This window comes from Tropicibacter naphthalenivorans (assembly GCF_900176475.1).
GTDB classification, from domain to species: domain Bacteria; phylum Pseudomonadota; class Alphaproteobacteria; order Rhodobacterales; family Rhodobacteraceae; genus Tropicibacter; species Tropicibacter naphthalenivorans.
On record NZ_FWXX01000016.1, the window covers coordinates 1 to 49257 of the forward strand.

Consider the following 49257-nt stretch of genomic DNA (forward strand, 5'->3'; position numbering starts at 1 on the left):
CGCCTTCATGTCGCCGCCGCCGCGCCCGTACAGCCAGCCATCTTGGATGCGCGGTTCAAACGGCGGGCTGTCCCACATGTCCAAGGGGCCTTCGGGCACCACGTCGATATGCCCGTTCAGGATCAGCGAGCGCCCGGTTTGGCTGCGCGCCCGGTGGGTGCCGACGACGTTGACCGCGTCCTCATGGGGGCCTAGCACCGGGGAAAAGCCCGGCAGGTGCTGAATGTCGGCCACGTCGATTTGCCAGCAGTCCACGGCCAGCCCCCGCGCCGCCAGTTCGCGCGCCATGAAATCCTGCGCCGATTGCTCGTTGCCGCGGGTCGAGGGATGCGCCGTCAGCTCGGCCAAAAAGGCCACCTGCGCGTCAAAGGCGGCATCGACGGCGGCGCAAACTCGGGTGTTCAGATCGTCTTGCATCGGGCTTTCTCAATTCGGGCTGTGTCAAAAGGTCGGAACGGGGGCGTCTGGCAGGTGCAGCGGCGCGCCGGTCGCCTCGGCCACCTCGGCAGGGGTCACGCCCTGCGCCACTTCGATCAGCGCAAAGCCCCGCGGACCCACCTCAATCACCGCCATGTCGGTAAAGACGCGCGCCACGCAGGCCCGCGCCGTCAGGGGCAGCGCGCAGGTCTGTTTCAGCTTGGGGTTGCCTGCGCGGTCGGTGTGGGTGGTCAGCACCACCACCCGCCGCGCCTTTTGCGCCAGTTCGATCCGGCCGCCGACGCCGGGGCTGAACTTGCCGGGGATCTTCCAGTTGGCCAGATCGCCGTTGGCCGCCACCTCGAACGCGCCCAGCATGGTCAGGTCCAGCCGTCCTGCGCGCACCATGGCAAAGCTGGTCACGCTGTCAAAGAACGCCGATCCCGGCACGGTCGACACATAGGCGCCGCCCGCGTCGATCAAGTTGCGGTCGGCTTGGTCGGGGGGCAGGGTCTTGCCGATCCCGGCCATGCCGTTTTCGGTGTGCAGGCAAACTTCGAAGTCGACAGGCATGTGGTCGATCACCTTGGTCGGCAGGCCAATCCCAAGGTTGACCACCATCCCCGGCGCGATCTCTTGGGCGGCGCGGGCGATCATGCGGGCTTTCGCGTCGGACAACGGCGTACTCCTCGGACAGGGCGCCCAGCGGGACGACGTGATCGACGAACACCCCCGGCGTTTGCACCGCATCGGCGGGCAGATCGCCCAAAGGCACGACGGTCTCGGCCTCGGCGATGACGCAATCGGCGGCCATGGCCATCACCGGGTTAAAGTTCCGCGCCGTGGCGACATAGGACAGGTTGCCAAAGGCATCGGCCCGGTCGGCATGGATCAAGGCCACATCCGCGCGCAGGGCGGTTTCCACCAGATGCGGGGTCCCGTGGATCTCGACCATTTGCTTGCCCGCGGCCAGTTCTGTGCCTATGCCGATGTCGCTGAGAACCGCGCCAATCCCGGCGCCGCCCGCGCGGATGCGTTCGGCCAAGATGCCTTGGGCGTTGAATTCCACCTCGATCTGGCCAGCGTTCATCAAGCCGATCGCATGGGCGTTCAGCCCCAGATGCGTGGTGATCAGCCGCGCGACCTGCCCAGAGGCCAGCAGGTGGTCGATGCCCATGCCCGGCTCGTTCGCGTCGTTCTTGATCACGGTCAGCCCCGTTGCGCCATGTTCCACCAGCGCGCGGATCAGCGCCATGGGGGTGCCCGGCACGCCAAAACCGCCGACCATCACCGTGTCGCCATCCTTGATCCTTGCGACGGCGGCCTGCATGGCGCAGGTCTTGTCCGGCAGCTTCATGCGGCGCTCCCGGTGGGCAGGCCCACCTCTGCGGCAAAGGCATCCAGCGCCTCGCGCAGGATCGTCATCATCTCGGCGATCTGCTCTGCGGTGATGATCAACGGCGGCGCGAGCAAGAAGTGATCGCCAGAGGTGCCCCCACGGGTTCGGCGCGAATAGATGATCAGCCCCCGCTCATAGGCCAGCTCGACCAGCCGGTCATAGGCATTCAGCGCAGGCTCCAGCGGGGCCATCGTGGCGCGGTCGGACACGAACTCGAACGCGGTCAGCAACCCCTTGCCGCGCACATCGCCGATAAAGGCATAATCCGCCATCAATGCGCGCAATTCGGCCATCAGCACCTCGCCCATGCGCGCGGCGTTCTTGATCAGCCCCTGGTCTTCCATTTCCTCCAGCACGGCCAGCCCGGCGCCGCAGGCCAAGGGGTTCCCGGCATAGGTGAACCCGTGCAAAAAGCCGCCCGCGTCCAGCACCGGCTCGACCAGACGCGCGCCCGCGAGGATCGCCCCCAGCGGCGCATAGCCCGCGCCAAAGCCCTTGGACAGGGCGACGATATCGGGGGTGATGCCCCAATGCTCGGCCGCAAGGAACTTGCCCGTGCGCCCCGCCCCGGTCATCACCTCGTCATAGATCAGCAGAACGCCAAATTCGTCGCAAATCTCGCGGATGCGCCCATAATAGCTGTCCGGCGCAACCAGCGCCCCGGTCGACGCCCCGCCCACGGGTTCCATGATAAAGGCCAGCACCGTCTCTGGCCCTTCCTCAAGGATCTTGTCGCGCAGCATCTCCGCGTACTTCAGCCCGCGCGCCTCTTCGGTCAGGGTGTCGCGGTCCAGATAGGTCGCGGGGGCGGCCACCTTGGGCATCCCTGCCATCAAGGGCGCAAAGGCCGCGCGCAACGGGTCGTAGCCGGTCAGGTCCAGCGCGCCAAAGGTGCAGCCCTGATAGGACGGAAACCGCGAGATCACCTTGGTGCGACTACCCTGCCCTTGGGTCAGCGCGTATTGCCGCGCCAGTTTCACCGCGCTTTCCACCGCCTCAGACCCGCCAGAGACAAAGAACACGCGGTCCAGCCCCTCGGGGGTCATGGCGACGGTCTTGGCGGCCAGATCCTCGGACGGATGGGTGCGAAAATGCAGCCGATAGCCAAAGGTCGCCTTGTCCATCTGCGCCTTGTTGACCTGCACGCCGTCCAGCCACACCTCGCCGCCGGTCAGCGGGTCTAGGTCGTTGATCGCCCGCAGCAGCGTCGACTTGCCGGACCCGGACGCGCCGATGATGCCGACGATCTGGCCGCGTTCAACCGTCAGGCTGATGTCCTTGAGCACTTCGAGATCGCCAAAGCTTTTCTGGGCGTGGCGGATTTCGACGAAATGGGTGGGGTCGATCATGTTGCGCCTCTTGCGATCAGCGCGAAACGGAAATGCGGCGTTCGATCTTGCGCTGCACCCATTCCATGCAAAGGTTGATGACATAGTAGAATGCCGCCGCGACGATGTAGAATTCGAACGGACGGTAGGTCTTGCCGATGACGCGCTGCGCCGACAGGGTCAGCTCGCTGACGCCGATGACGGACACCAGCGCGCTGTCTTTGAGCAGAGCGATCATGTTGTTGCCGATGGGCGGGATCACGTCACGCACCGCCTGGGGGATCACCACCTTGCGCAGCGCCTCGCCCCGGCTCAGGCCAAGGGTGCGGGCGGCCTCCATCTGGCCCTTGTCCACCGCAAGGATCGCGGTCAGGATCGACAAAAGGATCGTCAGCCAAGCCGCCTCCAGAAAGAAGGGGTAGACCTTGAGCATCAATTCTATGTCCATGGGGCGTCCTTGCGGCGGTCGGTGCAGGCGGTGGCCCCCACGCCGTGATGGCGCAGGGGCGCGCGGCTTAGCGGATGTCCGCGCCGATCCATTCCTCGGCAATCGCCAGATAGGTGCCGTCTGCCATCATCTCGTCCAGCGCGGCCTGCATCTGGGCGGCCAGCTCGGGGTTGCCTTCGCGGATGGCGATGCCCGCGCCAAAGGGGTCGGTCGTGGGATCGCCGAACATCTCGAACTCTTGGCCCTTTTCGCCCATGGCGAGGATCGCCGCGATGGAATCGTTCACGATCGCGTCCACACGGCCATTTTCCAGCTCGAGCAGCAGCTCGGGCAAGCCTTTGTAAGTGTTGATGTCATAGCCCTTTTCACGGGCCCAATCCTCGTGGGTTTCGCCCAGCGTCAAGCCAACCTTCTTGCCGCCGAGATCGTCGAGCGAGCCGATGCCCGACCCCGGCTTGGTAAAGATCGCACGCTTGTCCGAGTAGTAGGGGCCGACGAAATCCACGACCTCGTCGCGCTCGGCGGTGATGGTCATCGACCCGACGATGGCGTCGTATTTCTTGGCCAGCAGACCGCCGATGTTGCCGTCCCACGCGGTGGTGACGATTTCAGCCTCAAGGCCCATACGCTTGGCGATCTATGTGCCAATGGCCGGGTCAAAGCCCACGACCTCGTTCTGGTCGTTCACAAAGTTGAACGGCGGGTAGGCGCCCGACATGGCAATGCGGATCACGCCTTTTTCCTTGAGCGTGTCCAGCTCTTCGGCGGCGGCGGGCGACATCCCGACAATGGCAAGGCCAGCAGCAGCCAAGGTGGATTTCAGAACGGTACGGCGTTGGGTCATGTCTCTCTCTCCTGTTGGTGCAATCGGGAAACGTTGCCCGCGAAATCTGGTGGCGGTTCTACGCCGCTCGGACAGAAGGCTTGCATTGATGTTAATAATAGCGCAGGTAAATACCATATACCCTATATATAGATGCGATCTATGCACCTGCCGCAGCAGCAACGTTTTCCCTGGAATCTGGACTGGAATCTCTTGCGCACCTTCATGGTGATCGTCGAGCAACGCGGGATTTCCAAGGCCGCCGACGCGCTGGGGTTGAAACAGCCAACAGTGTCTGCCGCGCTGAAACGGCTCGAAGAGTCGACGGGAAAACAACTGGTTATCCGCAAGCCCAACGATTTCGCCGTCACCCGCGCCGGGCAGGCGCTGTATGCCGAATGCGCCGGGATTTTCGGGACGATCTCGCAGTTGCCGTCGCTGATGGATGCCGACCAGACCGAGCTGCGCGGGCATCTGTCTATCGTCACCACCAGTTCGGTGATGTCCCCGCACTTTGATGATATTTTGAGCAACTTCGCCCGCAGGCACCCCCATGTGACCTATTCTTTTTCGGTGCTCGAAAGCGACGACGTGGTCACCATGATCTCGCAGAACCGGGCGAGCCTTGGGATTTGCCTGCTGGCCAAGGAACCCGAGGCGCTCAAGACTTCGATGCTGTACCGCGAGTATTTCGGCCTGTATTGCGGCGCGCGCCACCCGCTGTTTTCCGCCCCGCGCATCGCGCCGGGGGACTTGGCAGGAGAGCCTTTCGTGGCCTTTCAGACCGAGGCCGAAGGCGGCCCGCTAGAGGCGATCTCGCGGTTGCGGGCGCGGGCCGGGCTGGCGAACAATTGGCGCGGCGTGTCCTCTAGTCTTAATGAAATCAGGCGGTTGATCATGGCAAACGTGGGGATTGGTGCCCTGCCCTTGCACGTGGCCGAGCGTGACGTGCAGGCCGGACACATCCGCCAGATGCCCCCCTATGACGACCTTCCCTTGGTCGCCATCTACCTTGTCACTAACCCCGCGCGCCGCCAGTCCAGCGTCGAAGCCGCGTTTCTAGAGACCTGCGAAACCGCGCTGAGCGCCATCGACATCACACAGCGCACCTACGGACAGAACGCCGCGCTATAGCCACCCCTCGAAAATGATCTGATGGGTGTGCTGGGTCTTGTAGTCTTCGAGCACCTTGAGGTTCGTAAACGCGGACTGCAGCGCCGGGTCGTGCGGCCCTTTGGGGGCAAAGGGCGACAGCCAGCCATTGTGCTTGCGCGCATCAAGGTCGGTTGGCGCGAAGGCCCAGGAAAACAGGCAGCGGGTGCCCGGATAGGCGTCCCTCAGCGCGGCGAGAAAGCCCGGAACATCCAAAAGATATTCCAAAAAGCCGGACATGACGATTACGTCGGGCTGCACCTTGGGAAATTGGGTGTCCTTATTATAGTCGCAGACAAAGGTGCGCTCGTTGCTTGGCACGCAATCCACCGGCCAATAGTGGCGGGGCCGCGCGTGCTCACGAATGGTCTGATGGCCCGCGCCGAAATCAAGGACAGCGTCCTGAGGGGACAGGTATTGTGCGATCAACACGTTGCGCCGGTCCCATGCGGGGGGCGTTTGCGCGGTCCTTTCCCAGCGGTTGATATCCGTCGGCGGGCTCACAAGATCGAATGGAAAGGCCGCCAACAAAGCATCCGCCTGCGAATTTATTGTCCCGTAGCGGGCGAAATCGGCGTAGATACGGCCAAGGGTTTCCTCTGCACTCCCAAGACCCATCAGCGGCGCATTGGCGCGCTTTTCCTGACCGACGCTTTGGAAATAATCGCGGAATTTGAAGCCCTCACCGACAACCTTATCCGACAGGATCGCCCATTTGCTGGGTATGCCATACGCATCCGCAATGATCAGCCCATGCAGCGAGCTGGAGACGATGGCATCGCAGGCGCAGACTTGGTCAATAAAGCGGTGGATGCGCGCTGGTTCCGGCGCATCGCTTTGGGTAATGTCGATCACACGGACATCGTCGCGGCCATGGAATTGCGCCAGCTCGGGCGCGGATTGATCGACGTAATGCGGAATGATCCCAAGCCGGTATCGCTTTTGCGCGTGGGGCGGTTGGTAATATTTCGGGAAAAGCAAAGCCGGATCGCAAAACACATCCGGGCACGGAACGCCCGCCTCCAAAAGACGCTTTTGCGTCAAGGGGCCACGCACCGCGGCCACCTGTTTGGGCCGGACATCGCCTAAAACAAACGGCGTGGTTTGGGAAATCGCCCCGATGCCCCAAAGGATGCTGCCCGAGGTCGCCCATTTCAGCGTGCTGCCGCAGATCATCAAATGCGGCTCTGTCGTCATTTCGGTCAGATTGACAACCTCGGGCGCGCGCCCCGTCACCTGCTCGAACAAATAGGGGCTGATGGCATCGCCCCAATTCCAGACTTCGTTTTGAAACCCTCCGCCAGACCAACAGCGGACCTTGTCGAGTGTCATGGGCCGTTCTCCCTGACCAAAGGCGATCGGTCCGCGTTTAGGCGCCGACCGGCAAGGCTTGGATATCACACATATCGGCCGGAATCACGGTTTCACTGAAGCCAAAGGGATTGGGCGTGAAATCGCGCGGCACCCGCGTGCGCCCTTCCAGCAAAAAGCCCAAGGTCCGCTGCCATTGGCGTTGGACATAGGCCATCGAATTTTCCGCTTCGACGTCGCGCGCGCCTTGTCGCCACAAGTCCAGATCGGCCTCTTGATCGGCAAAGCGCTGAATGGCCGAGATAAAGCCGCGCAAACGGTGCGCCCGGCTGTTTTCGGCCTCGACCAAAATGCCCATCGCCGCGTTGCGCACAAGGTGCACATGGCCGGGGACCGACCCCAGCCCGATAAACGGCACGCCCGATTGCACCGATTCCAGCACCGCGTTGGGAATGCCTTCGCCGCCGCTCATGGACACGCTGAGATCGAGCAAGCCATACGCCGCGCCGGGATCGGACATATAGCCATGAAACGTCACCTTGTCCTGCATCGAATAGGACCAGACCAGATGTTCCAGCGTGGCGCGCTCTGTCCCGTCGCCGATGATATGAAACGCATAAGAGCGCGTCTCGTCGCTGGCCAAACGGGAAAAGACCTCGATCAGCTCTGTGAGGTTCTTTTCCGGCCCCAACCGGCCAAAGTAGCCGACGCTCAGCGGCGCGCCTTGTTCGCGCGGACGCGGGTCTTTGTAGTCCGACAGGCGCGGAAAGAGACCGTGATTTTGGATACGCGCCTGAAAATGCTCGGGAAAATTGGCGTTATGCGCGGGCAGCATCAAGGACACCACGTCCACGTCCTGATACAGTCGGTCGATGTCGCTTTCGGGCAGGCTTTGCAGGCCGGTGTTCACCACCGGATAGCCCATGCCGCGATCGCAGACGACAATCTGGCTTTGGAATCCTTTGACGAACTGGCGCACCAAGGGGTCGCCCCACATCCAGGATCGCGCGACGATCACGCTGTCAAAGCGCTTGTGGCGCAGCTGCTGCCACGCCGCGTCCAGACCGCCGTCGCCGAAATAGACGTTGCCGCAGGTCAGCACCTCGACCTCGGGGGCGAGCTTGCGAAAGCGCCGGGGATTGACGTCTTGGACCAGACAGATGGTCACGCCGACGCCTTGGAATTCGGACAGCCAGTTGGCGATCTGATCCTCGAAGGCGCCGCCCTGGTACAGGCCCGGCGCGAGGATCAGCACGTTGGCATCAGTCTTGGCCGCAGGCTTCGCCACGCCGCAGGAATGCACCACCGGGGCGACCGAGGGTTCCAGCGCGCGCACATGGCACAGATCGGCGACCCCATCGGCGCGCACCCGAGCGGCAAGCGCGTCCTGAACATGGCGGGCCATGGGCACACGGCCATACCCCGGCGGGGCAAGCTGCACCATCTCTGCGCCATCTTGATCGCGCACCGCACAGAGCCGCGCGTAATCCTCTTCAAAGAAGCGAATGACCGGCATCAGCTGGCGTCTTCCGAAGCTTGCGGCAGCTCTTCGGGTGCGATCCCCAGCAGCTGATCCAACTGCCGCCGATAGGTGTTGTTGCGCTCGCGTTGGGCGCGGCGGAACTCTCGGAATTCGTCCCAGATGATGTCGCCGCCTCCGGTCTGCTCGATCTCCTGGCGCAGGCTCAGCAGCTCGATCTCGTACTGGGTAAAGCGTTCCTGCAAATCGGGCGGCAGGGCCGTTGGGTCTGTCTGGGCGGCGGGGGCAGCCTCTGCGAGAGTGGAAATCTCGGACTGGACCTTTTGCAGCTGCTTGGCCATCCGCTCGATGCGGGTGTTGAAGTTGAAAATCCGCTGCTGCGCTTCTCGGTCAACGGTCGCCGCCTTGGCCGCTTCGGCGCGCTGGTTGGCCTCGATCGCCTCGACCCGGCCCAGCAGGTTCATCATCGCCGGATCACCAAGGTTCGGGCGGCGTTGGCTGCGCCGCAGCCAGTCGAACACAAAGCCGACCCCGCGATTGGGCCCAAGCACGGACACGACCTTGCCGATCATCTCGGTCATCGCCACCGGATCGCTGCCAAGCTCGGCAAACCGCAGGCCAAAGCTGTGCTGGATGTCCTGATCGATCAAAGCGTGCAGGCGCTGCTCGGCGTTGTTCTTTTCGATCAAGCCGACGAGGGGCTGAACGTCCTGCATCATCGCGATCAGCTTGGCATCCGAGGCATTCCCCGTGCCGCCGCGGACCGCACGCAGATCGGCGCGCACCTCTTCGATCAGCAGCGGATTGGTCTTTATATGCAGGCTGCTATTGGCAAGGATCGCCGGAACGGTGGGGAATTGCGCGTGCTTGCGCAGCCTGCTCCAATTCGGGTCGCGCAACGCCATGGCCAGCGTATCGCCCCGCACCAAAAGCGCGCCCAATTCGGTGGTCCGCCGCGTTTCCACGTAGTTTTGCAGGATGTCCGGCGGGGCAAAGGGGCCAGCCGCTTGGTTCACGGCGCGATTCTTGCGCCCATCGCCGGTCATCAGGCCAACCTGTTTGGTGGCGAAATCACCCTGAAGCGGCGGGCGTTTTTCCCATTCCTTGACGAAGAAGAGACACGGATGGTCGCGCAGCAAATAGCAGCGTTCGGGCGCAATATCGACCGTCTCGATGGTGTCCGCCACGCGCACATCGCCCAAGCTCTCGGCCATATCGCACAAGGTCTGGGCCGCGTCCGGCGCATCGGCGCACGGCAGGATGACAGCGGATGTATCGGCCACGGGGAGTGCAAAGAACGCCTTGAGCATCTCCAGCGCCGGGCCGGGAAAGCTGGCGTTTGCCTGATAAATCAGGGTCAGGCCGCGCTCCGCGTCCTGCGCCGGGGCGCCGTTTTTGCGCAGGGCGATTTCGATGGCCGGGTTGTCGCGCGACAGCCGCAGCAACGAAGAGCCGCCAAGCAGATCGCACATGGTGGCGCACAGCGCGGCACTGTCGTCATCGGTCAGCGTGGTAAAGCAGATCTCGAATGCGGGCACGACATATTGCCGGGTGACATCCGCCTGAAACAAAAAGAATTCCGTCGCGTAGGCGGACAGGGCCGGATCGGCAAAGATCGCCTCTCGCATCCGGTCAAGGGTCCGCGCCACGGAATACGCCCGCCCAAGGATTTTGCTCGGCTGGGTCGATTTGCTGACGGATCCGGGCCGCTGGCGATACCAATACAGCTTGTGGTTCACAAAGGCCAAGGACCGCGCCTGCATCATGATCCCATAGATGCGCGCAAAATCGTCCAGCTCTTCGCGCTGGATGTCCGGCATCTGGGCAGCGGCGGCGTCCCACAGACTACGCTTGAACAGCTTGTTGCAGAGCGAAAAGTTGATCTTGCGGCGCAGGAATTCCTCGAACGGGGCATAGCCGGTGATCAGCGCGCTGTCCGCCGTACCGCTGAGGTGGGGCGCGACGAATTCTTGTCCGGGATCGTCCGAAAAGGCGTTCATCCCGAATTGCAGGATATCCACATCCGCATGGGCCACCAGCGCTGTGCGCAGCTTGTCCATGGTCTGTTCGGCCCACAGATCATCGGAATCCATAAAGGTGATATAAGTTCCGGTGCTGACCGCGACACCTTCGGCACGCGCGCGGTACGCCCCAAGGTTTTCGTCCAGACGCACCAGACGCACCCGTCGGTCCTGAGTTTCAAAGCCGCGGACCACCTCGCTGGTCCCATCCGTGCTACCGTCGTCCACCACGACGATGTCCAACATGGCATCGGGTTGCGCGCAAAGCGCCTGAAGCGTTTCCCCAATCGTTTCTTCGGCCATATAGGCCGAGACAATAACGCTGATCGTGCAGTTCATAGTCGTCTTGCCTTGTCGTTTAGTTCGATCGGCGGGCGTGGATGTCAAACCACCCGAATAAAGGCAGACCTTCGGGGAATGCCTCCGGGGACTCTTTGAATTCTTGTCGGACCCTCTCGCGATAGCTCATGATCCGATCGCGTTGGCGCACCGCCTCGGGAAAATCCAGCCAGCGCCCTGACAGTTCAGGGCCGAACATCCCGCTGCTGGAGTTTTTGAATTTGTGATTGAGGAATTTTCCAGCCAATGCGGGAAAAGGTTCGCGCGTGTTCGGGTGGTAACGTTGATTGACGAATTGGAATTGATTGTAGCCCATTCGCGTCAAAGATCGGAAATTCTGATCGCTCAGCCCTTCGACCGAAATATAGCTGGGATGCAGCAAATCGGGCAATTGCCCAAGGTGATCAAGCGCGGTTCCATCCGCCCCTTCGAGATCAATCTTAACGTAGAAAGGGCGACCGTGGCGGCGTACCACATCGGCGATGTTCACGCGCGGCACGGTGATTTCGCGCAAAGCCTGCCCCTTGGCGGCGATGGTCGGATCGGTGCTGCTAAAGTTTGGATTGTGGTCGTTGACGTAAAAGGTCATCTCGCCTTCGCCATCGGCAATCGCCGCGTTGACGATGGTCAAGGCACCGCTTTCTTGATGCTCTTTCAGAGTGTTACCGACTTTTTCCGCCAACTCTGTGTTGGCCTCGACGGCGACGACACGAAACCCCTTGGCAAGGTAATATTCGGTGTCGCGCCCTTCGTGCATACCCAGATCAAGGATCAGATCGGGCTCTTGTGGATGCAGCGCCGCCATGTCAACGCACCATGAGCGCGATGTCGTGATGGCCGACCGGGTCCAGTGACAGGCCGACCACCGCGCAATCCAAAGTGTTGATCAACTCATTTGTCGCCGCCATCACACCGCTTGGCGCCATGGCTGTTGGAGCCCAATTGGAATAGCCGTGGATCTGCAAAACCGCACCCGGACGCAGCTTGGGGATCGCGGCGTTCAACTCTGCCAAGGCCGACGCGTATCCTCGAAAAGCATTCACGTATAGATAATCTGTTGAATCATCTAAAAGGCTATCCAGCGCCTTTTTTCGCCCTTGAGTCAGATGGACAAAAGGGGGTTTGGACAGCTGTTCCTGATTGGCGGCAGAAATCCGACTCAAATCATCATCGATCAGGCAGAATTCGCGTGCACCAAGCAGATTATTCAGCCCAACGGCGTTATTCCCATTTCCGACGCCGACTTCCGCACATTTCGGATGACGCCCCACCCAAATCTTTGAAAACTCAGCCAATCTTAGGCGACCACTGAATATCCGTGCATCACGCAGCTTGGCCTGCGCGGTGATTGCCGTGGGTGTTCCGTCGATCAGCGAAAGCTGACCTGCCTCTTCCCAATTGAAATTCCGCCCCCCAAGCGCGGATTTCTTGAAGTCCAGAATTTCTTGGCGAGCAGCCAAAATGGTGTCTTTCAAAGACTGAATTAGCACTACATTCTCCCACCGACTACTTAACCCATGTCCGAATTTGATTAAGAAATGGTTAAAGTCAACGCTAAGCTGTGCGCACACCGGCATAAAGTTTCGGCAAGAGATCGTCTTTTGCGGCTCAATTCAGTCCAAAAAATACCGCTCAGACGCGCCAGCGGGCAAAGGCCGAACCGCCCTGCCCGCCGCACCATAGGACCGATCACTTGGGCAGTGTGATCGCCTTGGCGTTGATGAACTCGGTCATGCCAAAGCCGCCGTGTTCGCGCCCATAGCCACTGTCCTTGACCCCACCAAAGGGCATCTCCGGCGTCGCGAGGTTAAAGTGGTTGATGAACACCATCCCGGTGTCGAAATGGGTCTTGGCCAGGTCCTGCGCGCGCGCCTCGTTGCGGCTGAAAATCCCGCCGCCCAGACCAAAGCGGCTGTCGTTGGCGATGCGCATGGCGTCCTCGTCGTCCTTGGCGCGGATCACAGAGGCCACCGGGCCAAACAGCTCTTCGTCATAGGCGGGCTGGCCGGGGCGCACATCAGTCAGAACCGTGGCGGGATAGTAATAGCCCGTGCCCTCGGGCATCTTGCCGCCCACCGCGATCTTGGCCCCCTTGGCGACCGATTTTTCAACCTGATCGTGCAGCGTCTCGCGCAGGTCTTTGCGCGCCATCGGCCCCAGATCGGTGTCTTCGTCCATGGGATCGCCAAGGGTGACATCCTTCATTGCGGCGACGTAGCCTTCGACAAAGGCGTCATAGACTGCCTCTGTCACCACAAAACGCTTGGCGTTCACGCAGGTCTGGCCGTTGTTGTAGATCCGCCCCGCCACGCAGGTCTTGACCGCAAGCTCGACATCCGCGTCTTCGAGCACCAGATAGGCATCGTTGGAGCCCAGCTCCAGCACCGTCTTTTTCAGATGCTCGCCCGCCTTTGCGCCGATGATGCTGCCGGACTTGGCGCTGCCGGTCATGGTCACGCCGCGCACCAGTTTATGCGCGATCAGCTCGTCGGACTGGTCGTGGTCGATCAGCATGACGGTAAACAGGTTTTCGGGCAGGCCCGCCTGTTCAAAAATGTCGCGCAGCATCAGCCCCGAGCCGGTGCAAATCTCGGCGTGTTTAAGCAAGACACCATTGCCCGCCATCAGGTTGGCAATCGCGTAGCGCACCGCTTGATACGCCGGGAAATTCCACGGCTGAATGCCATAGATCACGCCGATCGGGGCCTTGGTGATCAGGCCCTTGCGCCCGTCTTGCAGCTCGCGCGTCTCGTCGGCCAGCACCTCGGGGCCGGCCTTGGCGGTCCAATCGCAGATGGCGGCGCACAGGTCGATCTCGTCACGGCTGTCTTGCAGACGCTTGCCCATCTCGCGGGTCATCAGCGCGGCGAACTCTTCTTTGCGGGCGCGCAGCTTGGCGCCGATGGCGGTCAGAACCTCGGCGCGCTCGGCAAAAGAGGTCAGCCGCCAGTCGGTAAAGGCCGCGTGGCACGCCTCTAGCGCGGCGTGCATCTCGGCGTCGGTCATCATGGGATAGCTGTCCAGCGGCTCTTCGGTCGCGGGGTTCTGGGTGGTCAATGCGCGGTCGGGACGATGAGAGTCCTTCATGTCGGGTCCTTTCAAAATCAAAGTCTGAAAGGCCAACGTGCGCGGCGGGTGCGCGTTTCTTTGTTGGGACGCGCACCGCCCGGTCTAACGTCAATGTGATCCTATCAAGGCGGGGGCACGCGTACCCTGCCCCGCTCCTTTCGCGCGATCTAGCCGTGCCAAGTCGGCCCGGCGGGGTCTTGTGTCCCGGTAACCCGGTAAAGTCCCGCCTCGCCGGTTATCGACGGGACGACGCTATGCGCCAGCCCCTCTGGCACGCTCATGGTGTCGCCCGGCGCAAGGGTCGCCTCGCCGCCCTGCCACGTCACCCGCCAATGACCAAAAACCGGCATCAGCACCGAGGGGCGGTCCTCTGTCACCGGGGCGGTCAGGGCCGATCCACGCGTCAGCAAAGACACCTCGAACCCCGGTCGATCCGGCAGGCACCCGTCCGGCCCGATCACCGACACAGGCGCGCGGTCCGCCATGGCGGACAGGTCAAGGTAGCGGGCCACTTGGCGCGGCAGGACGGCGCGGGCCTCTGGTTCGGGGAACTCGGCCAGCTCGGCGTCGGTCAACAGCGGCATGGGGGCGACGCCGTCGGGCAGGCTCTCGCCCTTTTTGCTGTCGTAGAGCTTGCCGTTCTCGCCCAGTACAAGACCATGCGCGCCCGCGTCTTCGATCACCTGCGGGGCCCAGATCACGCCGCCGCCCGCGTCATCGCCGCCCAGCACCGCCATGATCATCCCGTAATCGGTGCCGACATTCTCGAACCCGCGGAAAATCCCGGTGGGAATGTTAAAGATATCACCCGGCTCAAGGATTACCTCGCCGGCCGTTCCCCAGCGCCCCCAGAAAAAGCGCCAGCGCCCCGACAGGACAAAGAACACCTCGGCGGTGCGATGCGAATGCAGCGAGTTGCGGCAATGGGGCGGCTGGCCCGCAGCACCGATGTTGAACCCGTGCGGGATCGTGATGTGCACATGCTGCTCGGCACTTTCGGACACGCCGCCGCCAATGATGGTAAAGTTCTCTTTCTGGTCGGACCCCGGCGTGTGGGCGTCGATAAAGGCGGTGCGGCAGCGTTTCAGCTCGCCGTAGCGGACGATGCGGTTTGTCAGATCCATGGGTCAGGCTTTCTCGGCAGGCGTTTCGCAGGGCAGGACAGGGGCGGCTTTGGCGTAGGGCACGTTCACCCCGCCATAGCGGCGAACCCGCAGGTTGCATTGTTCGGCGTGGCCGGCAAAACCTTCGAGCATACACAGGCGCGAGCCGGCAGCGCCGATGCGGGCGGCGGCCTCGTCGGTCAGGATACGCTGATAGCTGTGGGTTTTCAGAAACTTGCCGACCCACAGGCCACCGGTATAGCGCCCTGCCTTCTTTGTCGGCAGGGTGTGGTTGGTGCCGATCACCTTGTCGCCATTGGCCACATTGGTGCGCGGCCCAAGGAACAGCGCGCCATAGCAGGTCATGTTTTCCAAGAACCAGTCGTCGCGGTCGGTCATCACCTGCACATGCTCCGACGCGATGTCATTGGCCACGTCCAGCATTTCGTCGTAGGTGTCGCACAGAATCACCTCGCCGTAGTCCTGCCAAGAGGCCCGCGCCGTGTCGGCGGTGGGCAGGATTGCCAGCAGGCGGTCGATTTCGGCCAGCGTCGCCTCGGCCAGCTTGCGCGAGGTGGTCAGCAGCACGGCGGGCGAGTTGTACCCGTGCTCGGCCTGCCCCAGCAGATCGGTGGCGCACAGCTCGGCGTCGACGGTGTCATCGGCGATCACCATGGTCTCTGTCGGACCGGCAAAGAGGTCGATGCCGACGCGGCCAAACAGCTGGCGCTTGGCCTCGGCGACAAAAGCATTGCCGGGGCCGACCAGCATGTGCACCGGCTCCATGGTTTCGGTCCCCAGCGCCATGGCCCCGATGGCCTGAATGCCGCCCAGAACCCAAATTTCATGCGCGCCGCCAAAGTGCATGGCGGCGATCACGGCGGCATTGGGCTGGCCCTTGAACGGCGGGGTGCAGGCGACGATGCGCGGCACACCCGCCACCTTGGCCGTGGCCACGGACATATGGGCCGAGGCGACCATGGGGAATTTGCCGCCCGGTACGTAGCAGCCGACCGACTGCACAGGAATGTTCTTGTGACCGAGGATGACACCGGGAAGGGTTTCTACCTCGGTATCCGTCATTGACTCGCGCTGCGCCTGGGAGAATTTGACCACCTGTTCTTGCGCGAACTTGATGTCGGCGATCTCTTGAGGCGTCAGCGTGGCGATCAGCGCCTCGATCTGTGCGAGGTTCAGGCGAAAACTGTCCGGCGCGTAGCCGTCGAACCGCTCGGAGAGGGCGCGCACGGCGGCGTCGCCGTTGGCTTGAATGTCCTTGAGGATCGTCTCGACGGTGGCGCGGGTCTTGTCGTCGTCGGCGGCGCGGTCGGCCTCTGGCTTGCCGCGCTTGAGATGGGTGATGGTCATGGGTCTCTCGGGCTTTTGCATACGCTTGCAAACAGGAGTAGCCGAGCGCCCGCCCCCTCGCAACAGATTCTTGCATACGATTGCAAAATAACCGCAAGGCACGGCAAACCCCCCGGCAAAACCGGGGGTCGCTGGCGAGATTGCAAAGGAAATCAGGGGCGCGTGGTGCCGCGATGGATGGCCACCGGCTCAATCCGGACCTTGCGCACCGGGTGATCGTCGTTTTCGATCGCGCCGATCAGCTCATCGACGCAGGCCGACACCATCGTGTTCAGACGCTGGCGCACGGTGGACAGGTTGAACGAGGGCCAAGACGCTTGGGTCACATCGTCAAAGCCCACCACGGCCACGTCCTGCGGCACCTTCAGGCCCAGCTCGTGCCGGATCACGTCCAGCGCGGCAAAGGCCATGTGGTCATCGCTGACGAACAGCGCGTCGGGGGGCTGCGGCACGTTGAACAGCTCGCGGGTCGCTTCGGCGGCCTCTTTGTAGTGGTAGTTGCCCACCGCCCGCGCGTACAAAGGCACGCCCGCCTCGGCCAGCCCCGCGCGAAAGCCCTCTTCGCGTTCCTGCTGGGTCGAGGCGCCTTCGAAGCCGGCCAGATGCGCCACCCGCAGCGGCTTGCCCTCCAGCAGCATTTGCGCGGCGATGCGCCCGCCCGCCACGTTGTCAGAGATCACCGCCCGCATATCCTCGCGCGGCTGGTCGCGGTTGAACAGCATCACCGGGATGTTCAGATCGCGGCAGCGATCCGCCAGCGTCGACGACATAGAGACCGACATCAGCACGATCCCATCCACCCGGTAGTCCAGAATGGTCTGCACCACGGGTTCCACGTTGCCGATGGTGTTCGAGGCCATGAACAGCAGCACGTGATAGCCGTTTTCCTGCAAGGCAATCGACAGCTTTTCCACCGCCTCGGGGTAGAACTGGTTTTCAAGGTAGTAGACCACCAGACCGATGATGCGGCTCTTGCCGGTGATCATCGCGCGGGCCAGCACGTTGGGGCGATAGCCCAGCTCGTCGGCGGCAACCTTGATCTTTTCGGCCATCTTCTTGGACACGGACGCGCCCGGCGTGAAATAGCGCGACACGGCCGACTGGCTGACCCCCGCCTTGCGTGCCACATCCACGGACGTCACTGGTTTGCCGCTCACATCAAGCACCTTTCGTTAACCACAGGCTCTGTACCCGCCCAGCGCCAGGCTGTCACCCCCGGCAGCCCTAGGACTGCGCCGTCAGGCGTTGGCCGGTTTCGATGTCGAACAGGTGGCAACCTTGGGCGGGGATGCTGGCGCGCACCATGCTGCCGATCTCGGCCCGGAAATCCTTGGCCGCCTTGAGGTTGACCAGTTCGCGCCCGACGCGCACCGCAACCATCGACGCCTCGCCCAGCAGCTCCAGCGCAAAGATCGGCGCGTGGATGTCGCCGCCCTCGGGCACCAGCGTCACATCTTCGGCCCGAAAGCCCAGGATCACCTTGCCGGACTGCGCCGAGGGCAAGCCCGGCAGCCGCAGGTTTTCCGCCTCGAAGGTGCCGTTCTGGATCGTGCCTTCGACAAGGTTCATGGCGGGCGAGCCGATGAACCCCGCAACAAAGGTGTTGGCCGGGTTGTCGTAGATCTCTGTCGGGGTGGCGACCTGCTGGACAACGCCCTTGTTCATCACCACCACGCGGTCAGCAAGGGTCATGGCTTCGATCTGGTCGTGGGTGACGTAGATCGTGGTGGTTTTCAGCCGGTGTTGCAGGTTCTTGATCTCGGCGCGCGTCGACACCCGCAGCTTGGCATCAAGGTTGGACAAGGGCTCGTCCATCAGGAACACGGTGGGTTCGCGCACAATCGCCCGGCCCAGCGCCACCCGCTGGCGTTGCCCCCCGGACAGCTCGGCGGGGCGGCGATCCAGCAGTTCCAGCAGATCGACCTGCTCGGCGGCTTTCATCACCCGGTCGTGGTGCTGGTCCTTGGGGACTTTGCGCACCTTCAGAGGAAAGCGGATGTTCTCGTAGACCGTCAGGTTCGGGTAGAGTCCGTAGGACTGGAACACCATCGAGATGTCTCGGTCCTTCGGCTCCAGATCATTGACCACGCGCCCGCCGATGACGATCTCGCCTTCGGTGATGTCCTCGAGGCCCGCGAGCATCCGCATCGTTGTGGACTTGCCGCAGCCCGACGGCCCCAGCAGCACGAGGAACTCTTGGTCTTCGATATAGAGGTCGAAGTTGTCCACGCCGACCACGTTGCCCCATTTCTTGGAGATGTTCTTGAGGTGAATATCGGCCATTGGCTTATCCCTTGACGGCGCCGGCGGTCAGGCCGCTGACGATTTGGCGTTGGAAGAACATCACGAGGATGAACAGCGGCACGGTGGCGCTGACCACGGCGGCCACCGCGTACATGATCGTGCCTTCGGTCTGTACCGTCCCGAGGAAAGAGTTGATCTTGGGCACCGAGGTCTGGTTGTCCTGGTTCAGCAGCATCGCGGTGACGGCAAAGTCGTTATACGCCAGCAAAAAGGAAAACAGCCCCGTGGTGATGACCCCCGGCCACATCACCGGCATGATCGCCCAGCGAAAGGCTTGGAACCGGGTGCAGCCGTCGACCATGGCGCTTTCGTCCAGATCCTTGGGGATCGACTGGAAAAAGCTGTGCAGCATCCAGATCGTGAACGGCTGGTTGATCGCCACCAGAACGATGATCGCCGTGGGCAGATAGCCCCAGATGTTCAGCTCGAAGAACGGCAGCAGATAGCCCGAGACCAGCGTGATATGCGGCATGGCGCGAAACACCAGCGCCGCCATCAGGATCCACATGGTGTATTTGCGCGCCGAGCGGGACAGCGCATAGCCCCCCAGCGTGCCAAAGATCAGCGAAATTGAGGTCACGCAGACCGTCACGATCACCGTGTTCCACGCCGCGCGGTAGAACTCGCGTTCGACCCAAGCGCCTTGGTAGCCGTCCAGCGTAAAGGCGCCGCCGGTCTGGCGCGTGGTCGCCGGGCCAAAGATCGCATCCCAAAAGGAGGCGCGTGAAAAGAAATCAGCCTGCACCTTGAACGACCCCCAGACCGTCCAGAAAAACGGAAAGGCGGCGGCGATCAGCCAAAGCACCAGCACCACGCCGGTCGCGATCATCAGCGGCTTTGATTGTCCGAGTTTGCTGTCCATCAGTGGGCCTTTCGGTTGAACTCGCGCCACGTGCGGATCAGCACCGGCATCAGCAGGACGATCACGCCCAGCATGGTCAGGATAGAAGTCGCGGCAGCAGAGCCGAACAGCTGGTCCACCTGCCCGTTCAGATCGTTGTAGATCGACCACGACAGCGAGGTGGCATTGGCCTCGGAGCTAAAGCCGATGATCGGCTCGAACACCCGAAAGTTATCCATCATCAGCACCAGCCCCACAAAGGTCGCCAGCGGCACCAGATGCGGCATGACCACGTAGCGGATCCGCTCCCACCGGTTGGCCCCGTCGATCATCGCGCTTTCCAGCGTGTCCTGCGGCAGGGTCTGAAGCCCGGCGTAGAACACCACAAAGGGGAACGGCGCCATGTGCCAGATGCCATAGACGATCAGCGTCACCCAGGTCAGCGTCGGGCTGGCCTTTAGGCTTAGCTCTGGGTCGTCGAACAGCCATTGCAAGCTCGCCCCGATCACCCCGTCAGAGTTGATCATCCAGAACAGGATCAGCGAGCCGATCAGCGGCGTGACGATATAGGGCAGCAGCGACAGAAAGATCACCGGCCCTTTGTAGATCTTGGGGATGTTGTTCACCCCCAAGGCCACGGCAAAGCCGAGGATCATCGCCAGCGGGGTCACCAGCGCGGTGTAGACCAGCGTAAAGGCCAGCGCCTTGTAGAACGGCAGGTTGTAGATCCGCGCCATCACATCGCCAAAGCCGTCGTTGTCCGACAGGATCACGCCAATCTCGTCCACCGCCAGATGCGCGCGGTTCAGGTAGGTGCCAAGCCCGTTGAACCGCCCCAAGGGTTGTTCGGCCCTCAGCGCGGCGGTCGCTTGCGTGTCGACCTTTTCCTGTGTCTCACAGCCAAAGGGGCCGCAGCTCTCGACCGTCACGACCACCTGTTCGTGCTCGACGAACAGCGACTGCACGGCCACCGACAGGATCGGCAGCGCGATAAACAGCACCATGGCAAAGGCAGACGGCAGGATGAAGGCGGCAAAATCGCGGTGGCGCATGTCGTATCCTTGAAAAAGCACGCCTCCGGGTAGGGGAATAACAAACCCCGGAGGCGCTCTTGAACCGATCGTTTGCCCCGTTTCAAAGGAAACGGGCGCGCGCGATCAGTTGAGGAAACCGGCCTCTTGGGCGGCGGTCCGGTAAGCGGCAGAGACATCGGCCAAGGCTTGCTCGGCGCTTTCCTTGCCCTGCATAAAGTCCGCCAATTCCGCGCCCAGCGCGGTGTGCATCAGGCCCATATAGGGCGACATGGGATAGGGCTTGGCCCCGGCCTTTGCGTTGCCCAGCACACCCTTGGCGGTGTCGGGCGCGGTGAAATCCTTCATCAGCCACGTGGCGGCAGAGGGGTTTTGCTGCGCCACTTCGGGGCGGATGCCGTGGACCATCGCGATAAACGACGCCTCGGCGTCCTCATCCGAGATGTTCTTGGCGATGGTAAAACCGTCCCACCACAGCGCTGCCGCCGGGGTGTCGCCGCCGCCAACGGTGGGCGCAGCGGCCAGCACCGTGGCCTCGCCGATCTGCGGCGCGGGGCCGTCGGGGTCGACATGGCCGTTCACCATGCTGCCCCACTGGTTGATGATGGCAATATCCCCGGCCAGATACATCGCCTTCATCATCGCCAGCGTCTTTAGGCCCGCCTCGCCGCTGATCGCAGGCTCTGCACTGCCCGGCTCAAAAAAGCTGCCACCATAGCCCAGGTAGGTGTTCACGAACTCATTGCCCAGGTACCAGCCCGCCTGGTTGGCCCCCGCCAGCGGGTATTCCATGATCCCCTTGTCACGGATCACCTGCGCCGCCTCCAGGATGCCTTCAAGCGTGGTGGGCTGCTCCAGACCCGCCTCTTCCAAAACATCCTCGCGGAGAAACAGGTGCTGGCCGTTGCCCATAAAGGCAATCGCCATCGTCTGCCCGTCGATCTTGATCAACTGGCTGGGTTGCAGGCTTTGCCCGTATTTCTCCACGAGGTCGTCCAGCGGACGAACGAGATCATCGTTGAGCAGCGGCACGATCGAGTTGTTGGCCACAACCGCCACCGTGTATTGCGCCGGGTCCACCGTCAGCGCCGGCACCTGTAGCGCCTTGTGCTCGGTGGTCATGTTCTTTTCGACGGTCACGCCATCACCCGCGCAGGCTTCGGCCTCAGAGATCACCAGCCCCAGCGCGTCAAAGTCGTTGGCCAGAATGCGCACAGAGCCGCCTTCGATCCCGCAGCCCGCCTGCGCCATTCCCGCCGCGAGCACCAGCCCGAGCGCCGTCGTCGTCAATACCTTCATGTCTTCTCTCCTTGTCGGTGCCTGCCGGATGTTGTCCCCAGTCTTGCGCTTGGGCAGGGTCATCCCTGCCCGCCATTCAATTGTCCAGAACCTCTTGCGCGCTTGGTTTATCCGCCAGCTGCGCCATCTTGATCTGAACCAGCAAGGACAGCTCGTCATAGACCGTCCATTCGTCGACGATCTTGCCGTCCTTGTAGTGGTAGTGGCTGATGCCCATAACCTGCACCCGCTTGCCCGTGGGATCGCCAAGGCTGGTCAGCCCACCAAAGCCAAGGTGGTGCCCTTCCATCACCCAGCGCACGGCGACCTTGGTGCCGCCCTCGTTGCAGGGGGTCGAACAGATGTGCTGCGGCGCGAACTGCGCATCGGGGAACGCCCCCACCAGCGCCAGCGCCTGATGGGTCACCGAGGACACGCCATACAGCTCTTTCATCAAAGGCCCGTGCCACATGACAGTGGGCGCATAGATGTCTCGGTAACAGCCGAACATCTTGCGGTTAAAGCTGTCGTGCAGCCACGTCAGCGTGTGCCGTTCCAGATCGGTCTTGGCGATGGACAGGTCGGCCTGTGTCGCGGGCGGATACTGCCCCAGCATCAGGCCCGTTTCGCCAATGTCCAGCACCGTCTGCCCCGCGGCCAGCTTGGTTTGCGCGATCTTGGTGGCATAGGCGTCCACGTCCAACCCCAGCTGCTGGACAATCGCCATCTGGTCGGACACCACCCACTCGCGGTAGATCTTGTTGCGATGGATCATGCAGTCCGCCACCGTCCGGCTGACAAAAGGCCGCCCGTTCGCAGGCCCGTAATGCCCGTTCTGAGTATAGCGCCCCTGCCCCGTCACCAGATGCGAGGTGTAAAACCCGTCCTTGTCGTCGCCGCCCCAGATCACATGGGTCGCCATTCCCCTCCGCTCTGGCAGCGACACCAGCCGCTGGATCGTGTCGCGCACCACCGCCTCGCGGTCATAGATCGTGGCCATCGGCGTATAAAGCACGATGTTGTGGGTATAATGCGTGTAGATCAGGCCCACGTCACGCTCGTCCCAGATCTTGTGGGTGCAGCGCACGATGTAATCGACGATGTCGCTGTAGCACGGGTCAAACCCGTCCATCCCCTGCACTGGCGCGCGCCCCTCTGGGACAAGTTCCTGAAAGTCGGCGCGCTCGACATTCATCACCCGGCCACCATGGGGACCATCCGGCGCGGCTTTGGTCTTGGTCAGGGTTGCGGTGTCGTCGGTCGAGGCCATCAAGAGTTCCTTCCACGGGGCGCGGCCCGTTTTGCATACCTATTCATTAAAATCTGCCGCAGGTTTTCCGCTCTGGCAATCGCAAAGTGCATACTTATGCAAAAATTTCTGCCCGTGCCCTGTCAAAGGCAAATCGAGGCTTGCCCGAACCCCCTTGAATACATATGCAATTCTAGACGACAGGAGAGACGCCATGACCGCCGAAGAATTGGACACACTGCTCAGACAGGCGGGAATTGCCCTGCCCCGGCAGAGCTTGGCGCGACCCTGCCCGGCGCCCAAACGCTGCTGGCGCTGGCGAATCAACTGCCAAAAGCCGATGCCCCCGATGCGTGACCTGCTGGATCAGCCGCTGCGCCAACAGGCCACTGCCATCGCCGAGGGGCGCGCCCAGATCAGCCAGATCATGGACGCGACCCTTGCCCGCATCCACGCCCGCGATCCTGCGCTACGCGCCGTTGTGCACCTCAGCGGCAACCCAACCCCGCAAAGCGGCCCTCTCCAAGGTTTGCCCATCGGGATCAAGGACCTGCTGGATGTGGACGGGCAGCCGACGCGCTGCGGCTCTCATGCGCATGACGCTCCTGGCCCCGAAGCCGCAGCGATTACCCGCCTGCGTGCGGCGGGCCTGACCCCCCTCGCCAAGCTGGCGACCTACGAATACGCCCTGACCGGCCCCGCGTGGGATCAACCCAACCAGCCCGCACGCAACCCGTGGAACATCGCGCATATCACCGGCGGATCATCCTCTGGCTCGGCGGCAGCGGTGGCGGGCGGGCTGTTCCGCGCCGCGCTTGGCACCGACACGGGCGGATCGATCCGCGCGCCCGCCGCCTATTGTGGCATCACTGGCCTCAAACCCACACATGGCACTGTGCCGGATAAGGGATGCTTCCCCCTCTCGCCCAGCCTTGATGTGATCGGCCCGCTGGCCGCCACGGTCGAGGATGCCGCCACCGTGCTGGATGCCCTCGCCCCCGGCACCGATGCCTGCGCTCAGCTGAGCCAGCCCATCGCGGGGCAAAGCATCGGCTACGCGCGGGACTGGTTCGCCCATGATCCCGCCTGTCACCCAGACGTGCTGCGCGCCATGGATGACACCGCCGCGAGCCTCAGCCAACTGGGGGCACGGGTCTCCTTGGTCACGCTGCCGGACTACCCCACGCTAGAGGCGGCAGGCTGCGTGATCCTGCAAGCCGAAGCCTGGGACATCCACAAAAGCCGCCTCGCACACAATTGGCAAAGCTACGGCAAGGACGCCCGCCGCAACCTGATGACCGGGGCGGTGCTGACCGACACCCACGTGGCCCGGGCCCGCGCCATCGCCCTCAGCTTTCGCGCCAAGGTAGACGAGCTTTTGCTCAGCCATGCGGCGCTGCTGACGCCCACAACCCTCTCCCCCGCGCCCAAATTCTCGGATTTCGAGGATGGCCCGGTCTGGACCGCCATGCGCACCCTGCCGTTCAACATGTCCGGCCACCCGGCCATCTCGGTCCCCTGCGGGCTTGCGGCCAACGGCCTCCCGCTTGGCGCGCAACTCGTCGCCAAACACCACCAAGACGCCCTGCTCTGCCAGATCGCCCACGCCTTTGAACAGGCGACGCCGCCTCTCGGCCCTCCGCCCTCCCTGCCCAAGGCACAAGAAAGGGCAGAGGTGTAGCACCCCCGCCCCTGCTTCTTCTCTTTTCAAATATCCAAATTCCGACCGTCAGGCCTGCACCTGCATCCGATCAAGGCGCAACTGCGCGGCCCGCCGGTGCCCTTCCAGCGTTTCCGAAGCCGCCTGCCGCGCCGCCGGAGGGGCCACCTGCCGCACGCCCTCTTCGGTCAACCACTGATGCGTCACCGTCTTGATGTAGGTGCCCACCCACAGCCCGCCGGTATAGCGCCCCGCGCCCATGGTCGGCAGCGTGTGGTTGGTGCCAGAGCACTTGTCCGAATACACCACGCTGGAGTTCGTCCCGATGAGCAGCGACCCATAGTGCCGCAGCTTTTTCGACAAGCTATGCGCGTCCTCGGTATGCACTTGCAGGTGCTCCGCCGCGACGATGTCGGAATAGGCGATCATTGCCGCCTCGCTCTCGCAAACGACGATCTCGCCATAGTCGCGCCACGCCTGCCCCGCCGTCTCGGCGGTGGACAACGTCGCCAGCTGTGCGTCCACCTCGGCCAGAACCGCCCTTGCCAGCGCGGCATCGGTGGTGATGAGGCCCACCCGCGTGCGCGCGTCATGCTCGGCCTGCGCCAAAAGATCGGTCGCGAGCATCTCGGCGTCCCCAGTATGGTCCGCCAGAATGAAAATCTCGGACGGCCCCGCCAGCTGGTCGATACCAACGGGGCCAAAGACCTGCCGCTTGGCCTCGTTCACAAAGGCATTGCCCGGCCCGACGATCTTGTCCACCGGCGGCACGCTTTCGGTGCCCAAGGCCATCGCCGCAATCGCCTGCGCCCCGCCAATGCGGAAAATCCGGTCCGCGCCGGACAGATGACACCCGGCGATCATCGCCTCATGAGCGTTGGGCGGTAGGCAAGCGATCACCTCTTCGCAGCCCGCGACCTTGGCCGGGACAATGGTCATGATCGGCGCGGACAGCAGCGGATAGCGCCCGCCCGGCACATAGCAGCCAACCCGCTCCAGCGGGATATTACGGTGGCCCAGATGCACACCGGGGCGCACCTCGACCTCGATCTCGGACAGCGACCCCAGCTGCGCCTCAGCAAAGGCGCGCACGTTGGCGATGGCAAATTCGGTATCGGCGAGGGTCTGCGGGTCAAGCCGCGCAACAGCGGCCTCGCGCGCCTCCATCGTCACCTCAAAGCTGTCCAGCTCGGCCTTGTCGAACTGGGCCGAAAAGGCACGCACGGCAGCGTCTCCCTCGGCCTGAACGCGGGCCAACACACCGGCCACCAGCTCTTCGACGGGGCGATTGTCGGCCACCGCATCGCGGGCCGGGGATTTCACAAAGGTCAGCCCTTTGGGCAGGGGCAGTCGGGTCATGTCAGGATCCTCATCAAGGGTCAGGAGGGGGCAGGTCAGGTCCGGGCCGCTTCGAACGCGGTCCAGGCCGCCTCGAACCGGGCAAAGTCGAAATCGGGCGCGCGCGCGGCGTCCAGCACGATGGCTTCGGTGCGTTGCATCTTGGCGATGGCGGCGGGCAGTTCCGGCAGATGGGACTTGGGGATGACCAAAGCGCCGTGCCGATCGGCATGCACCCAGTCGTCCGGCGCAACCGTCAGGCCAAAGACCTGCACCGGGCAGGCAATTTCAGTCACATGGACAAAGGCGTGGCTTGGCCCGATGCCCCCCGCCAGAACCGGAAAGCCAAGGCAAAGATCGCCCAGATCGCGCATCACGCCATTGGTCAGCGCCCCGCACAGGCCAAAGCCCTTGTGGACGGTGGTGTTCAGCTCGCCCCAATAGGCCCCGACGGGCTGCGGGTCGATGTCCTGAACAACCGCCAGCCGCGCGCCCTCGCCCGTGGCCATGTAGCGGTAGTAGTCCATGCGCCGCGCGCGGACCGTCTCGGGCGGGTCGGTCGGCGGCTGGGCGGCGGAAATCCGGGCGGTGCGCGCCTGCCCCACCAGCACGCCCCGCGCGTCCGAGGCCAGAACGCGCCCACGGGTAAAGGCGTCAAAGCCGCGCTTGCCGTCGATCACTTCGATCGCGTTGCACACGGTGGGCGTGTCTACGCGGCGCAAAAGGTCCAGAATGGGCCGCGTGGCCTGATCGGTTAGTCCAGCCATTGGGTCAAAGCCTCCGTCACCGTGTCGGGCTGTTCGAGGGTCGGCAGATGGCCCGCGCCGGGGATCACGCGATAGCGCGCGTGCGGCATCAGCCCCGCCATCAGCGCGTGCCGCTCGACCGGGCAAAGCCGGTCCTGAGCGCCGCACAGGATCAAGGTCGGCCCGGTGTAGCCTTGGAGAACGCCGCATTGGTCCGGGCGCTCGCGCAGGGCGCGGCTCTGGCGGGCAAAGACCTCTGGGCCAAGCTCAGTCGCCATATCAAGGCACAGCGCCTCGATCCCCGCGTCAGCTTGGGCAAGGTAGCGCGGGATGAAGGTATCGCGCATCATGTCCGCCAACTCTCCCCGCTCGGCGCGGGCGATTTGGCCGGCGCGCCCCGCCTGCACCTGCGGCGTTTCGGCCAAGGGATTGGTGTCCATCAACGCAAGGCGCGCCACGCGGCCGGGCGCTTGGCGCAGCACCTCCATCGCCACGATCCCGCCCATGGACAGCCCCGCCAGGGCAAAGACCGGCGGCGCGGTCTCAAGGACATGACGGGCCATGCTCGCGATGCTGTCTTGGGTTGTGAGATCAGCGGCGGATACGGGCCGCTGGCCGCCTAGCGCGCGCATTTGCGGACCAAACAGCCGGTCGTCGCACATCATCCCCGGCAAAAACACCAAAGGCGTCATGCGGCGGTCCACCCACCATCGACCATCAGCGCCGTGCCGGTCACCATCCGCGCCGCATCCGACGCAAGGAACAGCGCCGCGCCCATCAAGTCCTGCACCTCTGCGGGATGGCCGAGAGCGATCTTGGCGTTGATCCAGGCGCGCTTTTCCGGGTCGGCAAAGGTGGGTTCGGTCAGCGGCGTTTTAACGAACGTCGGGCACAGCGTATTGATGCGGATGCCGTCTGCCCCCCACTCCAGCGCCATCGCCTTGACCATGCCTTCGAGCGCGTGTTTCGAGGCGCAATAGACCGCGCGCTCTGGCCCGCCCACGTGGCCCATCTGCGACGAGACATGAATGATCGCACCGCCGCGCCCCTTGGCCTGCAACGCCTTGGCGGCGTTTTGCGACAGGAAATAGGCGGCGCGCAGGTTGACCGCCATGACGTCGTCGAAATCCTGCACGGTGGTGTCGGTGGCCTTGGTGTGGCGCGCAAGCCCCGCGGCATTGATCACCACGTCAAAGGCGTCCGGTCCGTCGAACAGCGCCGCCAGCTGCGTCAGATCGGCGATATCGCAGGGCACCGCCCGAGCCGTCCCGCCCAGCGCGGTGATCTGGTCCACCGCGGCGCGCAACGGGTCAGGCCGCCGCGCAACGCAGGTGACCTCTGCCCCGGCCTCTGCCATGGCGACCGCGCAGCCCAGACCGATGCCAGAGGATGCCCCGGTCACCAGCACGCGGCGACCTGTCAGATCAAACGAAGGCGTGGTCGGAAGCGGTGGCATGGTGGTAAGCCTCTTTTGCATACGATTGCAAGAAGGTGTACGCGCGCACCGAAGCCTTCGCAAGAGATTTTTGCATACGCTTGCATTTTGCCCGGCGCGGGCGTGCCTGACTTGGCCTGAAAGTCGTGAAAACGCGCCTAGCCCGTCACGGGGCCGCGCATCACCACGTTGGAATAGCCGTCCTGGATCACCCGGCTCATCGCCTCTCGAGCGTCGGTCTGCGCCCCCGAGGCGATGGCCGAGACAATCGCGCGGTGGCGCTGCGCCACGCTCTCGCGGCGGTCGGAAAAGTCCCCGACGTGCTCGGACATGAACAGCGAGTATAGCGCGGTCTGCACCAGATCGCCCAGCGACTGCAAAAAGCGGTTGCCCGACAGCCGCAGCACCTGCTTGTGGAATTCATAGTCGGCCACGGCGAAATCGGTGCGGTTGTCCGCCGCCGCCAACCGGTCGCACAGCGCGTGCAGCTCGTCCAGATCCAGCTGGTTCACCCGCCCCGCCGCCTGCGCCGCCGCCGCCGGTTCAAAGATCATGCGGATTTCATACAGCTCTTCGTAAAAGCGCGTCGGATTGCGGGCGGTGGCGTGCCAGCGCAGCACGTCCTCGTCGAACATGTTCCATTCGTCGCCGCGGCGCACATGTGTGCCCACCTTGGCCTTTGACTGGATCAAGCCCTTGGCAATCAGGGTCTTTTTCGCCTCACGGACCACCGTGCGGGACACGCCGAACATCTCGCACAGGTCCGGATCCAGCGGGATCATCGTTTCCGCCGGATACTCGCCCGCGACGATCGACCGGCCAAGCTGGTCCACCACAAAGGCCGTGTGATTGGACGCGCGCTCCGCCCCTGCGCCGCCCGCTGTGACCAGTGTCATGAGAGAGCGGCGGAACCAGTCGCTGTGCGTCGTCTTGCCTGTGCTGCCCTTTTCTGTGCCGCCCACGTCAGTCCTTTCTGTAGGAGGATGAATGCGAACAGCAGCCCTCCGATCACGATTTTGGTCCACCAGCTCGACAGGGTGCCGTCGAACACGATGTAGGTCTGGATCAGCCCCATGATGAGGATGCCAAAGAATGTCCCCGCGACAAAGCCATAGCCGCCCGTCAACAGCGTGCCGCCAATGACCACCGCCGCGATGGCGTCAAGCTCGACGCCCACGGTCGCCAGCGAATAGCCGGCCGAGGTATAAAGCGAGAAGACAATCCCGGAAAGCCCCGCCAGCCCGCCCGACACCGCATAGATGCCAATGGTGGTGCGTGCGACGGGCACCCCCATCAACTTGGCCGCCTGCTCGCCCCCGCCAAGCGCATAGACGTTCTGGCCAAAGCGCGTGCGATGCGCGGTGATGATGCCGACGAGGAAGGTCAGCACCATCAGCCCGCCGATCAGGCGAAAGCGCGCGCCGTCCACCTTCCAGTACAGGCCTTGCAGCGTGTCGTAGAATTCATGCGTGATCGGCACGCTTTCGGTGGACAGCACATAGGCCGCCCCGCGCGCAAGGAACATCCCCGCCAGCGTCACGATAAAGGGCGGCATTTCGAGGTAGTGGATCGTCGCGCCCATGGCCGCGCCAAACCCGGTGGTCAGCGTCAGCACCAGCGCAAAGGCCACAAGCGGATGGATGGACGTATCGCGCAGGATCACCGCAAGGAAGACGCCGGTAAAGGCGATCACCGACCCGATGGACAGATCAATCCCTCCTGACAGGATGACAAAGGTCATACCGACCGCCGCAATCCCCAGAAACGCGTTATCCGTCAGCAGGTTGGCAATCACGCGCCAGGACAGCATCGCCGGGTAGGCAGAGGCGCACAGCGCATAGGCCAGCACAAAGGTCGCCAGCGTGATCAGCAGCGGCAGGTGGGTGGACCGGATCATCGCGCCGCCTCCTCTTGGGTGGAATGGGGGGGCTCGGGCTGGGGCTGCGGGCCGGACGCGCGCAGCAGGTAGATGAAGTTGCCGATGCGCGGCGATTGGATCACGAGGATGCCAAGGATCAAGAGCGCCTTGATCACAAGGTTGAATTCCGGCGGCAGCCCCGACAGCAGGATCACCGAGTTCACCGACTGGATGATCAGCGCGCCAATCAGCGACGCGATGATGGAAAAGCGTCCGCCCAGCAGGGAGTTGCCGCCGATGACCACCGCCAGAATGGCGTCCAGTTCCAGCCACAGCCCGGCGTTGTTGGCGTCCGCGCCCTTGATGTCGGCGGCGACGATGACGCCCGCCAGCGCGGCGCATAGCCCCGACACGAGGTAGACGCAAATCAGCAGCACCCGGCTGTTGATCCCCGCCAGCCGAGACGAGCGTTCGTTGATGCCGATGGCCTCGATCAGCATTCCCAGCGCGGTTTTGCGCACGCCAAAAGTGACAAGAGCGGCAAGCGCCAGCCAGATCAGGATCGGCGTCGGCACGCCCGCCACGGTGCCCGCGCCCAGATGGATCAGGCCGGGATTGTCAAAGGTCAGGATCTTGCCTTCGGTCACCAGCTGCGCAACGCCGCGCCCCGCCACCATCAGCACCAGTGTCGCCACGATGGGTTGGATGCGCAGCACCGCCACCAGAAAGCCGTTCCACAGCCCGCACAGCCCGCCTGCGGCCAAAGCCGCCAGCACCGCCGTGCCCCAGCCATGTCCCTCGACCACCATGGCGGCGGCCACCGCGCCCGCGATGGCCATGACCGCGCCCACCGACAGGTCGATGCCCTTGGTGGCGATCACCAGCGTCATGCCAATGCACAGCAGCGCGACGGGCGCCCCCCGGTTCAGCACGTCGATCAGGTTGCCAAACAGCCGCCCGTTGCGAAAGTCGATCTGAAAGAACTCGGGGAACACCGCCACGTTCAGCGCCAACGCCACGCCAAGGATCAGCAGTTGCGGCATAATGCGCTTGAGAATGGACGGTCGCGGACCAACAGGGGGCGAGCTCATGCGGCATCCTCCGTTGCGATAGCATTGATGATGTTGTCAGGGGTGATCTGATCGCCGGTCAGTTCGCTGACCTGCTCGCGGTCACGCAACACGATGACGCGGGTCGAATAGGCCACCAGTTCCTCCAGCTCGGACGAGGCGACCAGCAGCGCCATGCCGTCGGCGCGCAGCTGTTCAATCAAGGCGATGATCTCGGCGTGGGCGCCCACGTCGATACCGCGCGTCGGCTCGTCGAGGATCAGGAAATCGGGGTTCGTCGCCAGCCAGCGCGCCAGCAGCGCCTTTTGCTGGTTGCCCCCCGACAGCAGCCGGATCGGCATGTCGAGCGAGGCCAGCCGGATGTCCAACGCCCGCACATAGCTTTGCGCGATCTCTTCGATCTTGGCGCGAGGGATGGGACGCATCCAGCCCTGCCGGGCTTGCAACGCGAGGATGATATTGTCGCGCACCGACAGATCCCCCACGATCCCGTCGATCTTGCGATCCTCGGGACACAGGGCAAAGCGATGCGCCACCGCGTCGCGCGGATTTCTAAGGCCGATTTCCCGGCCACGCAGCAAGACTTGGCCATGATCGGCGGGCACCGCACCAAAGATCAGGTTCGCCGTCTCGGTGCGGCCAGAACCGAGCAAACCCGCCAGCCCCACCACCTCACCCTCGCGGATGGTCAGCGAGAAAGGCGCGATCATGCCGCGCTTGCCCAGCCCCTTGATGTCCAGCAGCGTCTTGCCCGGCCTGCCGGTGTCGCGCGTTTTGACCTGCGCTTCTAGCTGGCGGCCCAGCATCATCGTCACCACGTCGCGCTGGGTCACGTCGCGCAGCAGGCATTCGCCCACGACGCGGCCATTGCGCAGCACCGTGGCACGGTCCGAAATCTCGAACACTTGATCCAGAAAATGGGTAATGAAAACAACGGCGAGGCCGCGTGCCTTGACCTGCCGGATCACGCCGAACAGCAGCTGCACCTCGTCGCGGTCAAGGCTGGCGGTCGGCTCGTCAAGGATCAGAACCTTGCCCGACATTTCCACCGCGCGGGCGATGGCCACGACCTGCTGGATGGCCACGGAATAGGCGGTCAGCGGCTCCGCCGGATCAATGTCGAGGCCATAGCCCGCCAGCACGTCGCGCGCCTGCGCGTTCATCCGCCGCCGCGCGATAAAGCCGCGGCGCATGGGCTGCCGCCCCAGGTACAGGTTCTCTGCCACGGTCAGGTTCGGCAGCAGATTGACCTCTTGGTATACGGTGCCGATGCCCAAAAGCTGGCTGTCGGCGGTCGAGCCGGGGGCCACGTCCTGACCGTCCAGCATCAGCGTGCCCGCATCGCGGCGATACGCGCCCGTCAGGCATTTGATCAGCGTCGATTTGCCCGCGCCGTTCTCGCCCAGCAGCGCGTGGACCTCGCCGGGCATCAGCCGCAGATCCACATCGTCCAAGGCAATCGTGCCGGGGAAGAATTTGGATATGCCGCGCGCGTGCAGCACTGGCATCGGGTGGGTGGGGGTGTCTTTCATACGGTGGACCTTATCCGCCGGGGGCTGGTCTGCCTACAGCCGTCACGTGATCGCCGGGCGGGAGGAGAACCGCCCGGCGGAAGGGCCAAGGCTTAGTAGCCGAGGTCCTTCTTTGCGTTGAAGATCGCCAGATTGTCGTCCTTTGCGGTGAACAGCTTGGATTCGGTCTGGATCCACTTGGCCGGCTCTGTGCCGTCCGCCAGATAGGCTTCGAGCGCCTCCAACGCGGGGCCCGCCATGTTCGGCGTTAGCTCGATCGTGGCGTTCATCTCGCCGTCGGCGATGGCCTTATGCGCATCCGGCACCGCGTCGATGGCGACGATCTTGATGTCTTCGCCGGGCTTCAGACCCGCCTCTTTGATCGCCTGAATGGCCCCGACAGCCATGTCGTCGTTATGGGCATAAAGCGCGCAGATATTCTCTCCGCCCTCTGCCTTGAGAAAGCTTTCCATGACCACTTTGCCCTGCGCGCGGGTGAAATCGCCGGTCTGGCTGCGCACGATTTGCAGGTTGTCGTGGCCCGCGATGCCCTGCTCGAACCCCGCCTTGCGGTCGATCGCCGGGGAAGAGCCGGTGGTGCCCTGCAATTCAACGATGCGGCAGTTCGCGCCGTTCATCTCGGACACCAGCCATTCGCCCGCGACCTTGCCTTCGTGCACCAGATCCGAGGTCACGGCGGTCAGGTACAGCGACTTGTCCGCATCCACCGTCCGGTCCAGCAAGACCACGGGGATTTCGGCGTCGGCGGCCTCTTCCAGCACCTCGTCCCAGCCCGTCGCCACCACCGGCGCGATCAGGATCGCATCCACGCCCTGCGCGATAAAGCTGCGCAGCGCCTTGATCTGGTTTTCCTGCTTTTGCTGCGCATCGGCGAATTTCAGGGTGATGCCGCGCTTTTCGGCCTCTTGTTTGGTGACGGTGGTTTCCGCCGCGCGCCAGCCGGATTCCGATCCGATCTGGCTAAAGCCGATGGTCAAGTCTGCGGCAAGAACGGCCATCGGCGCACAAGCGATCACCGACGCCAAAAGCGTTGTTTTCAGTTTCATGATGTCCTCCCTTCGGAGCCACTCCCTGCTCCGTGCGACTCATTAAGTATTATTTTATTAGTTTTGTAAACTCTGCTGTGAGGCTTGACGCGAAAGCGAATTTTTTCATATGTTTTTCAGTTGATTATTATGATCCTCTCGGCCGCTCGGCCCGCTTTGCGTCGTCTCCAGATGGTCCAACACGCTGCCGAATTCAACATAAAGCGCGTGCCGGGTGCGGTCCGCGTCTTGCTCCGGAGCGTTGGTCTCTGCGCCGCCAAGGCGCTTGGGCCGGACAGGACAACCGCTCGATGGTCAGCGCGCATCTTTCTGTCGCCCGAAGAAATGCCCCCGGTCGTCTGGCTTGGCTGGCAAGGAGATGACAGTATCGCGATGGCTGGCTGAGGGAGGCTTGACTGATGGAATGGGAACACCTCCGCACGAAGCAGCCGGAGGTCAAGGGCCTCGCATTGGTTTTTTGGAGCGCCGCCTTTGCTTGAAGCCAAAAGTGATACTAATGAGTAGATGCAGCCGGTGGATACAGTGTGTCGCGACCCGAGGTATTGGGAGTTTTCGATGAACGAAGATGAATTTAGGCAGTGGTTGGAAAGCAAGGGGATGGACCAAGGAGCCGTTTCGTCTCGTTTGAGTTCCGTAAGGCGCGTAAAGCAGGTTGTGGACGATCTCGAAGATTTAGCCATGCACCAAACTCGGGAAGCGTTTCTTCAACCATTCACGTATACGTCCGAAGACAAACGATTGGGAAAGCCAAACCCTTCGCCGCTTTCCTTCTCAAAACGGGCTGACCTATATAACGGTTTGTCAAGCATTCGCACGGCTCTTGGTCACTTTCATGATTTTGTTCACCAGCGCGGGCCATTCGACGGTAAGGTTGGCCGGGCCCAGATCGAAGACGCGATGGATGCCTACGATCAATTTCAGGAGACTGGCGCGCGTAGCGATATCTTCGACGCATTTGGCGAGCCACGCGATTATTGGGTCCGCTCCACGCGTGAACGCAGAAATCGTGTCTATCCAACCAAACCACTGATTGGGTTCATCCTGAACAAGACGAAACTGAACGGTGGTTGGGGAGAGCAGTCGGATGCCGCCGCGCGCCTTCACAACTCCGGTTACATCATCGTCGACCAAAACGATCAGCCCATCGAGCCCGCAGAACGCTACAAACACCTGATGAATGGTGCCGACCGGATCCGGCTTTGCGCCCTGAACTATTTTATCGAACCTGCTCGGGAACAGGCCGCCAGAGAGGTCTCCATCCGCGCACAGGACCTTGCTACGGCGATGGGGCTGAAGGACGTGTTCCCGAACATCTGCCAAGCACTTGGCGGTGGAAAATTTCAAACACTTGCGCAAGTGCCACCGCCTAAGAGCACCGATCCGAACCCAAGCAGCTCGACCGTTTTCACATATACGCTCAATTCCCAGCCGGAGGCGGACCCCGTGACCGACACAAAAAGAAAGCCCTCGCCATCCGCCCTGAACACGATCCTCTACGGCCCGCCGGGGACGGGCAAGACCTACGCCACCTTCCGCAAGGCGGTGGAGATCTGTGACGGCGCGGAGGCGGTTGCCGCGATGGACGGCCCCACGCTGAAGGCGCGCTACACGGAGCTGCGCGAAGCGGGACGGATCGGTTTCGTGACCTTCCACCAGAGCTATTCCTATGAGGAGTTCGTCGAAGGCCTCCGCCCCGAGGGCGGTGCGGGCGAGGCGGGCTTTACCTTGGAGCCAAGGAATGGTGCCTTGCGGGAAATCGCCTCCTTGGCCGCGCTCCATGATTGTCGATCTTCGGACACATCCCTTCTCACGCCTCACGACGCACCGTTTTCGATGGGTGAGCGCGCGGTGTTTAAAGTAGCAATCCAACCGCTGATGGAGACAGCGAACATCGTTGGTAACGATGGCGTGGAGACCGTAGCCCTGACCGGTCAGGCTGGCATGGATCTGAGTGACCCACGCTTCGACCAAAGCGAAGAAATTCTGCAGGCCTACAAGAAGGCCAGCCTTGTTGCCGAGACCGCAAAATGGTCCGAGCGATCGGTCGAAACCGCGAATTGCTTTCGGAACAAGGTCCAAATCGGTGACATCGTCCTGGTCACGAAGAACAATAAACTGATCCAGGCTATTGGCGAAGTCACCGGCCCTTACAGCTACCATGAGGAAGCGCAGGAGGGCGGTTCTCATCGGCGCAATGTGCGGTGGTTGCGGATGGCTCCGCGTGGCATTCCGATCAAGGCGGTCTACGATGGCCGATTGGACAACTGGCCCATTAATCGGCTGGCTGCGCAGCGGATCGACAACAAGGCGCTCGAAGCTCTGATCAACGGCAATGTCAGCGCGGCGGCCGTCGACACGCCCTTCGTCCTCGTCATGGACGAGATCAACCGGGCCAATATCTCCAAGGTCTTCGGCGAGCTCATCACCCTGCTTGAGGAGGACAAGCGCGCCGGGGCGGAGAACGAGGTGGCCGTGCGCCTGCCCTATTCCGGTGACCTCTTTACGCTACCCGCGAACTTGCATTTCCTCGGCACGATGAACACCGCGGACCGCTCCATCGCGCTGCTCGACACCGCGCTGCGCCGCCGGTTTCATTTTGAAGAGACCCCGCCGATGCCGACCCTGCTGGGCAATATCGATGGGATCGACCTGTCGCTGCTACTGACCCGGCTCAACCAGCGGATCGAGTATCTCGTGGATCGAGACCATCTGATCGGCCACGCCTTCTTCATGGGGTGCCAGAGCCGCGCTGATATCGACACCGTCATGCGCCGCAAGGTGCTGCCGCTGCTCGCCGAGTATTTCCACGAGGATTGGGAGCGTATCGTGGCCGTTCTGGGCGGTGAGGCGCAGGGGTTCATCGCGAAGGACACCCTCGATGTGCCCCCCGGTCTGGACCTCGCGATGGACGGGCCGCGCTATCGCTACACCGTGCGCGACACATTCCCCGAAAACGCTTACGCAGGGCTTCAGGCGTGACGCTGCTAACGGTCCGCGAATGGGGCTACGTGGACCTTGGCCCCGAGGCCGCGCTGACCCGCGCGCAGGCGGACGGGTTGCTCGACCTCGCGGACCGTGCCGCGCCTGCGCTCAAGCTGAAGCCCTCCACCGAGGAGGGGGAGAAGATCCTGCTCGATGGCCGTCGCAAGCTGCGGGCTCAGCAGGTGGTTGGCGTGCTGGCGACCAAGAGCGCAACGCTGGAGATCCTGCCCAAGATTGACCGCGACGATGGGGGCGCGCGGGCCGAGCTGATCCACATGCTGGCCGTCGTGCAGGGGCTGGACCTTTCGACGCTGGACCTCGCCGGGATGGACGCCCAGAACCACAGCCTGCTCGAGCTGCTTATGGCCCTCTTTGCCGCTGATCTGCTGAAGCAACTCAGGCGCGGCGCGCCGCATCGCTACAACGAGCAGGACGACGACCTGCGGGCGCTGCGCGGATCGCTCAACGTGGTGCGGCAGTTCTCGACGCTGGCCGGGCGGCAGGATCGCCTCGCTTGCCGCTTTGACGAGCGCACGAACGACACACCGGTCAACCGGCTGCTGCGGGCGGCGACCGTGTTGCTGCTGCGCCTGACCGCCCGGCAAGAGACTCGCAAAACCCTGACCGAGGCGCTGATCCATCTGGACGGCGCTGGCCCCCTGCCCCGAGGTCCGATCAAATTTCCGAACTTTGACCGCAGCACGGCACGCTTTGCGCCTCTGTGTCGCCGCGCGAAACTGTTCCTCGACCATCACTTTCAGACGACGTCTTCAGGCCACGCCGCGGGCATCGCCCTGCTTTTCCGCATGAACGTGTTGTTTGAGGAATGGGTGACGGTGCTGCTCCGCCGCCATCTGACGCCTCAGGGCTGGCAGGTGCAGCCACAGGCGGGCGGGCAGTCGGCGTTGTTCCGCGATGGCACCGGCGTCTTCGCCATGCGGCCAGACCTCGTGCTGCGGCGCGCCAGAAATACTTTTGGAGACCGTGAGACGCATGTACTGGACACCAAGTGGAAGCGGCTCGACGGCCCCGGCGACCCAAAGCGCGGCGTTTCGCAGTCCGACGTCTACCAGATGCTCGCCTACCGCGACGCATGGAAGGCCGACAGCGTAACGCTGATCTACCCGACCAACGGCGCGCTGAGTATCGACCGGCTCCGCACGGCGAATGGCACGCCCTTCACGCTACTGGAGCTGCCGATGGGTGACATACGCGCCGCGGGCCACACCCTGCCTGGCCAGGTCCTCGAGGCCATCGGCGGCGTTACGGTAATGCCTTGAGGTCGGACCGCTGATAGCCCTCTGGTCCACCCCGCTGGATTGGTCTCATTTGATTGTGAGTACAGGATCGGCCTTTGGTCAATCTAGCCTATGGGTTTGGGCAGGCGGTTTTGGCCATCGAGTTTGCGCCATTCCTTCAGCGCCGACATCATCAGCTTGCGCGCACCATTGTGGATGAGGTCTGTCAACTGATCCGGCGAAAATCCTGATGGTTCGGGCAGCGTGGCGATGGTAGTCTGCGACATGTGGCATATCGCTTCCTCGTCTGAGAATTAACGACGCTTTGACACCGCCATGATATGCCAAACCCCTAGGGCATCGCCAACTTTCGCGCGTTACTTAGAGGGGCCAAGTTGCATGCTGTTTGCAACGCCATTGGCCGCCCACTGCGGATGTTTCTGACCGCCGGGCAGGTCAGCGATTATCGCGGTGCCCAAGCCATGTGGGACGCATGGCCTCTGGCCGGATGAAAGACTGGCGGCCGGTCGCAACGCGCTCCGAAAGAAAACCGGTCATTTTCATTTCGGCCATCGCCTTGGCTGCAATCGTCATCTTCTGGCTCTAACAGCTTTTGGCGGAAAGTGATCAATCACGGCTCCGCCGCAGCCCTCGGCTTGGGAGACAAATAGAGAAGAGGTATCGGCGCGGTGGCCTGCGTTCGATTCATTGGCCTTTCGTCGAGTGCCAATCGCAGGCCACGATGCGGCCGACGTGTGCTTTAGCCAGAAGTGTTCCGCAAAGATCTTTTCGCCGAATTCCAACGAAACAAGGCGGTTGGGGGATTTGTCCAGCTCGTCCGAATATTGACTCAGGACCTCAATGTGCTGCGCGTCATCGCCGGTCCGACTGTCACAAAGGTTTCAGACAGCCTTCGCAGGACTGTCAAGAAACGGCCTTAGCAGAAGGCCGTGCAAAATCTGCATAGAGCCAGCCTCAAGGGCCAGGCTTTGCTTTCAATCATACTGTCTTCCCCGGTCGCTGCGAACATCCGGGGCTCGGAGAACAACATGAAACTTTCGCTTATCGGTGGCGCCATTGCGTCGTTTGGTCTGTTTGCCAACGTCGCGCAGGCAGAGACCGAAATTACTTTTTGGCACGCCATGGGCGGGGCTCTGGGTGAGACCGTGAACGCCATCGCCGAGGATTTCAACGCCTCGCAGTCCGAATACAAGCTGACCCCGGTCTTCAAGGGCACCTACGAAGAAACCCTGACTGCGGGCATCGCGGCCTTTCGCGCCGGTGAACAGCCGAACATCCTGCAGGTCTTTGATGCAGGCGCCGCGACGGTGATCGGGGCCAAGGGCGCGACCGTCCCGGTGCAGGACCTGCTACAGGCGAACGGTGTCGATTTTGACATCAACGATTACATCTCTGGCGTGCGCTATTTCTACGCCGACAGCGATGGCAAGATGATCGGGATGCCCTTCAACTCGTCCTCGCCCGTCATGTATTACAACGTTGACGCGCTGGAAGCCGCTGGCGTGACCCCGCCCAAGACTTGGGAAGAGTTCCAGTCCGTGACCGCTCCGGCGCTCAAGGATGCGGGCTATACCGCGCTTGCGCAATCGCACCTGCCGTGGATTTTCACCGAGAACTTCATGTCGCGCCACAACCTGCCGTTCGCCACGAACAACAACGGGTATGACGGCGTCGAAGGCACCAAGATCCTGGTGAACAACGATGCGATCAAGAACCACTTCAAAGCGGTTCAGCAGTGGCAGCAAGACGGTCATTTCGAATGGTTCGGTACCGGCTGGGGCGACAACCAGACCCCGTTCGAAGAAGGCAAGGTCGCGATCTGGCTCGGCTCTTCGGGCTCCTTCGGCGGTTTGTCGCAAAAGGACTTGGGCTTTGACTTCTCCGCCACCTATCTGCCCTACTGGGAAGCGGTGACCACCGAGCCCAAGCAGACCTTTATCGGGGGCGCGTCGCTGTTCGCCATGGCGGGCAAATCCGACGCAGAAAATGAGGCAACCGCCGCGTTTTTTGAATTCCTGACCAAAGCAGAGACGCAGTTCTTCTGGCACAAGGAAACCGGCTACGTTCCGGTCACCACCGCCGCGTATGACTTGGCCAAGGCCGAAGGCTACTACGATGAAGCCCCCGCTGCCGAAGTTGGTATCCAGCAGCTGTCGCTGCCCGCCGGTGACAACACCAAGGGCTACCGCATGGGCTTTTACGTGCAAATCCGTGACGTGATGAACCGCGAATTCGGCCGCATCCTGACCGGCGAGACCGATGTGGACACCGCCTTTGGCAAGATCGAAGACGAGGCCAACGCCCTGCTGGCCCGCTTTGCCAAGACGCAGAACTAAGCGTTCCCCCAACCGGGCGGCGGCTACGGGACACCGTGGCCGCCTGCCGCATTTGACCAACAAGGCTTTCCCATGAAACGTGCCGGGTTCACCACGCACTGGCTGCCGATCCTGCTGCTGATGCCGCAGCTTTCGATCATCATCGTCTTTTTCTACTGGCCCGCCGCCGAGGCGGTGCAGTCGTCCTTTTATCTCGAAGATCCGTTCGGTTTTGGCTCCACCTTCGTCGGGCTGGAGAATTACACCGACCTCGCGGGCAACGCCGAATATCGCCGCATTGCCTGGTTCACGGTGATCTTCACCGCGCTCGTTACGTTCTTTTCGCTGGCGCTCGCGTTGTTGCTTGCGGTCAAGGCGGACAAGGTGATCCGGGGCGCGCGCAGCTATCGCACGCTGATCATGTGGGTCTATGCCGTCGCCCCGCCGGTTGCGGGCTTTGTCGGCGTGATGCTGTTCAACCAAAGCTGGGGGCCGCTGACACGAGCCTTCCAATCCCTCGGCCACGATTTCGTGCTGGGGGTGAACTACTCTGACACCGCCTTTGCCATGGTGCTGGTCTCGGTCTGGAAACAGGTCCCGGTCAATTTCATCTTTTTCCTATCGGGGCTGCAATCCATTCCGAAATCCGTGCGTGAAGCCGCCCTGATCGACAATCGCAGCGCCTCGGGGCGGTTCTGGGACGTGACCTTTCCGCTGCTTGCGCCCACCGGGTTCTTTTTGCTGATCATCAACATCACCTATGCGCTGTTCGACACCTTTGGCGTGATCGACACGCTGGTCAAAGGCGAGCCGGGCAACAACCCCATGACGCTGGTCTACAAGGTCTATGTGGATGGCTTCCGGGGCAATGATCTAGGCGGATCGTCGGCACAGTCGGTCATCTTGATGGTGCTGGTCCTTGCACTGACGGTCTTTCAGTTCCGGCTGGTCGAACGCCGGATTCATTACACCTAAAGGGGGCCGCCATGCTCAAACGCTCTAAACTCAGCGCGATTTTGGATCATGCCATCCTGATCCTTGGGGCGCTGTTCATGCTGGTGCCGCTGCTCATGGTGCTGCAAATCACCACCATGCCCGATGTCGAGGTCATCAAGCACGGCCCCAGCTTTCAGATCGGCGATCAGTTCGACGACAACCTGAAAAAGGCCATGCTGGAGGCGTCCGGCTTTTCCGGCGAAAACACCGGTGTGAACATGCTCAAGAACAGTTTTGTCCTTGGGATCGGCTTTGCGGTGGGCAAGATCGTGATCGGCATGATGGCCGCCTATGCCATCGTCTACTTTCGCCTGAAATTCGCCACGCTGGCCTTTTGGGTGATCTTTACCACGCTGCTTTTGCCGCTCGAAGTCCGCATCTTGCCATCCTACGAGATCGTCCAGCGACTTGGGATGCTGAACACCTATCAGGGTCTGATCGTGCCGCTAATCGCCTCGGCCACCGCGACCTTCTTTTTCAGGCAGTTCTTTCGCTCCGTCCCCGAAGAGCTGATAGAAGCCGCCCGCATCGACGGTGCCGGGCCTATAAAATTTTTCGTCGATATCCTTGTGCCGCTGTCGCAGACGATGATCGCGGCGATGTTCATCATCATGTTCGTCTACGGTTGGAACCAATACCTTTGGCCCACGATGATCACCACCGAAGAAGGCATGTTCACCCTCGTGCGCGGGATCAAGCAGATCACCCAAGTGATGGAGGGCAACCGCATCCCCGAATATGGCCGCGCCAACGTTTTGGCCATCATCGCGATCATCCCGCCGGTCTTTGTGGTGATCTTTTTCCAGAGCTGGTTCGTCAAGGGTTTGACTGAATCCGATAAATAACAATGCAGGACAAAAAGATGGCTCAGGTTTCGCTGAACTCTATTCGCAAGGTCTATCCCAATGGCTTCGAGGCGGTGACCCCGTCGAGCTTTGACATCAAGGACGGCGAGTTCGTCGTGCTGGTCGGCCCTTCCGGCTGCGGCAAGTCTACGCTGCTGCGCATGATCGCCGGTCTCGAAGACATCACCAGCGGCGATCTGCATATTGCGGGACGGCAGGTGAACCACGTCGATCCCGCCGACCGCGATATCGCGATGGTGTTCCAGAATTACGCGCTATACCCGCACATGACTGTGCGCCGGAACATCGGCTACGGGCTGAAGAACCGCAAGACGCCCAAGGCAGAGATCGACCGCAAGGTCGAAGAGGCTGCGGCCTTGCTCAATCTATCGGATTATCTCGACCGCAAGCCCTCGCAGCTGTCAGGCGGCCAACGCCAGCGCGTCGCCATGGGCCGCGCCATCGTCCGCGATCCGGCATTGTTCCTATTCGACGAGCCGCTGTCGAATCTGGACGCCAAACTGCGCAACCAGATGCGGATAGAGATCAAGGCGCTGCAAAAGCGGCTTGGCGTGACGTCGATTTACGTGACCCATGATCAGGTCGAAGCCATGACCATGGCAGACCGGATCGTCGTGCTGAACGCCGGGCGGATCGAACAGATCGGCACCCCTTCCGAGATTTATCATTCGCCCGCCTCGACCTTTGTCGCCTCTTTCATGGGCGCGCCGCCGATGAATTTGGTTCAGGCGCAGTTTCAGGACGGAGCGGTGCGGCTCCCCTGCGGCACAGCCGTGTTGGATGCCCCAACGTCGCGCCGCGGCCCGATTACCTTGGGTATCAGGCCCGAGGATGTGCGTCTTGGGCAGGGGCAAACCGCCTTTGACGTGCATTTGGTCGAGGAACTTGGGGCGCATCGGCTGTTGCATGGTCAGATCGCGGGCCAGCCATTCACCGCGCATGTGGTGAAGGACACGATCGCCTCGCCCGGTGCACATGTGGTCGACCTGCCACGCGCGGCGCTGGCCCTGTTCGATACCCAGACCGGAGCCCGCCTGTGACCGCTCTATTGCCCGGGCATCACCCGTCCGAGATCACCACCGTCGCAGCGCTGCCGCAGGTCACCAAGGCCGAGCGTCTGCGGCTGTTGACGGATGAACGCAACACGGCCGTCCATCGCGATATGATGACCATGGTTCCGGCCATGAAGATGGTGCAGGTCGGCGGCACGGCCTCCGCCGACAGTTTGCCCAAGACGCTGTCGGTTGTCGCATGGAACGTCGAGCGGTGCCTGTTTCCCGAAGAGAGCGCAGCGCATCTTGCGCCGCACGCGCCCGATATCGTGCTGCTTTCCGAGGTGGATCACGGCATGGCCCGCACCAAGCAGCGCCACACCACTGCCGATTTTGCCGAAGCGATGGGCATGGCCTATGCGTTTGGTGTGGAGTTTCATGAGTTGGATCTTGGCGGCCCGACCGAGCGGAAATTCTGCGACGACGATTTCAATGCCCTTGGCTGGCATGGCAATGCCATCCTGTCGCGTGTGCCGTTTTCGCGCGTCACGCTGATCCGCCTTGACGTTCATGGGCATTGGTTTGCCGCCGAAGCCGGCGCGGATCCCGAACAACCCCGCCTTGGCGGACGCATGGCGCTTGCCGCCGTGGTCGAGACCAAAGCCGGACCGCTGTGCGTGGTCTCGACCCATCTCGAAAGCAATGCCGATGGTGCTCATCGTGCGCGCCAGATGGAGGCGCTGCTTGACGGGATAGAGGCGTTCGCACCGGATATGCCGGTGCTGATTGGCGGCGACCTCAACACGGGCAATCATTGCCCGCCGGATTTTGACTGGCGCGGCGAGGCGTTGTTCGCGATGACCGAGGCGCGCGGCTATGCCTGGGGCTTCACCGCCGATGGCATGACGACGCGGCCCAGCCTGATCACGCCGCATCCAATGCGGGTGATGAAGCTGGACTGGCTTGCAGGCCGGGGGCTTGAGCCTTTGAGCAAGGCGGTCATTTCGTCGATCTCGCAGAGCGGCACGCCGCTGTCCGACCATGACGCTGTCTGGTGCGAATGTGCTGTTTTGGCGTCGCGTTGAAGGTCCGATGCTTTGCAGGTCACATTCTGTCAGCGGGAATTGTGCGCCATCAAGTCCCGCAGAGCGAGCGCCGCTGCTTCTTGCTTGACCGGGCCAAAGCCACGCACCGCGGTGACAGACCCGAGCAGGGCCACAGCCTCGGGCAGGCTCTCTTTGGTCAACCTGTCCGCCAGCTTGCCGATCAGATCGCGATACGCGGCGATCAAGGCACGTTCCATGCGCCGTTCTTCAGTCTGGCCGAATGGGTCGAACGCCGTCCCGCGTAGGCGTTTGCCCTGGGCAAGCAGCCGCATTGCGGGGCGGATCCATGGGCCAAAGGCGCGTTTGCGCGGGCGCCCGCGGGCGTCCTTGCCGGGCAGCATCGGCGGGGCAAGGTGGTGGGTCACGGTGAAGTCACCGTCGAAGCGGTCCTTCAGCCCCTCGAGAAAGCCCATCTGGGTATGCAGGCGGGCGACCTCGTATTCGTCCTTGTAGGACATCAGTTTGAACAGACCGGTCATCGCGGCCTCGGTCAGCGGGCCGGGGGTGCCGCTCACGCGGGTCTCGGCCAGGCGAATGCGATCAACCTCTGTTCGATAGGTCTTGGCCCATCCGGCGTCTTGGTAGTCGGTCAGAAAGGCCGCGCGCCGCGCGATCTGTTCGTCCAACGTCTGAGCGGCAGGAGCGGTCAGCCCAGCGGCGTCCTCGACGGCGGCGCGGTCCAACACCGCGATCCGACCCCAAGCAAAAGCCCGCTTGTTCAGGTCAGGCTTTACCCCGTTCAGGTCGATCGCCCGCGTCAGCGCGTCCAGCGACAGCGGCACCAACCCCGCCTGCCAGGCTGCGCCCAGCATCATCACATTGGCAAAGACCGTCTCGCCCAGCAGCGCCTCTGACAGGGCGTTGGCGTCGAGCGTGTTCACGCCCCCGGTCGCCGCCGCGATGGCCTCGAGCCGCGTCCCTGCATTCAGATCGGCGTCACGGTTCTGGACCAGATCGCCGGTCGGCATCGCGGCGGTGTTCACCACGCCGCGGGTGCCGGGGTGGAAGGTCTGCGAGGCTTTGGGCGAGGAACTGACCACCATGTCGCAGCCAATCAGCGCATCCGCCGAGGCCGGTTCGACCCGGACCTGGTTCACTTCTGTCGCCTCCCGCGCCATGCGGATGTAGCTGATGACCGGGCCGAATTTCTGTGCAAAGCCCATGAAGTCCAGCACGCTCGCGCCCTTGCCCTCGAGGTTGGCGGCCATGGCGATCAGCTGGCCTACGGTGACGACTCCCGTGCCGCCGACGCCCGTGACAACAATGTCCCAAGGCTGGTCCAAGGGCGGCATGACCGGCTGATGGAGCGTTTTCGACAGGCGGTCAAAGGCCGCCTCACCGCGCTGCGCCCCCTTTTTCAACGTCGCCCCTTCGACGGTGACAAAGCTGGGGCAGAAGCCGTTTACGCAGGTAAAGTCCTTGTTGCAGGTGTTGAGGTTGATCTTGCGCTTGCGGCCAAACTCTGTCTCCAGCGGCTCGACGCTGAGGCAGTTGGATTCCACGGAACAATCGCCGCAGCCCTCGCAGACCAGCGGATTGATGACCGCGAATTTCTTGGGGTCGTCCATGCGACCACGCTTGCGCAGGCGTCGTTTTTCGGTGGCGCAGGTCTGCTGGTAGATCAACACCGTCGTTCCCGGAATATCGCGCAACTCGCGCTGCACGGCATCCAGATCGCGGCGATGATACGCTTGAACCCCCGCGATCTTTGGCAGCGCCTCGGGCTGGTCCGACACCATGACGACGCGTTTTGCGCCCTCGGCCAGCACCGAGCGGGCAATCGCCTCGACCGAGATCGGCCCGTCCACGGTTTGCCCGCCGGTCATCGCCACGGCGTCATTGAACAGGATCTTGAAGGTGATGTTGGTCTTCGCCGCAATCGCCTGCCGCACCGCCAGCGAACCCGAGTGGTAATAGGTCCCCTCGCCAAGGTTCTGAAAGACGTGTCGGTTGCCGTTGAACTGCGCGCGGGCCACCCAATTCACGCCTTCGCCGCCCATCTGGATCAGCGAGGTGGTGTTGCGCCCCATCCACGAGGCCATGAAGTGACAGCCGATCCCGGCAAAAGCCTGCGACCCCTCGGGCACCTTGGTCGAGGAATTGTGCGGGCAGCCAGAGCAGAAATAAGGCGTGCGCGTCGCGCCGGGCACGGTGATCGGCTGCGGCGGCGTGGCAGAGGCATCAAGATCGGCAATCCCGTTCTGGCGCAGTCGGTCGGCGATGTGCCGCGCCAGCATCACCGGGCCAAGCTCGGACGTCCAAGGGATCAGCCGCTTGCCGGTCTCGTCGCGCTTGCCGACCATGCGGCGCGGTTTGTGACCGGGAAAGTCGTAGAAATACTCCTTGAGCTGGCTTTCGATGATGCCGCGCTTTTCCTCGATGACCAGCAGCTCATCCTTACCTTCAGCGAAGGCCAGCGCGCCCTCGTGCTCGAGCGGCCAGACCATGCCGACCTTATACAGGTCGACCCCCAGTTCGGCGGCGCGTGTCTGGTCGATGCCCAGCAGCCGCAAAGCCTCTAGCACGTCCAGATGCGCTTTGCCCGTGGTCACGATGCCAAAGCGCGCCGCGTGCCCCCATTCGGCGCGGTCGATGGGGTTGGCACGGGCAAAGGCCATGACGGCGTTTTTCTTGTGCTCCAGCCGCGCTTCGATCTGCGGGCCGGGGAGGTCGGGCCAGCGGTAGTGCAATCCGTCTTGCGGCGCCTCGAACTCCGGCTTCGCAAAGGCCCGGTCGGGTTGCAGGTCAAAGGACATGCCGCTCTCAACCGTCTCTGAGATCGCCTTGAAGCCGACCCACATCCCCGAGAAGCGGGACAGCGCATAGCCCCACTCGGCGAAGGGCAGGAATTCCGCCACGTTGGACGGGTTCAGCACCGGCATAAAGAAGTTCATGAAGGCGACATCGGACTGGTGTGACATGGACGACGACACGCAGCCATGGTCATCCCCCGCAACCACCAGCACGCCGCCATGGGGCGACGACCCGTAGGCATTGCCGTGTTTCAGCGCATCACCCGCCCGGTCGACGCCCGGCCCCTTGCCGTACCACAGGCCAAAGACCGCATCGCAGGTCTTGTGCGGATCGCTTTCGACCTGCTGCGTGCCGATCATCTGCGTCGCGCCGAATTCCTCGTTCACCGCCGGCAAAAAGGTCACGCCCGCCTCCTCGACCAGCTTGGCGTTGCGCCCGATTTCCAAGTCGATCCCGCCCACCGGCGAGCCGCGATAGCCCGAGACGTAGCCGCGTGTATCGAGGCCCCGCGCCCGGTCCCGCCGCGCCTGATCAAGTGCGATGCGCACGATGGCCTGCGTGCCGGTCATAAAGACGCGGCCTTTGGTTTTCGTGTAGCGGTCGGTGAGCGCGTAATCGCGCAGGATCGGGGTCTGGTCGGTCATGGTGGTTCTCCTCGTCGCCAAGGATCGCGCACCAAGGGTGAAAAGGGCTTTCAACCTTGCGTCAGGCGGGGCAAGATTTGATCCAATTATTTCTCAAAGCGGTAAAATATGAACGATACACATCATCTATCCGACGCCGAAGCTAAACTTCTTGCGATACTGCAACGCGATGCCTCGGCCAGCGTAGCCGAGATGGCAGAGGCGACCAACGCCTCGCCCGCCACTGTCTGGCGGCGCATCCGTGCGCTCGAGGAGCGCGGCGTCATTGGTCCGCCGGTTCGGTTGGTCGACCCGGCAAAGGTCGGCCGCGGCATGGATGTCTACTGCCAAGTGCGCATGAAGGCGCAGGACGCGCCGTCTCGCGCTGCTTTTCAACGCGCGGTGGACGCGGAACCGGCGATCCTCGAGGTCTACTCGGTGACCGGCGAATGGGACTACATGCTGCACATGGTGGTCCGCGACATCGCGGATTTTGAAGCCATCCTCATGCGCCGCCTGCTTGAACTCGACTGCGTAGCGGGCACCTCGACGATCTTCGCGCTGCGCCGGATCAAGCACACCCGCGAGGTGCCGCTCTAGCCGTCCCGCCCTGTCTGATCGGGAGCTCTACGGTTGAATTCGGCGGCAGCGAAGTCGAGCTCATCGACAAAGGCATCAATCACCCGAACGGGATGATCCTTACCAATCCGGGCCTCCAGACGATCCGGAAACATGGTCGCCTGTTCCCGGTCTACTCCCTCGATATAGCCAGACATTCCAGCCTCTACCTGATAGAGTCAGCGTTGCCGAACTCCGCGTTTCCACACAGTCTCACCCCGAAGCTGCCGTTTGGGGGCATGGCCACACGCGGTGTTGCAATTTTTCCAAACCGGCCATTCGACACGCCGCGCATCATTCTTTTCGACTGAACTGCTGAACTGCGGGACAAAGCTAGCTTTCGCGGCAGTTGTGCCAATGTCGCCAACCGAGTTTGGTTCCGTGCTTTTTCCGCGGTTCTGACGCATCCCCACCTCTTGCAACGCACAGGACCCATACACTTGACAGACCGGCCGGATCTTGTGCAGCTGGGCTCGGAAGAGCGCAACCTGGGGAATATCGGTCAAAGTGATCTTTCCAAAATAATTGGCACACCACACCCGTTTTGCTGAAGTTGCATAAGTTCATTTCGTCACCACGAGTTCCTTAATATGTCATCCTTCAAACCCGCACTGATCCTGCGCCCCACGCCGGCCGCCGAGACCGGCGCGCACACGCCACATTTCGCCGGAGGGGATCCGCGCATGCCCGAGGACATGCCCTAGCCCGAGGATCCGAGTTGTGGGGGGCGCTCAGCTTTCTGATGCAGCTGGACCTGTCCCTGAACCGCCCCGCTTTTGCCGGAGGCTGATTACTCAGCTTCAGGCGACTTTATCGAACTCATTACGCTGTTGATAGAACTTCTCCTCGGCTTCTGCTGGCGGGATGTTTCCGATGGGTGAGGAGGATCAGGAAATGATCCGGGGGATCATTTTGCCGACGCAAGGCAGGCGGCGGTTGTTGAACCAATCGACCCATTTCAAGGTTTCCCATTCGACAGCGTCCGCGGTTTTCCATGGGCCTATCGGGTGGATGACCTCGGCTTTGAACAATGGAAGGGGACCGTGGCCCCAGTGGGGCCGCGAAAGCCCCTGGAATGATGATGGTTTCCGCCAGGGCGT

Annotated in this window: 41 protein-coding genes and 4 pseudogenes; 11 read left to right on the forward strand and 34 right to left on the reverse strand. The window is 62.7% G+C overall.

Features of this window, described 5'->3' with window-relative positions; translation table 11 throughout:
- The 7 genes and pseudogenes from B9A11_RS19505 to B9A11_RS22355 all read right to left on the reverse strand — a co-directional run.
- Nucleotides 1–417 (reverse strand): M20/M25/M40 family metallo-hydrolase (locus B9A11_RS19505; protein ID WP_143595949.1); only part of this gene is annotated, 417 nt, incomplete at its 3' end.
- 24 nt (nucleotides 418–441) lie between these two features.
- Nucleotides 442–1167, reverse strand: a complete 726-nt coding sequence (locus tag B9A11_RS19510; protein ID WP_327442517.1) for a 3-oxoacid CoA-transferase subunit B — start codon at nucleotides 1165–1167, stop codon at nucleotides 442–444.
- Nucleotides 1133–1774 (reverse strand): annotated as a pseudogene (locus B9A11_RS22350) (CoA transferase subunit A); the annotation flags it as partial. The pseudogene B9A11_RS22350 and the gene B9A11_RS19510, both read right to left, overlap by 35 nt.
- On the reverse strand, nucleotides 1771–3165 hold the full coding sequence (locus tag B9A11_RS19520) for an aminotransferase class III-fold pyridoxal phosphate-dependent enzyme (protein ID WP_083499950.1): 1395 nt from the start codon (nucleotides 3163–3165) through the stop codon (nucleotides 1771–1773). The gene B9A11_RS19520 and the pseudogene B9A11_RS22350, both read right to left, overlap by 4 nt.
- A gap of 16 nt (nucleotides 3166–3181) precedes the next feature.
- Entirely contained in the window at nucleotides 3182–3592 is a 411-nt protein-coding gene (locus B9A11_RS19525) for an amino acid ABC transporter permease (protein WP_143595950.1), read from the reverse strand.
- A gap of 67 nt (nucleotides 3593–3659) precedes the next feature.
- On the reverse strand, nucleotides 3660–4217 hold the full coding sequence (locus tag B9A11_RS19530; RefSeq protein ID WP_234988910.1) for a transporter substrate-binding domain-containing protein: 558 nt from the start codon (nucleotides 4215–4217) through the stop codon (nucleotides 3660–3662).
- A 12-nt stretch (nucleotides 4218–4229) separates the two neighbouring features.
- The gene (locus B9A11_RS22355; RefSeq protein ID WP_234988911.1) at nucleotides 4230–4436 is read right to left on the reverse strand and encodes a hypothetical protein; all 207 of its coding nucleotides are present in this window, start codon (nucleotides 4434–4436) and stop codon (nucleotides 4230–4232) included.
- 141 nt (nucleotides 4437–4577) lie between these two features.
- Here B9A11_RS22355 and B9A11_RS19535 point away from each other — a divergent pair, with 141 nt between their 5' ends.
- Complete coding sequence (locus B9A11_RS19535; protein WP_058249140.1) at nucleotides 4578–5549, forward strand: LysR family transcriptional regulator; 972 nt, start codon at nucleotides 4578–4580, stop codon at nucleotides 5547–5549.
- Here B9A11_RS19535 and B9A11_RS19540 read toward each other — a convergent pair.
- The 14 genes from B9A11_RS19540 to B9A11_RS19605 all read right to left on the reverse strand — a co-directional run bounded on the left by B9A11_RS19540 (nucleotide 5544) and on the right by B9A11_RS19605 (nucleotide 22982).
- On the reverse strand, nucleotides 5544–6899 hold the full coding sequence (locus B9A11_RS19540; protein ID WP_058249139.1) for a polysaccharide pyruvyl transferase family protein: 1356 nt from the start codon (nucleotides 6897–6899) through the stop codon (nucleotides 5544–5546). The two genes, B9A11_RS19535 and B9A11_RS19540, sit on opposite strands and share 6 nt — an antisense overlap.
- Nucleotides 6900–6936: 37 nt before the next feature.
- The gene (locus B9A11_RS19545; RefSeq protein WP_058249138.1) at nucleotides 6937–8394 is read right to left on the reverse strand and encodes a glycosyltransferase; all 1458 of its coding nucleotides are present in this window, start codon (nucleotides 8392–8394) and stop codon (nucleotides 6937–6939) included.
- A complete protein-coding gene (locus B9A11_RS19550) occupies nucleotides 8394–10718 on the reverse strand; it encodes a glycosyltransferase family 2 protein (RefSeq protein ID WP_058249137.1) in 2325 nt (774 codons plus the stop codon). Before B9A11_RS19550 ends, B9A11_RS19545 begins: the two co-directional genes overlap by 1 nt.
- A gap of 19 nt (nucleotides 10719–10737) precedes the next feature.
- A complete protein-coding gene (locus B9A11_RS19555; protein WP_058249136.1) occupies nucleotides 10738–11523 on the reverse strand; it encodes an FkbM family methyltransferase in 786 nt (261 codons plus the stop codon).
- Nucleotide 11524: 1 nt separating this feature from the next.
- Entirely contained in the window at nucleotides 11525–12208 is a 684-nt protein-coding gene (locus B9A11_RS19560) for a class I SAM-dependent methyltransferase (RefSeq protein ID WP_143595951.1), read from the reverse strand.
- Between the two features lie 199 nt (nucleotides 12209–12407).
- The gene (locus B9A11_RS19565; protein ID WP_058249134.1) at nucleotides 12408–13805 is read right to left on the reverse strand and encodes an NAD-dependent succinate-semialdehyde dehydrogenase; all 1398 of its coding nucleotides are present in this window, start codon (nucleotides 13803–13805) and stop codon (nucleotides 12408–12410) included.
- A gap of 149 nt (nucleotides 13806–13954) precedes the next feature.
- Nucleotides 13955–14911, reverse strand: coding sequence for a cupin domain-containing protein (locus B9A11_RS19570; protein WP_058249133.1), 957 nt, complete (start codon nucleotides 14909–14911; stop codon nucleotides 13955–13957).
- A gap of 3 nt (nucleotides 14912–14914) precedes the next feature.
- The gene (gene hisD / locus B9A11_RS19575; RefSeq protein ID WP_058249132.1) at nucleotides 14915–16258 is read right to left on the reverse strand and encodes a histidinol dehydrogenase; all 1344 of its coding nucleotides are present in this window, start codon (nucleotides 16256–16258) and stop codon (nucleotides 14915–14917) included.
- Between the two features lie 152 nt (nucleotides 16259–16410).
- Nucleotides 16411–17415, reverse strand: a complete 1005-nt coding sequence (locus tag B9A11_RS19580) for a LacI family DNA-binding transcriptional regulator (RefSeq protein WP_058249131.1) — start codon at nucleotides 17413–17415, stop codon at nucleotides 16411–16413.
- Nucleotides 17416–17482: 67 nt separating this feature from the next.
- The gene (locus B9A11_RS19585) at nucleotides 17483–18541 is read right to left on the reverse strand and encodes an ABC transporter ATP-binding protein (protein WP_058249130.1); all 1059 of its coding nucleotides are present in this window, start codon (nucleotides 18539–18541) and stop codon (nucleotides 17483–17485) included.
- A 4-nt stretch (nucleotides 18542–18545) separates the two neighbouring features.
- A complete protein-coding gene (locus tag B9A11_RS19590) occupies nucleotides 18546–19424 on the reverse strand; it encodes a carbohydrate ABC transporter permease (RefSeq protein ID WP_058249129.1) in 879 nt (292 codons plus the stop codon).
- Complete coding sequence (locus B9A11_RS19595) at nucleotides 19424–20455, reverse strand: carbohydrate ABC transporter permease (protein WP_058249128.1); 1032 nt, start codon at nucleotides 20453–20455, stop codon at nucleotides 19424–19426. The genes B9A11_RS19590 and B9A11_RS19595 overlap by 1 nt, the downstream gene beginning before the upstream one ends.
- A 105-nt stretch (nucleotides 20456–20560) precedes the next feature.
- Nucleotides 20561–21733, reverse strand: coding sequence for an ABC transporter substrate-binding protein (locus B9A11_RS19600; protein ID WP_058249127.1), 1173 nt, complete (start codon nucleotides 21731–21733; stop codon nucleotides 20561–20563).
- 76 nt (nucleotides 21734–21809) lie between these two features.
- Nucleotides 21810–22982, reverse strand: coding sequence for a nuclear transport factor 2 family protein (locus tag B9A11_RS19605; protein WP_058249126.1), 1173 nt, complete (start codon nucleotides 22980–22982; stop codon nucleotides 21810–21812).
- A gap of 193 nt (nucleotides 22983–23175) precedes the next feature.
- Here B9A11_RS19605 and B9A11_RS19610 point away from each other — a divergent pair, with 193 nt between their 5' ends.
- Nucleotides 23176–24642 carry an amidase gene (locus tag B9A11_RS19610; protein WP_058249125.1) on the forward strand — a complete coding sequence of 489 codons (1467 nt, stop codon included), beginning with the start codon at nucleotides 23176–23178 and terminating at the stop codon, nucleotides 24640–24642.
- Nucleotides 24643–24690: 48 nt separating this feature from the next.
- On the opposite strand, the gene hisD (B9A11_RS19615) is transcribed toward B9A11_RS19610, so the two are convergent.
- The 9 genes from hisD (B9A11_RS19615) to ytfQ form a co-directional block, all read right to left on the reverse strand.
- Nucleotides 24691–25980, reverse strand: a complete 1290-nt coding sequence (hisD, locus tag B9A11_RS19615; protein ID WP_058249124.1) for a histidinol dehydrogenase — start codon at nucleotides 25978–25980, stop codon at nucleotides 24691–24693.
- A gap of 35 nt (nucleotides 25981–26015) precedes the next feature.
- Nucleotides 26016–26726, reverse strand: coding sequence for an RraA family protein (locus B9A11_RS19620; protein WP_058249123.1), 711 nt, complete (start codon nucleotides 26724–26726; stop codon nucleotides 26016–26018).
- Nucleotides 26714–27397 carry an alpha/beta fold hydrolase gene (locus B9A11_RS19625; protein WP_058249179.1) on the reverse strand — a complete coding sequence of 228 codons (684 nt, stop codon included), beginning with the start codon at nucleotides 27395–27397 and terminating at the stop codon, nucleotides 26714–26716. Before B9A11_RS19625 ends, B9A11_RS19620 begins: the two co-directional genes overlap by 13 nt.
- The gene (locus B9A11_RS19630) at nucleotides 27394–28161 is read right to left on the reverse strand and encodes an SDR family NAD(P)-dependent oxidoreductase (protein ID WP_058249122.1); all 768 of its coding nucleotides are present in this window, start codon (nucleotides 28159–28161) and stop codon (nucleotides 27394–27396) included. The genes B9A11_RS19625 and B9A11_RS19630 overlap by 4 nt, the downstream gene beginning before the upstream one ends.
- Before the next feature lie 137 nt (nucleotides 28162–28298).
- On the reverse strand, nucleotides 28299–29036 hold the full coding sequence (locus B9A11_RS19635; RefSeq protein ID WP_058249121.1) for a FadR/GntR family transcriptional regulator: 738 nt from the start codon (nucleotides 29034–29036) through the stop codon (nucleotides 28299–28301).
- The gene (yjfF, locus tag B9A11_RS19640; RefSeq protein WP_200807325.1) at nucleotides 29033–30037 is read right to left on the reverse strand and encodes a galactofuranose ABC transporter, permease protein YjfF; all 1005 of its coding nucleotides are present in this window, start codon (nucleotides 30035–30037) and stop codon (nucleotides 29033–29035) included. The genes B9A11_RS19635 and yjfF overlap by 4 nt, the downstream gene beginning before the upstream one ends.
- The gene (locus B9A11_RS19645; protein ID WP_058249120.1) at nucleotides 30034–31089 is read right to left on the reverse strand and encodes an ABC transporter permease; all 1056 of its coding nucleotides are present in this window, start codon (nucleotides 31087–31089) and stop codon (nucleotides 30034–30036) included. Before B9A11_RS19645 ends, yjfF begins: the two co-directional genes overlap by 4 nt.
- Complete coding sequence (locus B9A11_RS19650) at nucleotides 31086–32600, reverse strand: sugar ABC transporter ATP-binding protein (RefSeq protein ID WP_058249119.1); 1515 nt, start codon at nucleotides 32598–32600, stop codon at nucleotides 31086–31088. The genes B9A11_RS19645 and B9A11_RS19650 overlap by 4 nt, the downstream gene beginning before the upstream one ends.
- A 92-nt stretch (nucleotides 32601–32692) precedes the next feature.
- Nucleotides 32693–33646 (reverse strand): galactofuranose ABC transporter, galactofuranose-binding protein YtfQ, encoded by a 954-nt coding sequence (gene ytfQ / locus B9A11_RS19655; protein ID WP_058249118.1) that lies wholly within the window; start codon nucleotides 33644–33646, stop codon nucleotides 32693–32695.
- Nucleotides 33647–34201: 555 nt separating this feature from the next.
- On the opposite strand from ytfQ, the gene B9A11_RS19665 reads away from it, so the two are divergent.
- Both B9A11_RS19665 and B9A11_RS19670 read left to right on the forward strand, forming a co-directional pair.
- Nucleotides 34202–36625, forward strand: a complete 2424-nt coding sequence (locus B9A11_RS19665) for an AAA family ATPase (RefSeq protein WP_200807326.1) — start codon at nucleotides 34202–34204, stop codon at nucleotides 36623–36625.
- Complete coding sequence (locus B9A11_RS19670) at nucleotides 36622–37908, forward strand: McrC family protein (RefSeq protein WP_058249115.1); 1287 nt, start codon at nucleotides 36622–36624, stop codon at nucleotides 37906–37908. The genes B9A11_RS19665 and B9A11_RS19670 overlap by 4 nt, the downstream gene beginning before the upstream one ends.
- Nucleotides 37909–37991: 83 nt before the next feature.
- Here B9A11_RS19670 and B9A11_RS21495 read toward each other — a convergent pair whose 3' ends face one another.
- Complete coding sequence (locus B9A11_RS21495) at nucleotides 37992–38153, reverse strand: hypothetical protein (protein ID WP_159452532.1); 162 nt, start codon at nucleotides 38151–38153, stop codon at nucleotides 37992–37994.
- Between the two features lie 105 nt (nucleotides 38154–38258).
- Here B9A11_RS21495 and B9A11_RS22360 point away from each other — a divergent pair.
- The 6 genes and pseudogenes from B9A11_RS22360 to B9A11_RS19695 form a co-directional block, all read left to right on the forward strand.
- A pseudogene (locus tag B9A11_RS22360) lies at nucleotides 38259–38473 on the forward strand (hypothetical protein); the annotation flags it as partial.
- A 442-nt stretch (nucleotides 38474–38915) separates the two neighbouring features.
- A complete protein-coding gene (locus B9A11_RS19675; RefSeq protein WP_058249114.1) occupies nucleotides 38916–40223 on the forward strand; it encodes an extracellular solute-binding protein in 1308 nt (435 codons plus the stop codon).
- 72 nt (nucleotides 40224–40295) lie between these two features.
- Nucleotides 40296–41177 carry an ABC transporter permease subunit gene (locus B9A11_RS19680; RefSeq protein ID WP_058249113.1) on the forward strand — a complete coding sequence of 294 codons (882 nt, stop codon included), beginning with the start codon at nucleotides 40296–40298 and terminating at the stop codon, nucleotides 41175–41177.
- Between the two features lie 11 nt (nucleotides 41178–41188).
- Nucleotides 41189–42043 carry an ABC transporter permease subunit gene (locus tag B9A11_RS19685; protein WP_058249112.1) on the forward strand — a complete coding sequence of 285 codons (855 nt, stop codon included), beginning with the start codon at nucleotides 41189–41191 and terminating at the stop codon, nucleotides 42041–42043.
- 17 nt (nucleotides 42044–42060) lie between these two features.
- Nucleotides 42061–43104, forward strand: coding sequence for an ABC transporter ATP-binding protein (locus B9A11_RS19690; protein WP_058249177.1), 1044 nt, complete (start codon nucleotides 42061–42063; stop codon nucleotides 43102–43104).
- Entirely contained in the window at nucleotides 43101–44141 is a 1041-nt protein-coding gene (locus tag B9A11_RS19695) for an endonuclease/exonuclease/phosphatase family protein (RefSeq protein WP_234988912.1), read from the forward strand. Before B9A11_RS19690 ends, B9A11_RS19695 begins: the two co-directional genes overlap by 4 nt.
- 29 nt (nucleotides 44142–44170) lie before the next feature.
- Here B9A11_RS19695 and B9A11_RS19700 read toward each other — a convergent pair whose 3' ends face one another.
- A complete protein-coding gene (locus B9A11_RS19700) occupies nucleotides 44171–47560 on the reverse strand; it encodes an indolepyruvate ferredoxin oxidoreductase family protein (protein ID WP_058249111.1) in 3390 nt (1129 codons plus the stop codon).
- Nucleotides 47561–47668: 108 nt separating this feature from the next.
- Between B9A11_RS19700 and B9A11_RS19705 the strand changes: the two genes are divergently transcribed.
- Nucleotides 47669–48139, forward strand: coding sequence for an Lrp/AsnC family transcriptional regulator (locus B9A11_RS19705; RefSeq protein WP_058249110.1), 471 nt, complete (start codon nucleotides 47669–47671; stop codon nucleotides 48137–48139).
- On the opposite strand, the pseudogene B9A11_RS19710 reads toward B9A11_RS19705, so the two are convergent.
- A pseudogene (locus tag B9A11_RS19710) lies at nucleotides 48139–48315 on the reverse strand (IS5/IS1182 family transposase); the annotation flags it as partial. The gene B9A11_RS19705 and the pseudogene B9A11_RS19710 overlap by 1 nt on opposite strands.
- Before the next feature lie 642 nt (nucleotides 48316–48957).
- Nucleotides 48958–49188, reverse strand: a pseudogene (locus tag B9A11_RS22365) (hypothetical protein); the annotation flags it as partial.
- Nucleotides 49189–49257 lie beyond the last annotated feature (69 nt).

Coding starts and splice junctions, on each gene's coding strand:
- B9A11_RS19570 (WP_058249133.1), bottom strand. CDS start 14,911: ATGGATCTGACAAACCGCATCGTCCGCTACGGCGAGCTGAAACGCTGC.
- B9A11_RS19590 (WP_058249129.1), bottom strand. CDS start 19,424: ATGGACAGCAAACTCGGACAATCAAAGCCGCTGATGATCGCGACCGGC.
- B9A11_RS19630 (WP_058249122.1), bottom strand. CDS start 28,161: ATGCCACCGCTTCCGACCACGCCTTCGTTTGATCTGACAGGTCGCCGC.
- B9A11_RS19530 (WP_234988910.1), bottom strand. CDS start 4,217: ATGGGCCTTGAGGCTGAAATCGTCACCACCGCGTGGGACGGCAACATC.
- B9A11_RS19605 (WP_058249126.1), bottom strand. CDS start 22,982: ATGGCCTCGACCGACGACACCGCAACCCTGACCAAGACCAAAGCCGCG.
- hisD (WP_058249124.1), bottom strand. CDS start 25,980: ATGACCCGACTGCCCCTGCCCAAAGGGCTGACCTTTGTGAAATCCCCG.
- B9A11_RS19565 (WP_058249134.1), bottom strand. CDS start 13,805: ATGAAGGACTCTCATCGTCCCGACCGCGCATTGACCACCCAGAACCCC.
- B9A11_RS19600 (WP_058249127.1), bottom strand. CDS start 21,733: ATGAAGGTATTGACGACGACGGCGCTCGGGCTGGTGCTCGCGGCGGGA.
- B9A11_RS19665 (WP_200807326.1), top strand. CDS start 34,202: ATGAACGAAGATGAATTTAGGCAGTGGTTGGAAAGCAAGGGGATGGAC.
- B9A11_RS19635 (WP_058249121.1), bottom strand. CDS start 29,036: ATGACACTGGTCACAGCGGGCGGCGCAGGGGCGGAGCGCGCGTCCAAT.
- B9A11_RS19555 (WP_058249136.1), bottom strand. CDS start 11,523: ATGGCGGCGCTGCATCCACAAGAGCCCGATCTGATCCTTGATCTGGGT.
- B9A11_RS19545 (WP_058249138.1), bottom strand. CDS start 8,394: ATGCCGGTCATTCGCTTCTTTGAAGAGGATTACGCGCGGCTCTGTGCG.
- B9A11_RS19535 (WP_058249140.1), top strand. CDS start 4,578: ATGCACCTGCCGCAGCAGCAACGTTTTCCCTGGAATCTGGACTGGAAT.
- yjfF (WP_200807325.1), bottom strand. CDS start 30,037: ATGATCCGGTCCACCCACCTGCCGCTGCTGATCACGCTGGCGACCTTT.
- B9A11_RS19700 (WP_058249111.1), bottom strand. CDS start 47,560: ATGACCGACCAGACCCCGATCCTGCGCGATTACGCGCTCACCGACCGC.
- B9A11_RS19610 (WP_058249125.1), top strand. CDS start 23,176: ATGACCGCCGAAGAATTGGACACACTGCTCAGACAGGCGGGAATTGCC.
- B9A11_RS19585 (WP_058249130.1), bottom strand. CDS start 18,541: ATGGCCGATATTCACCTCAAGAACATCTCCAAGAAATGGGGCAACGTG.
- B9A11_RS19520 (WP_083499950.1), bottom strand. CDS start 3,165: ATGATCGACCCCACCCATTTCGTCGAAATCCGCCACGCCCAGAAAAGC.
- B9A11_RS19650 (WP_058249119.1), bottom strand. CDS start 32,600: ATGAAAGACACCCCCACCCACCCGATGCCAGTGCTGCACGCGCGCGGC.
- ytfQ (WP_058249118.1), bottom strand. CDS start 33,646: ATGAAACTGAAAACAACGCTTTTGGCGTCGGTGATCGCTTGTGCGCCG.
- B9A11_RS19510 (WP_327442517.1), bottom strand. CDS start 1,167: ATGCGGTGCAAACGCCGGGGGTGTTCGTCGATCACGTCGTCCCGCTGG.
- B9A11_RS19625 (WP_058249179.1), bottom strand. CDS start 27,397: ATGACGCCTTTGGTGTTTTTGCCGGGGATGATGTGCGACGACCGGCTG.
- B9A11_RS19595 (WP_058249128.1), bottom strand. CDS start 20,455: ATGCGCCACCGCGATTTTGCCGCCTTCATCCTGCCGTCTGCCTTTGCC.
- B9A11_RS19685 (WP_058249112.1), top strand. CDS start 41,189: ATGCTCAAACGCTCTAAACTCAGCGCGATTTTGGATCATGCCATCCTG.
- B9A11_RS19525 (WP_143595950.1), bottom strand. CDS start 3,592: ATGGACATAGAATTGATGCTCAAGGTCTACCCCTTCTTTCTGGAGGCG.
- B9A11_RS22355 (WP_234988911.1), bottom strand. CDS start 4,436: ATGACCCAACGCCGTACCGTTCTGAAATCCACCTTGGCTGCTGCTGGC.
- hisD (WP_058249132.1), bottom strand. CDS start 16,258: ATGACCATCACCCATCTCAAGCGCGGCAAGCCAGAGGCCGACCGCGCC.
- B9A11_RS19540 (WP_058249139.1), bottom strand. CDS start 6,899: ATGACACTCGACAAGGTCCGCTGTTGGTCTGGCGGAGGGTTTCAAAAC.
- B9A11_RS19675 (WP_058249114.1), top strand. CDS start 38,916: ATGAAACTTTCGCTTATCGGTGGCGCCATTGCGTCGTTTGGTCTGTTT.
- B9A11_RS19680 (WP_058249113.1), top strand. CDS start 40,296: ATGAAACGTGCCGGGTTCACCACGCACTGGCTGCCGATCCTGCTGCTG.
- B9A11_RS19645 (WP_058249120.1), bottom strand. CDS start 31,089: ATGAGCTCGCCCCCTGTTGGTCCGCGACCGTCCATTCTCAAGCGCATT.
- B9A11_RS19705 (WP_058249110.1), top strand. CDS start 47,669: ATGAACGATACACATCATCTATCCGACGCCGAAGCTAAACTTCTTGCG.
- B9A11_RS19620 (WP_058249123.1), bottom strand. CDS start 26,726: ATGGCTGGACTAACCGATCAGGCCACGCGGCCCATTCTGGACCTTTTG.
- B9A11_RS19690 (WP_058249177.1), top strand. CDS start 42,061: ATGGCTCAGGTTTCGCTGAACTCTATTCGCAAGGTCTATCCCAATGGC.
- B9A11_RS19550 (WP_058249137.1), bottom strand. CDS start 10,718: ATGAACTGCACGATCAGCGTTATTGTCTCGGCCTATATGGCCGAAGAA.
- B9A11_RS21495 (WP_159452532.1), bottom strand. CDS start 38,153: ATGTCGCAGACTACCATCGCCACGCTGCCCGAACCATCAGGATTTTCG.